The organism is Luteimonas sp. BLCC-B24 (assembly GCF_028550595.1).
Classification (GTDB): domain Bacteria; phylum Pseudomonadota; class Gammaproteobacteria; order Xanthomonadales; family Xanthomonadaceae; genus Luteimonas.
The window spans coordinates 1-51,116 of the sequence record NZ_JAQQGN010000011.1; the positions used below are offsets into that span (position 1 = coordinate 1).

Here is a 51,116-nt window from a genome sequence, read left to right on the forward strand (position 1 = left end):
CAAACCCACCAACCCAAAGTACCCTTCAACCCCGGGCTCTCCCAGTAACTCGTGGTACGGCTACTGGGGGCAGGTCACGATCAGCCACTGCTCGCGTTCGCGGGCGGACGCATTCTTGCTCGCGGTCGAGCGCGATGTTGTGCTCGGTAGCAGATGAAAACAGGGGTTGGAGTTGTCTTTTATAGATCTGCGTAAAATTCAGCTCTGACCCCTGTTCGCCTACTAGCGACGGCGCGAGCTTCCCGCCGTTCGCGACCATGTGCCACAAGTGCAGCACGAAAGCGCTGATGCTGATGGATGGGCGTGCGACGTGTGGGTATTAGAAGTGCGGGTAACGACGCTATCCTACGCGGATCCGCCGCTTACCGAGCGACGCTGTGTTTTGCTCTTTTCTCGGATCCAGTCATAAAACGGCTGGACACCTAAATGAATCTCTTGGGTGGTTTCCGCAAGTTCGGACAGTGAGTGGAAGTGGTTCCGACCTTCAAACCGCCCCCCTTTCCCCTTCCAGCATTCAGGCGCCCCCCATTTCGCGAAGAGCTCTGTGGCTGTGAGTACTATTAGCCGGCAGCTGGCTTTTCCGCGGAGTCGCGCGCGGCGTTGGCGTGCAACCATCGCGCTCAGCAATCTAATCTCAGATTTTTCTAGGGTCTCGCTGAATTTCGAAATCACGAGTATTGAATTGGGGAATTCTGCGCCGATCTCCTCAAGTCTTGAAACGTCCTTTGATCGTATCCGGTCGTAAGCCTTGCATTCTGCAAAGATGAGCTCGCTCTTCGGAGTGATCCATATCCCGTCTCCATACAGCAAAGCTAAGTCAACCTCGCAATTGATCTCCCCCTTCTCCGCTGTAAAACTTAAAAGTGGAGTGGTTCTTCGCATGCCGATACTTGAAAAAAATTTCCAAGTAAGCAGAACTGGGTAGGCGCCGCCGCCAAATCCTCTGACATTAAAGGGGCCAATCGGCCTGTAACTCCATTCTCTTTCATTTGGGCGAGCGCTAGCCAAGCTAAAAATACTTAGGCACTGTTCGCATTCGACTTTCGCGCTCAAGTTGTCCACTGCTTTCCACATCCATCTTAGGCACGTGGGACACCGAAGCTCAAGACCGAGGCCGATCACATTCCCCTCGATCAATCGGCTTACAAATCGAATTGGCTCAAAGCGGAGGCCTTCACTGCTGATTATCTTCTTTGCTTGTGCATGAAGTGTTTTTTCCTTGATCCATCTAGGTGCTCTGGGTGATTCTGGCGAGTCATGGGTTCGTTTTTCAGATGAATGTCTGTCAAGTAAGTTAAGCAGAGAGATGGATGAGATGGTATGCAGTCCATCTGGCCCACCTAGGCTTCTTAACATTTGAGTCGCTATTAACCCGGGAGAGGATAAATCAACTTTCCACCCGCAATCTCGAAGCCAAGCGAGCATAAATTTATCGGCTTGCGGTATTCTAAGGGTGATTCGCTTTTCGTGACTGGAGAGGCAGTATGTTAGGCCTCCTTTTGAGAGCCTGGCTTCTCGCGCTGAGTACCCAAATTGCTGTGCAAGTGCTGGGCTCCCGTCCGGCAAGACCTCTGCCATAGGAATGCTACACCCGTAAAGCCGATAGGAGACGTCGTTGGCGAAGCCGGGGTAGGCGCCCCAATGGCCCCAGTTTGGGAATTCGGGTGATACTGGCTTTAAGTCGACATTGTCGATATTGCCACTCAGAGGCGTTTCGTTGTCATTCGCGTAGAAAGTTGAGACGCTTTCTTCTGAGTGGTCGCGCATTCTGCGCTGCCATATCCGTGGGTACCAATGCCTTATCGATATTTTTGCCGGAGCGGGCGTTTCTTTTTCATTGTTAGTCAAGATGGAATTAATAAAAGATATTGCGCCCGTGTCGTCATCGAATGACCTGCCGACTTGCAAAGTCGTTCGAGGGAAACTGTTTGGTTCAGGACTATTATTAAAATCAATAAAATCTGAGGCAATTTTTTTTAGGTGGGAAGACGTGGCGGCCTGGGCGGGGATGGGCACGACATGATTTCCGGCTGCTCTCAAGTTCCAGTAATCTATGACATCTAAGTTGCTAGTTGCGTCCATGAAGAATAAGCATGGATTTCCTGGGTAGTATTCTATATTTTGTAACCCGATTCGCCTGGGGAAAATATTTTCTGTTCCTAAGATTTTTTCGAAACCAAATAATTCGCAGCTTGGCTCAATAATCGGGAGGGAGCTTGATAAATTTTTTGTTATCCAATCGGCAACCTCGGATGGCCAGGCTCCGAAAACGCTAGATAAAAATAATTCATGAGATTCGCTTGTCTTTGGAATAACTACGCTTAGATCGTCCTTTCTTCTGAATTTAAAATCTTTATCAAGTAGGTGGTGAATTAGCTCTATAATACCGACCCCTATATTCGGAGTTCCTGTTTCAAGCATTTCTCCGATAAGATTGTCTGGGGATATTAATCGATTTCTATTGTCTGAATACAGGGATTCAGTATTCGCACTAACCGGTACAATGAAGTCTGGATCAAATTCTGAGATAAAACCGTCAGATATTTCTCTGGCCTTCACGCTGCGGCGGTTAGGTATCGTGCGCCATGATTTTGGCGCGCGGGATGGATAGCATGGCACGATAGGGTTGAGTGATCCGCCCCAAAAAATCGAGCTAAGCTTTATGGATCTTATGATGTCTTTGGTGTTAGCCGGATCGACAAGGAATGCGAGCCGTAAGGGGCGTAGCTTTTGGGTGATCGATCCAATGGCCATGCGAAATTCCGGAATCGAGGGTCAGAGTGCCGTTTTCTTCTTGCGTCGCTCAAGCATGATTAGCACACGAGGCGCTCCAGCGGCTAGGGTTACGCGCGCTGGGGCGAGGGCGACACGTAGGCGCCCCCACCGCCAAGAGAGGGGTCCAAGAACAGGGGCCAGAGTGCGCTTTCCAAGTCCCACTTGCTGACTTCTGCCGAATAAATGCTTTGGCCCGCTGCCAAAGTTTTGGCTCGCGCACCTCGCGGACAAGTCCTACAACTTGACGTCCGGATCGCAACGCCGTTGGCCTTGACGTCTCCGCGCGCCTCGTAGCAGACTCGATCCCAAGGAGCGTAGAAACTCCTCTGCAAGCGGTCCCCACCTCCGTCAAACCGGTGGGTTTTTTGTGCCCGTGCACTCGCGGGCATGGACCGACGTGATGCCTGCGTCGGGAGGGCGGCTAATACAACACCCTTCGGGGAAATACGCCCGCCGGCTTGCAGCGGTTTCTAACCTCCCGACTTCCCGTCCGCGTCCGTGGACGGGCACTTCAGGGAATGAGGAGACGACGATGTCGAAGTTGACGACGGAAGACCGCGGCGAAGTGGGCTATTTCCTGCCGGAGGACGGCCAGTTCCGGCTGCGCAAGCTGCATCAGCACATCGAGTTCCTGTCGCGCCTGGCGGAGCCACGCGTGGACGAGGAAGAGGACGGCCCGGAGATCGACCACCCCGCATTGGCCGGGTGCCTAGAACTGCTGGCCGAACAGGTGCGGCAGGTGCTGGACACGGTGTCCTGGCCGGCCCGCTTGCAGGAGAAGACGCAAGCGGGTGCCGCGCGTGCCGAGGCTGATGACGACGATGAAGACGAGGACGACGGGGGCGAGGACGAGCCTGTGAGTCGGGTGGCGAAGAAGAGGGCCGAAAAGAATTCGACTTCGGCATGACGCTGGATCAGCTGGACGAGTCCGACCGGCTGCTCGATCTGCTGCGTGCGCAGGGCGATCTGCTGATGGCCGCCGGCGGTACCGATGTCGCGGACGGCACGATCACCGTGATCGGCGCGGCGATCTTCGAAGGGGCGGACGAGATGAAGGACTTGATCCGACAGGTCAACGCGCAAGTGCTCGGCGCCGAGCCGGACGCCAGCACCCGGGTGCGCGAGATGCCGCCGGCGTACATCCATGCCGGCGGCGTTGACGGGCGCAGCGCAACGCACGTGCATTGAGGATGGAGCAGGGCAGCGCGGCGCCGCCGCGCTGCCCTGTCACCCGTTTGCGCTACTCGGCGTCGCCGCGTCTTCGATCGCTGTGACACAAATGACTGTGCCAGGTTCACTGTTCGCGGCTCAGGCGGCCGGCGCACCTGCGGCGGGCAGGTCGCGATCGAGCAGGCAGTCGATGAAGGCGCGCAGGGCCGGGCGCATGTGGCGGCGGTTGGCGTAGTACAGGTACAGGCCCGGCACCGTCGGCGACCAGTCTTCCAGCACGCGCTCGAGTCTTCCGCCCTGCAGGGCCTCGGCGATGCCGTCGTCGCTGTAGGTGTAGAGGATGCCCAGGCCCGCGACCGCCGCGGCCGAGATGAGGCTCTGGTGGTTCGCGATCACCGGGCCTTCGCCGTAGAACTCGATGTGCTTGCCGTCCTTCATGAATTCCCAGCCGGCGATCCGGCCGCTGCCGGGAAAGCGGAAGTTGATGCAGGCATGGCGGGCAAGGTCGGAGGGTGTGGCGGGTGCGCCGTGCCGCGCGAGGTATTCGGGTGTCGCAACGGCCATCAGCTTGACGTCGGGCGTGAGCCGCACCGCGACGACGTCCTTCTCCAGGCGCCCGCCCACGCGGATGCCGGCGTCGAATCCTTCCGCGGCGATGTCGCTCAGCCCGTCGTTGACCACGATATCGAGCACCACGTCCGGGTGCGCGCGACCGAAGCGGCCCAGCCGCGGCGCGATGATCCGCTCGGCGGCCATGCTGAAGGCGTTGATGCGCAGTGTGCCTGCGGCGCGCGCGTTGGTGCTCATGGCCTCGGCCACCGCTTCGTCCATGTCGCGCAGCATCGGCGCGATGCGCGCATGCAGGCGACGGCCGGCCTCGGTGGGCGAGACGCTGCGCGTGGTGCGGTTGAGCAGGCGCACGCCCAGGCGCGTTTCGAGCTGGCGGATTGTCTGGCTCAGGGCCGATCGCGACAGGCCCAGGTGGTCAGCCGCGCGGGCGAAACTGGAGCGGTCGACGACGGCCGAGAAGGCCCGGAGTTCGGCGAATTCGGACCCGCGCATTGTGCACCGTTTTCGACATGGCCTGATTCGATAGTAGGTGATTCACGGCACGATGCGCGCGGCCCAGCATGCAGCCTCCACCCGACAGGAGCGCGCCATGCACACACTCGATCTACCCGAACCCATCGCGGCCTACTTCGAGGCCGACCGCCAGGACGGTGCGGCCGTTGCCCGCTGCTTCAACGACGACGGCGTGGTGCGGGACGAGGGCCGCACCCATAGCGGTCCGGCGCAGATCGCCGACTGGAAGGCGGCGATGGACACGAAGTACGACTACGTCGCCCGGCCACTCGCGCTGGCCCAGAACGGCGGGGCGTACGTGGTGACCACTCACGTCTCCGGCGCGTTCCCCGGCAGCCCGGTGAACCTGCGCTACACCTTCACCCTGGCTCGTGGCCGGATCGCCGCACTGGAGATCGCGCCATGAGTTTCGACCTGCAACTGGCCGGCCAGCGCGTGCTGGTCACTGGCGGCACGCGCGGTGTCGGTGCTGCCGTCGCCTCCCTGCTGGCCAGCCTGGGCGCGCGGGTCGTGGCGACCGCGCGGTCCAGGCCCGAAGCGCCCGTGGACGGCGTGCAGTACCTCGCCGTGGACCTCGCGACGCCCGAGGGCGTCGAGCGTGCGGTGACCGACGCGCGCAGTGCGCTCGGCGGCATCGACGCGCTGGTCAACGTGGTCGGCGGCTCGTCTGCACCGCCGGGCGGCTTTGCCAGGCTCGATGACGGCGAATGGGCCAGGGCGCTCGACCTCAACCTGATGGCGGCCGTGCGCACCGATCGCGCGGTGCTGCCGGAGATGCTCGCGCGGGGCGCCGGCGTGGTGGTCCACGTGACCTCGATCCAGCACCGCCTGCCGCTGCACGATTCCACCATCGCCTATGCGGCGGCCAAGGCGGCGCTGTCGACTTACAGCAAGGCGCTGTCGAAGGAGGTCACGCCGCAGGGCGTGCGCGTGCTGCGCGTCTCGCCGGGCTGGGTGGAAACCGAGGCGACGGCCGATTTCCTCGGTGCGATCGCCGCCAGCGCCGATACCGATCTGGCCGGTGCCCGGCAGCGGGTCATGGACGCGCTGGGCGGCATTCCGCTGGGCCGGCCGGCGATGCCGTCCGAGGTCGCCGACCTGATCGCCTTCCTGATCTCGCCGCGCGCGGCGGCGATGTCGGGCAGCGAGGTGACGATCGACGGTGGCACCGTACCCGTCGCCTGACGCGACGCCGGCTGTCGCCGTCGCCCGCGGCAGCCGACCACGCACTTCGGACGCAGGATCAAGTTTTCTGGATGCGTGATGCCCGCGCGTCTTGCGTCCGGGTCGACACTGGCTCCACGCAAGACCCATCCGCTACCGCCCGACCCGACCGGAGACTCGCCATGTCCATGCTCAAGACCGCCCTGATCGCCGCCGCCCTGACTGCCGGCACCGTGTCCGCCGCCGATGCGGCGGACCGCGCGACGCCCGCCGCGCCCCAGCAAGCGAAGAATGTCGTGCTGGTGCACGGCGCCTTTGCCGACGGTGCCGGCTGGCGGCCCGTTTACGACGACCTGACCGCCCGTGGCTACCGCGTGTCGATCGTGCAGAACCCGCTGACCTCGCTCGAGGACGATGTCGCCGCCACCCGCCGGGTGCTCGACCGTCAGGACGGCCCGACGGTGCTCGTCGGCCATTCCTGGGGCGGCACGGTGATCACCGAGGCCGGCGTGCACGACAAGGTCGCGTCGCTCGTCTACGTCTCGGCGCTGGCGCCCGATGCCGGCGAGACCACCGCGCAGCAGTACGCCGGCTTCGCACCGACGCCCGAGTTCGTCATCGACACGTCGGCCGACGGCTTCGGCATCGTCCGGCCCGACCGCTTCAAGGCGGGCTTCGCGCACGACACCACCGATGCCGACGCCGCGTTCCTCCGCGACGCGCAGGTGCCGATCAATATGTCGGCCTTCGCCACGCCGCTGACGCAGGCCGCATGGCGCAGCAAGCCCAGCTGGGCCGTCATCGCCACCGAAGACAAGGCCTTCGACCAGGCCATGCTGGTCCACATGGCCGAGCGCATCGATGCCCGAATCACCCGCGTCTCCGCGAGCCACGCGCTGTTCTACACCCAGCCGCGCGTGGTCGCCGACGTGATCGACCAGGCCGCGCGGGGCGTGCGCCAGGGCGAGTGATCGCGACGCCGCAATGGACCGGCTGGGGCCGGTCCATCGGGCAGAGCGCGGCGAGTCAAGGTGCCAGGTTCACTTGTCGCACTTTTTGCGAGTCAGCGAATCGATGCGAGATGACACCCGTTGATCGCCAAGCCCTACACTCAAACCCGATCGCGCCACACCGGCGCTCACTAGGGGAAACGGATGACCAGTGAACTGGGGACAGGGATTGCGGCGCTGGGTCTCGTGTGGATGTTGTTCGTCGGGCTGCTTGCGATTCTGTGGATTCTCGTGCCGTTCGCGATCTTCGGGATCAAGCCGCTGCTGCGCGAACTCATCCGTGAGCAGAAGGCCACCCAGCAGTTGCTCACGACGATTTCCCAGCAGGTCTATCCCATCTCGGTCGAGGCCACCCGGTCACGCCCGGCGCACGTAGATCCCGCGCCTTTGGTGTGACCGTTGATGCGGTGCGTGCCTGTGCAGTGGTGCGCCCGCACCGTTGGAAAAACAAATGGGGTCAGACTGCGTTTTGCACGGACGCTGGCGCTTGGTCCGAGTTTCGAGATGCATGATGACAACATGCGAGTTGATGCAAATGACCGCAATGAGGGTCGCGACAATACATTCCGTCCCGCCGGAATCCTTGGATGTTCGTACGCTCTACGAGGTGTTCGGATGGGGCCGAGAGGCAATGGCGGAGTATCTGTATCACGGCGAGATCAATGCGGAGGCGCTCAGGCCGGATGGAACTGGGGATCTAAGCGTCGCGGAGTACGCCGCATCAGTCGAGGTGTCGTTCGAGCCTGATGTGATCGGGGTGAATCGTCAGAAGATCGATGGTGCTTCCACACTTGATTACAGCCTTTCGCTGGTGGAGTTGGGTGATCTGACCGCGCAAGCGGCGTCTAAGCTGTTCGGACAACCGTACGGCGACGTTCTGCTGGAGTCAGGCAAGGACTCGCTCATCACGCTGTGGGCAGATGCCACGTCCGGAGCGTGCTTCATCTCGGCAATTCAGATCCGTGGGGAGCGCAGCCAAGAGATTCGCGTTTTCGGCGCGGGGCCGAGGGTGACATTGGGCACATTGATTGGGCGAGCGGAATCGCTGCGGCAGCGCTATCGGGACATCCCGATGCATCGATTCTCGGGCGCAGTTCGCGAGTGAGAATAGCTGTGCCAGGCTTGCTTAGCTTCAGTTTTTTTCTGCTACCTCACCTCGTGGACACCTCACTACAAAGTGACGTCCGGACTGCAGCTAACGATGCCTGGTTCACTGTTCGCGATCTTCGCGAGCGAGTGAGTGGCGCGCGCTGGGATCCGTGGTTTGCGAGTTCTACACTCGGATCGACTCGCGCCACGCCAGCGTTGACTTGGGCGAACGGACGGGCAGTGGATTGGGGGCCGGGGCTGCCGCCTTGGGTGAATGGCGCGGTGAGACCGCCACTTGGAATCAGGGACGAAACAGATGCTCGGTTGGTTGTTCGGAACGAAACGCGTGGCTTCACAGGCGTCCAAACCGGCAGACGACGCGGACACGCGCATGTCTGTCGTGATGCACTGGCGTGCCGATACGACGTTGCCGGTGCCGGACTGGCCGGCCATGGACGCGGCGATTCCGGACGACGCCGCCGATGCGTGGGTGCACGACTACTTCGACGCCGCGGCTCGTACCTGGCTGGATGCCTTGGCCGCGGCGTTGCCCGCCGATTACCGGCAGAGCGGCACCGCTGATTTCCTGCTGTTGTCGGCGCAACCGCCGCGCGAGGCAGCGCTGGTGCTGCGCAGTTGCACACAGGCACTGCGGGCCATCCGCGCCAGCCTCGGGCCGCTGGCCCATGATGGCGGCTACGGCCGCCACGTGGTGCTGGTGTTCGCCAGTCAGGACGATTACTACGCCTACCTGTCCGAGTACGCGCGCGACGGCGAGGAGACGCCCATGTCGAGTGGCGTCTTCATCAACGCCGGTTACGGCCACTTTGCCAGCTGGCACGACGGACTGGACGAACTCGAGGCGGTGGTGGTCCACGAACTTACGCATGCCTTGCTCGCGCATCTGCCGATGCCCGACTGGTTGCACGAGGGCTTCGCGGTGAACGTGGAACGCACGCTGCTGCCGCGGCTCGCTGATCCGCGGCTGGCGCTGTATCGCCCCGACGAGATGGCCGCGCGGCACGCGGACTGGTGGAACGCAACGACGATCCAGGCGTTCTGGTCTGGCGCGGCGTTCCACACCGCGGGCGACGGCGTCGATCTGGCCTACGACCTGGCGCGCGCGATCACGGTACTGGCCGCGCGCGAGGACGAAGCCGCCTTCCGCGCGTTCTCCGCCGCTGCCCATCGCAAGGACGCCGGCCGTGACGCCGCGCTCGGCACGCTGGGCTATCCACTCGAGCGTCTGGTCGAGGCGGTGCTGGGCGAGGGCGACTGGGCGCCGATGCCGGGGCTGTGGAAAGCGCCCGAGCCGGTCGAGGTTGATCGCGAGTAGCAGGGTAGGGACAGCGGGTTCCCCGCCGATGTCAAAACAGGGTCAGGTTCACCCTCCGGCGCAGCCCGCGCTCGACTGCGGATGAGCGCGAGGAAAAGCGAAACACGCCCTACAGCCCGTAACGCACCGCCCAGTACGTCGCGCCCAGCACGGCCGAGCCAACCAGCACCCAGGCGATGCCCAGATGGAAGCGCACGGTGGCGATGACGGCGGCGGCTGCCAGCACCAGGGCGCCGGGCTCCAGCGTGGACCACACCGGGGCATCGATGCGCAGCGGGCCGGCCTCCCACACCAGCGTGCGACGGAAGATCGTGTGGACCGCGAACCAGACCGACAGGTTGAGGATCACGCCGACCACGGCGGCGGTGATCGACGACAGCGCGGCGTGCAGGGCGGCGTTGCGGCGAAGCGCTTCCACATAGGGCGCGCCGACGAAGATGAAGAGAAAGCTCGGCAGGAAGATCACCCAGGTGGTCATCGCCGCGCCGAGCACCGCGGCCAGCCAGGGGTCGAGGCCGCCGGGGAAGCGGAAGGCCGCGAGAAACCCGACGAACTGCAGCACCATGACCAGGGGGCCGGGCGTGGTTTCGGCAAGCGCGAGGCCGTCGGCCATCTCGCCTGGCGTCAGCCAAGCGAAGTCCTCCACCGCGCGCTGCGCCACATACGCCAGCACCGCATACGCCCCGCCGAAGGTGACCACGGCCGCCTGGCTGAAGAAGCGCCCCTCCTGCGCGAGCACGTGGTCCTTGCCGAGCAGCAGTGTGGCGAGCAGCACCGGTGTGAACCACAGCGCGAGCAGGATGCCGGCGGTCGCACAGGCGCGCGGGAGCGATGGCTGCGTATGCGTGGCTTCGCCGCGCGCCAGCAGTCCGTCGACGACGTAGTGGCTGTCGTCGTGCGCGTTCTGCAGCGCGGCTTTCGGAATCAGCGACGGCGCCAGTCGCGAGGCGAGCCAGCCCACCAGCGCCGCCGCCGCGACCAGCAACGGGAACGGGACATTGAACGCGAAGATCGCCACGAACGACGCCGCCGCCAGGCCGACCAGGAAACGCGTCTTCAACGCCCGCCTGCCGATGCGCAACACCGCCTCGACCACGATGGCCAGCACCGCGGCCTTGAGGCCGAAGAACAGCGCCTGCACCAGGGGCACGTCGCCGAACATCACGTAGAGGCCGCTCAACACGCCGAGCACGAGCGCGCCGGGCAATACGAACAGCACGCCGGCCACGATGCCGCCCCAGGTGCGGTGCATCAGCCAGCCGATGTAGACCGCCAGCTGCTGGGCCTCGGGGCCGGGCAGGAGCATGCAGTAGTTGAGCGCGTGCAGGAACCGCGATTCGCTGATCCAGCGGTGACGTTCGATCAGCTCCCGGTGCATCAGCGCGATCTGCCCCGCGGGCCCACCGAAGCCGAGCCACCCGATCCGCAGCCACACCCGGAACGCGGCGGCGAGGGGCACGACGGGGGCGGGCGGCGGCGTCGGGGTCATGGCTCGGCTTCAGGCGCGGAGATGCGTCAGCTTAGGTCAGGTGCGGCGCGACCGCGGGCGCAGACGCTTCGGGCAACGCCAAGCCCGACCCGCCCGCTAAACTCGTCGCCTCGTTTCCGCATTCGAAAGGACCCACCATGCCCTTCACCACCACCCCGTCCGGCCTGCAGTACGAGGACACCGTCGTCGGCACCGGCGCCGAGGCCAAGCCCGGCCGCAACGTCACCGTGCACTACACCGGCTGGCTGTACGAGAACGGCGTGCAGGGTGCGAAGTTCGATTCCAGCAAGGACCGCGACGAGCCCTTCATCTTCCCGCTCGGCGGCGGCATGGTCATCAAGGGCTGGGACGAGGGCGTGCAGGGCATGAAGGAAGGCGGCCAGCGCACGCTGATCATTCCCGCCGCCCTGGGCTACGGCGCAAGCGGCGCAGGTGGCGTGATTCCGCCGAATGCCACGCTGAAGTTCGACGTGGAACTGCTGGGCGCCTGAGGTCGCAGGCGCGCGCGGGAGCTTCGGCACCCGCGCCGCGTCTTCGCGCAGCTCGAGCGCCGTGGGGCGCTGCGACGGGGCGTGCCAGAACTGCGGTGGCGCAGGCGGCGCCGGTCGCGCGCGGCGATGACGCCTGTGCCATACGCCCGCGGCATTGCGGACAATCGGCCTACCGTCGCCTGAGCGCTGGATATCGATGTCGCGTGTTCGATTGCCGCCCCTGTCGCCGCATCGACGGCTGCTCTTTCCGCTCTGGTTGTGCGTGGCCGGCGTCACGCTGCTGACGCTGTTCCACACCTACAGCAGCCTGCCGTTCCTGGCGGCGCACTGGTACTACCCGGCCACGATGGTGGTGGGCGCCTTCGTGGCCGGCGCCACGCCGGAGGGCGGGGGCGCGGTGGCCTTCCCGGTGCTCAACATCTTCCTGAGCGTGGACCGCGTGCTGGCGCGCGATTGCAGCCTGATGGTGCAGTCCATCGGCATGACCAGCGCCAGTCTGCTGATCCTCTCGCGCAAGGACTCGCGCCTAGCCGATTTCCGGCCGCTGCTGTGGTGGGTGCCGGTGGCGTTTCTCGGCTTCATCCTCGGCATGGCGACGCTGCAGGGCGTGCGTGTGCCGGTGATCCAGGCGCTGTTCCTGAGCCTGATCGCCGCGTTCGCGCTGGTATATCTGCGCAGCCCGCACCGCGGTTACGCCGGCGCGGTGGCCGGTGCGAAACCGCGGGATCATGCGGTCACGGTCGTGGTGCTGCTGCTGGGCGGCCTGTGCGCCAGCCTGTTCGGCACCGGCGCCGACATCCTGCTGTACACGCTGCTGGTCACGCGGTTCGCGCTGAAGGAAAAGCGCGCCACCGAGATGAGCATCATGCTGATGGCGAGCCTGAGCGTGCTCGGCTACGCCTGGCGCGGGCTGGTGCAGGGCGAGCTCACCGCGTTCCAGGTGCAGACCTGGCTGTGCGCCGCCCCTGTCGTGCTGCTGATGGCGCCGCTGGGCAGTGCGGTGCTGCGCCGCATTCCCCACGAATGGATGCTCCGCGGCATCGTGGTGCTCAATCTGGGCCAGCTTGCGTACTTCAACCTCGTGCGCCCCACGTGGGAGAAGACGCTGTGGTCGTTCGGCTTCACCGTCGTATTGCTGCTGGTGTTCGCCAAGGTGATGGGCATGGTGGGCGCACATCGCCGGCGGCAGGCGGCGATGTCACTGCCATGACGCTGGTTGACGCGCCCCTGTGCCCGCAGGACGGGGCACACACGCGTGGCGAGCGTCTAAGCTGCGGGTTCTCACCGGAGATGGATCTGCCATGAGCGACGCCGTTACGCCCCGTCCACCGGCGCCACGCTGGAAGCGTCGGCGTGTCGACGTGCTGATGCAGGTGTCGCTGGTGATCTTCGGCGCGTTGCTGGCCTTCGGCTTCGGCCAATGGAAGGATCAACGCAACGAGGACGCGCGGGCGCGTGTGGCCCTGGACAGCATCCGCGCGGAAGTACGGGCCAACCGCGACGAGGTGGAACGTGCGCGCGGCTACCACGAGGCGCTCGCGGCACGTTTCGAACAGCTGCAGCAGCGCGGCGCCGCGCAGCCGGCCTGGGCGGACTTTCCGCAAGGACTGCTGTCTCCCGCGCGCGTGGTATCCACCGCGTGGCAATCCGCGATGACCACCGGCGCCGCGGCGCGATGGTCTTACGACGAACTGCTGGCGCTTTCGAGCATCTACGAGGCCCAGGCCTCGTACGCACGCCTCAGCGATGCACTGCTGGCCTCGACCTATCAGGACCTGATGCGCGGCGGGCCGGACAATCTGCTCGACAACTACGCCAACTTCGCCCCCGTGCAGCGCGATTTCGCAGGCAAGGAGGCCGAGCTGGTGACTGCCTACGACCGGGTGCTGGGCGCGATCGAGAACTGACCGCACGCGCCGCGGACTTCCCTCGGGCGGAACGCATCGGCACCGGCGCACCACACGATTTGCCTGTGCCGGACGATCTCCTGGAACGGTTGGCTGCACGGCGTGACGGGGTCATCGCGTGCGCGCAGGGCCATTGCCGCTCGTGTCCTCACGTCACATCGCGTTCTCATCGATGAACCGCGACACGTATTCACCTGCAGCACGCATGTCTGTCACGCGGCGTGGGCATGGGCCACGCGACACTCGCGCCACACCCAGCCGTTGGAGACTTCCATGATCTCGAATACCAAGCGCATCCCGCTCGCCATCGCCATGACCTCGGTGCTCGCGTTCGCCGTGGGCTGCTCGAACGATCGCACCGCAGACGACCGCGCGGGCATGCAGCCGAACGATCCCGCCGTGACCGCGCCGCCGGTCGCCACCACCGATACGACGCCGGCCAACGACATGGGCCGCACCGACACGATGGACGGTCCGGATTCCGAGCAGCCGGGCACCGATACCTGGATCACCACCAAGGTGAAGTCGTCGCTGCTGGCGGACTCCGATGTTTCGGGCCTCGACATCGAGGTGGAAACCGTCAACGGTGTGGTGACGCTGTCGGGTCAGGTCGAGCAGCAGATGCAGATCGACGAAGCCACGCGTATCGCGCGTGAGATCGAGGGCGTGACCGACGTGCGCACCACCGCGCTGACCGTCGGCGCCAACTGATCCGGACGCTGCGCGTGCCGGCATTGCCGGCACGAACGGCTTCGTTGTCTCGATGCCGCGCACCCTTCGGGGGGCGCGGCATTGTTTCGTGGGTCATCGCGATCGTGACAATCTGCGTCGCGCGGCATCAGCGCGCAGAAGACGTCGGCATCCGCTGATACATTCCGCGGCAGGCGGCCCGCCAGGCGCCTGCGCATAGGACCCACGCCGTCGCCACGCGCTCCGGTCGGTTCCGGCGGCTCGGCGCTTCACGCCGCGCCCGGGCATTGCGCGGCTGCCGCGCGATCAGGCGGGCCGGTCGACCAGCAGCACGAAGGTGCCGAGTTGCGAATCCAGAGCGATGGCGAGGCTGCGCGTGCGGTCGGCGGCCAGCGTCGTCGCCGGCACCGACATGTCCGGCGGCAGGGCCCGGTAGGCGACATCGTCGTCGGCGATGACGTCGCGCACCAGATAGCCCATCAGCACGTTGACCATCTCGCCCAGCGCATCGAGTGCGAGCGCGTCGTCGCACAGGTCGGCGGTGATGCCGAGCAGGGCGCAGGCGAGCGCGCGCGCGCCCGCCAGATCGGTGGCCAGCCCGATGCCGAACGGCCGGTCGCCTTCGATGCGCACGTGCGCCACGCACGGCCGGTCGGCCAGCGCATCGGGCGTCAGCACCTCGGCCGGCAGGCACTGGCTGCCGAGCATGCGCGGGAACATCCGTGCGCACAGATCGATCGCGTGTCCGGCGAGCTCGCCCACCGGATGCTCGGCGACCACGCTTTCCAGCGCGTGCCGCGCCCGCTCCTGGTCGGCGCGATGCAATGCGATTTCGGCGTCCAGCCGACGCGCATCGAGCACGCCCTGTTCGACGAGCACCTGGCCGATCATCTTGCGGCCGGCCTTCTGCGCCTCGAGCAGGGCGTCGAGACGATCCTGGTCGAGCGCGCCCATTTCCAGTGCGATGTCGCCGAAGCGGCGGTCCTCGACACGCTGGCGTTGCTGGATGCGACGCGCCTGGGCGGCGTCGAGCCAGCCCTTGCGCACCGCCAGCTCGCCGAGCAGCGGATTGGACGCGCGCTGCGCCTCGATGGCGGCCAGGAGTTGAGGTGCGGTGATCACGCCGCGTTCCAGAAGGAACTGGCCGAGGAATTTTGCTGCCATCGTGTGCCCTTTAAGCGGAGAGGTGGGAAGCGGCGTCGCTCAGGCGAGCGCTTCGTGGAGCACGCGGTCCATCACCTCGGGGTCGATGGGCTTCTGCAGGTAGGAACGTGCACCGATGCGCAGGCAGGCCTCGATGTCGCTCTGTGCGCCGAGTGAGCTCAGGATCACCACGCGCGCCTGCGGATCGAGTTCGAGGATGCGGGCCAGCGCCTTCTTGCCGTCGCACTCCGGCATCACCAGGTCCAGCAGCACGAGATCCGGGCGCAGGGCCTGGAACTGCCGCACGGCCTCGAAGCCGTTGCCGGCCTCGCCGACGACATCGAACCCGGCCTCGCCCAGTTGCCCGGTGGCGAGCATGCGCAGGGCGCGCGAATCGTCGCACAGCAATACCGTCGGTCGTGCCGTCATGGAGATCCCCGGTCGAAACGTGATGCCCGAAGGCGGTCTTGCTCCATCGGCCGCGCGGCGGAGAACTTGAGGGCGCCCGCGCCGGCCGGTCCCCGGTCCCCGGGTCAGCGGCCCGGCGCCGTGCATCGGGCCGCGTTGCAGGCGCGACACGCGCCTATACTGGCGCTCTTCTCCAAGGTGACGCCCCTGATGGATCCCATCCCTTTGGAGGATCTGGCCCTGCTCGACGTGCTGCAGCAGATCGGTCAGAGCAGCGGGTCGGTGCAGGTCGAGGCCGAGATCAAGCGGCGTCTGATCGAAAGCGCCCTGATCGAGGACGACGAGGACGGCGTGCGGCTGACCCATGCCGGCATCGCGCTGTGCAAGTCCCTGCAGCACCGGGTGGCCGCGGACAAGCTGGCCAGCAAACTGCTGGAAAAGCGCGACGGCGCCTGAGCCGCAAGGGGCGCGCCCGGCACGCGGCAACCGCGCCGGTCGAGTGCCGACGATCGACGAGGGCCCGGTCCGCGATGCGCGCTGCGGCGCATGGCGTCAGCCACCGCGGGTATGCTGCGGTGACCTCACCTGCACGGATTGCGTGGGAGCCGCCGATGCGTCGTTCGATGATCGCCCTGTCCCTGCTCGTCACCCTGGCGGTCGGTGCGCTGTCCGGCTATTGGCTCGGTGTACGCAGCGAGCGTGCGCGCGAGGCAGGGCCGCACGTGACCCATGCGGCCACGCCGCAGGCCGGCGTGGCGGAGTCGGGTACTTATGCGAATGCCGGTCCCGCGCGTGCCTCATCCGACGCGCCACCGACTGCCGCCATGGCGGGTGATGGCGGGTTGGGCACCGATGCATCCCTCGCAGCGCCGCGTCTTTCCGGCGATCTGCAACCACCTTCGGTCGCAGCGTCGGCACGCGGCCCCGCCATCGCAGGGCCGAGGCCGCTCTCCGCCGCCGGCGAGCGCCGCATCGCGGACGCGATCGCCGGGATGCGGCTGAACAACACCGATTTCGACGAACGGCAGACGCTGCTCGCGCACGATGCGCGCGAGGCGGTCTCGGCGGACGCGGCCGAGGGGCAGCTCGCGGCGTTTCTCCACGCATACGGTGCGGGCTACACCGGACTGGAACTCGCAGCGCCGCGATGCAGCGATACGGTCTGCACGATCACCGCGACCGCGTTGCCGGGCCTCGGCACCGACGCGCCGAATGCCAACGCGCAGGCCCTGTTCGCGCGGCTGATGTCGGACCCGCGCTTCCAGGCCGGGTTCTCCGATCCGGCGATGATGGTGACCAGTCGGGACGGCGCGGTGGTCTACGTGACGACGTTCCTGCGCACGCCGCGTGGCGGCTAGGCACGTGCGCAGGGCTCAGCCGGCACCCGCGACGCCGCGGGGTGCCGGAGCGGGCGGGCCCAGGCACGTGCCCTCGGCGTTGGCGAGGACATCGACCCGTCGATCGCGCAGCGCGTCGACGCCCAGGATCAGCGCCGGCGTCTCGGTCAGCCCCAATGTCGCGAACACCGGCAACGCGCTAATCCGCACCTCGCCTGCTGCAAGGGTCTGATCGCCCAGACGCAGGCCCGGCAGCGTGTACAGCCAGGTGTCCACCGTGTGGTCGGAGAGTCCGCGGGTGCCGGTCTCGCGGCGGCGCAGGCGCGCGTCGTCATCGGCGATGCCCAGGGCCCGCGCGGCGGGCCGGTTGAGTACGGTCTGCGCGGCGCCGGTATCGAGCACGGCGATCGCCTGCGTGCGCTGCGCGCCATCCTCGAGTCCGGCCTCGGCGAACGTGAAGCGCTGCAGGCCCGGCTGGCGCCCGGGGAACGCATTGTCCAGGCACGCGCTGCGCGGCAGGCTGCCCGCGGGAGTCAGCGACAGGCGGCCGGCCGGCAGGTCAAAGCGCACGTCGAAGCGGGACAGGAGGTCGTTGCCGAGGATGCCGTCGATCGCCGGGGCGTCAGCCTCGGCGATCGCCGACAGATCGATGGCCAACAGCTGCGCCTTCCAGCGGAACCCGCCGGCGGCCAGGTCCAGCAGGCGCGTGGCTCCGGGTGCCGACGTGCTGCCACCCGCGCCTTGCACCTGCATCGGCGCCCGGCCGCCGTCCAGAAGGCCGAGACGGCCGGCCAGCGCGGCGTCGATGACGCTGCCACCGGCGGCGGTGTCGACGACGACGCTCAACGGCCGGTCGATGCCGTCGATCCGCACCTCGATGCGCGGGTGCTTGCCCACCAGGTGCATCGCGATGTGATGGGTCTCGGGCGCGGCCGCGGGCGCGGCGAAGCACGGCGCGGCGAGCGCCAGCAACAGCAGGCAGAGCGAGGCAGGGGGCAGGAGGCGCATGCGGGTGTCTCGGCGTCGGAAGCGGGGCGCCATTGCACCCGCGCCGCGTATCCGCACGATGTCGGCCACGCCGCGTGCCGGGGCGGCGCGATACACGGGTGATACACGGGCCGGCGACAATGCCGGCATGGCTGCCGATGGTCCCCGCCTCATCGTCGTCGACGACGACGCCAGCATTCGTGACGCACTGCGCGACTATCTCGTGCGTCACGGCTATCACGTGCGCGTCGCCGACGGCGCGGCCGCGCTGGATCGCCTGATGGCCGAGATGCCGGCCGATCTCGTGGTGCTGGACTGGATGATGCCCGGCGAGGACGGCCTGTCGGTCTGCCGGCGGCTCGCGGATGCGGAGGTCGCGGTGTTGATGCTCAGCGCGCTGGGCAGTCCGCCCGACCGGGTGATCGGCCTCGAGGTCGGCGCCGACGACTATCTGGCCAAGCCCTTCGACCCGCGCGAGCTGCTGGCCCGCGTGCGCGCCCTGCTGCGGCGCAGTCGCCGCTTGCCGGCGTCCGGCGGCGCGGGCGCCGAGGGCTACGGCTTCGACGGCTGGACCTTGCATCTCGACACCCGCGTGCTGCGCGCGCCGGATGCGGCGGAGGTCGTGCTGACCGCCGGCGAGTTCGCGCTGCTGCGCGCACTGGTCGAGGCCGCGGGCCGGGTGCTCGATCGCGAGCGCCTGATGCGGCTCACCCACGGCGACGCGGCCGAGCCGTTCGATCGTGCGATCGATCTCGCCGTCAGCCGGCTGCGTCGCAAGCTGGCCCAGGCGCACGCGGGCGCCGATGCGCTGATCCAGACACTGCGCGGCGTGGGCTACCGCTTCGCCGCGCCGGTCCGGCGGCTGTGAAGCGCGCTCCCGGCCTCCTGACCCTGGTGGGCGGTCTGGCGCTGGCCACCCTGGTGCTGGCGCAGGCGGTGAGCTTCGCCGTCGTGGGCTGGTGGCCGGCACCGCCGGCGCCGACGATGGTGCCGGCCGAGGCGATCGACGCACTCGCCGGAACCGCGCCCGCGGCGCCGGGGCTGCGCATCCGCAGCCAGGCCTCCGCACCGGAGGGCGTGCCGGTGCCCTGGCTGAGGGACGCTGCCGCCGAGCGCATGCAGCGCCCGGTCTCGCACGTGCGCGCGGTGTGGCGGACCGCGCCGGACGTGCCGCTCCAGGTGATCAGCGAGGGGCGGCTCTCGGCCGCGCCGGGCGATGCGCGGCGTGCCGCGCAGGTGCGTGCCGCGCTGCTGGCGCCCGGCCTGCAGTTGCCGCCGTTCGAACTGGCGCTCGCGCAGCCCGACGGCGCATGGCGCGTGGTGGGCACCGCCGATGCCGGACGCGGGCAATGGCGACTGCAGGTGTTGTCGGCGTTGCTGCTGGGCGCGGTGCTGATCGCGCCCCTGGCGTGGTGGATGGCGCGCCGGCTCACGCGGCCGCTGCGACGCCTGGCCGAGGTCAGCGCCGACCTCGATCTGGGCGCGCGCGAACAGCCGGTGCCGCTGGCGGGCGCGGCCGAGGTGCGTGTGCTCGGCCAGGCGATCGCCGATGCGCGGCGCCGTCTGCGCGCGCAGAGCGAGGATGTGACCGCGATGGTGGCCGCGGTGGCCCACGACCTGCGTACGCCGCTCACCGGCCTGCGCCTGCGTGCGGACGGCATCGCCTCACCGGAGCGCGAGCGGATGATCGCCGACCTGCAGCGCATGGAAACGATGATCGCGCAGGTGCTCGCCTACGCGCAGGGCGAGGTCGCACCGCTGCAGCGCGCGCCGGTGGACATGGCGGCGCTCGCGCGCGAACTGGTGGCCGCGGTGCAGGCCGACGGGCGGCATGCACAGGTGCAGGCCGACACGCCGGGCATCGTGCAGGGCGATGCGCTGGCCCTGCGGCGCGCGCTGTCGAATCTCGTCGACAACGCCGTGCGCTACGCCGGTGCGGTGGAGATCGTGATCCGTGAAGCGGGCGGGGACCTCCACGTCGACGTGAACGATCGCGGCCCCGGCATTCCCGACGATGCGCGTGCGCGACTGGTGCAGCCGTTCCAGCGTCTCGAACACTCGCGCAGCCGCGACACCGGCGGCGTCGGTCTCGGACTCGCGGTGGCACGCTCGGTCGCGCAGCGTCACGGCGGCGCGCTCGAACTGCAGACGCGCCGCGGCGGCGGACTGCGGGCGCGGCTGCGTCTGCCGCTGGACCCCTGACCGCGGTCCTGGCGGCCGGTACCGGCAGGCGCGCTGCGGGCACGGCGGCGACGCGAGGCCGCCGGTGCGCGGCGTCCGTGCATCCGGGCGGTGCGCTCGGTATCGTCGTGCACGAGCCGTCAGGAGCGTCCACGATGCCCAGCCGTCGCATGTCGGGGTGGGTCTGCCTGTTCGTCGCGGCAGTGTCGACGCGCGCGGTGGCCGACGACACGTCACCGCCGTACCCCTGGCCCGCCGGTGCGCGCGCCGCGGTGAGCCTGGCCTATGACGATGCCCTGCCGACCCACCTCGACATCGCGATTCCCGCGCTGGACCGGCACGGCCTGCACGGCAGCTTCTATCTCGTCCTGTCGGCCGACACCGTGCGCACGCGGCTGGCCGTCTGGCGCGCCGCCGCGCGACGCGGGCACGAGCTCGGCAATCACTCGCTGTTCCACGCCTGCAGCGCGCGTGGCGCCGATCGGGCCTGGGTATCGCCGGAGCAGGATCTGGACAAGATGACGGCCGCCCGGGTGCAGGCGGAGGTCGTGCTGGGCAACACGATGCTGCACGCGATCGACGGCAGTACCGAGGTCACGTTCACCGTGCCCTGCGGCGATCGCGATGCCGGCGATGGCGACTACGTCGCGGGCCTGGCGCCGCACATGCTCGGCATCAAGCTCGGTGCCGGCGCGGTGGTGGCCGACATGCGCACGCTGGACCGCCACGCCGTGCCGGTGATGGTGCCGGAGGGCAGCACCGGCGCCGAACTGATCGCGCTGGTCGAAGAAGCCGGGGCCCGCGGCACGATGGTGAACTTCACCTTCCACGGCATCGGCGGCGATCACCTGGCGGTGTCGAGCGAGGCGCACGAGGCCCTGCTCGCATATCTCGCCGCGCATCGCGACATCTACTGGACGGCGACCTTCCGCGAGCAGATGCGCTGGGTGCGCGACGTGGAGCGCGCCGCAGCGGCTCCGCCATAATCGGCGGCAGTCCAGTCAGGGGGTACGGCGCCATGCTCAATCACGTCATGGTCGGCAGCAACGACATCGCACGGTCGAAAGCGTTCTACGACGCCGTGCTCGCAGTGCTGGGCGCCGGCGCGCCGATCGAGAACCAGGCCGCCTCCGGCCACCGGCGCCTGTTCTACCGCCACGCCGGCAGCACGTTCTGCGTGAGCGAGCCCATCGACGATGCGCCGGCGACGCCGGGCAATGGCCACACCTTCGGCTTCAAATGTGCATCGCCCGAGCAGGTGCAGCAGTTCCACGACACGGCGGTGGCCGCAGGCGGGGTGTCGATCGAGCAGCCGCCCGGTCTGCGCGAGAGCCCGATGGGCGCCGTGCATCTGGCGTACGTGCGTGATCCCGACGGCAACAAGCTCTGCGCGATCCATCGGCCGGGCTGAGCGCATGCCGCGCATGGGTCCGCCGGTTCCACGTGCCGAATCGATCCGGCCCCGCGCGCATCGGACGGCCGGAACCGGCGACCGCTTGCACGAGGGCAGGAGATGAGCGCATCGCAAGCGGCCTTGCGGTGGCGCGGCGTGCTCGGCCTGGTCGTCTGGGCCTGGTGCATCGCCGCGTTGGCGGCGCAGCCACGCACACCGCCCCTGACCGGCCTGCAGTTGCACCCGGCGCCGGAACGCAGCGCCATTTTTCCGGCCTGGCGAAGCGACGGGCCGCTGCCGCCGGCCTGGACGGTCGCGCTGGAGCCCGGGTTCGTCATCGACGGCGCCACCCTGCACGTGGCTCCGGCGCAGCCGGGCGGCGCGTGGCGCGTGCAGGTGCAGTTCGAGACCAGCCTGAGCCTCACGGCCGGTGGCCCGCATCTGGACCTGACCGAGTGGAAACACTGCGTCTCCGACTGGGTGGCCGCCGACCCGGTGGACGACTTGACCTTCGTGCTGCCGGCCCCGTCGCCGGACATGCAGGGCTGCTTTCCCGACTACACGCCCGCAGAGCTCGATGCCGCGGTACGCGCGCATCTGCGCGACGATCCCGATGCGGCGGTGCGCTGGCTCGACGGACACCGGGGGCCGCCGGACGCCGCCGAGGTGTCTCCGATCGTCGACATCAGCGCGATCCGCGTGCGCGTGGCGCAGCGCCAGGCCGGGCGCTGGGTGCAGGTCGCAGAGGTGACGTTCCAGACGCCGCTGGGCTGTTGACGGCAGTGCCGGGCGACCGGCCCGTCGGCATCAGCTGCGCCGCGCGGCGTCGTGGACCCGTGCAGGCCGGGCGCGCCCATCTCCGGCCGTGCCTGCCCGCCGCGTCGCCTGCACCCCATTCTGCTCGCGCACTGCGTGGCGCGCGGCCCGGGTGCACGCCATCGTGACGCGGGCATGGCCAGCATGCCGCGCATGAAGAGCAAGACCGACATCGACGCCGCCCTGGCCGCGCTCGAGCGCCGCTTGCAGGCGCTGTGCAGCGAACTTCCCGCCGAACGCGTCCTCGAGGCGTTCACCGACGAAACCCGACGCCTCACCCGCGACGTGCCGCCCGAGCACGAGGCCTATGTCGAAGACCGCGTGCATCGTCTGCTGGCCGATGCCGGGCTGATCGCGGACGATTCCCCGACCGGCTAGTCCACCCGCCACCAGGCGGCCTTGGCCGCCACTGCGGACTCAGAAGTCGGTCTGCCCGGGAAGCAGGGCGCGCAGCTCGGCGTCGGTGAGATTGCGCCATTGCCCGGGTTTCAGGTGCGCGAGCTTGACCGGCCCGATGCGCACCCGGATCAACTGCTTCACGCGCAGTTTGAAATGCGCCGCCATCAGCCGGATCTGCCGGTTGAGGCCCTGCACGAGAATGATCCGGAAGCCGAACTTGCCCAGCGGGCTGGTGCGGCAGGGCAGGGTGGTCTGGCCGTGCACCGGCACGCCGCGTGCCATGCCGCGCAGCACCTCCTGGCTGACGGGGTGGTTCACCGTCACCAGATATTCCTTCTCCAGCTTGTTTTCCGCGCGCAGGATCGCGTTGACGATGTCGCCGTTGCTGGTGAGCAGGATCAGGCCTTCGGAATCCTTGTCCAGACGGCCGATCGGAAAGATGCGTTCGCGGTGGTCGACGAAGTCGACGATGTTGCCCTTCACCGACGTCTCGGTGGTGCAGGTGATACCCACGGGCTTGTGCAGCGCGATGTAGACATGCCGGCGCTTGCCGGGCGCCGCGGTACGCATCTGCAGCGCCTGGCCGTCGATCATGACGGTGTCGCCGTCACCCACTTCGGCGCCGACGCGGGCGCGGATGCCGTTGACCGTGACCCGGCCCTCGGCGATGAGGCGGTCGGCTTCGCGCCGCGAGCAGGTGCCGGTGTCGCTGATGTGCTTGTTCAGGCGCATGGGCGCAAGCGTCGGGGGAAGCGTGGAAGGCGCGCAGTCTGGCAGATCGCCTTCGCGCCGGTCACGCCGGAGGCCGGTCGACGCCGACTCAGGCCGGTGCGTCGATCACCGCGTCCAGCCGGTCGGACGCCACCATGTAACCGCTGTCCTCGACCGCGTCGCGCACGCCCAGCAACTCGATGCCGAGCGCGTCCAGGTCGGCGGCTTCGGCTTCGCCGACGATCTCGATGCAGCGCGCGTTGAACCACGTCCAGAACTGGCGGTAGGTCCGGCCCTGCCAGTGTTCGTGACGGATGCCCTGGTAGAGCTCGCTCACGGCCATCGTGGTGCGGTCGCGCATCGTGTCGGTCTCGCGGAATCGTGCGGAAGGCGAAGTGTGGGGCACGCAGGCCTGCCACGCCTGTGCGGACGTCGGCGCCCGCAGACAGCAGAAACCCCGGACGTCGCCGCCCGGGGTTCTGTGGATATCGCGAGGCGATGCCGAACGAAGTCGGACTTACTCGGCCTGGACTTCCTCGGCCTGCAGGCCCTTCTGGCCCTGCGCGACGACGAACGAAACCTTCTGGCCTTCCTGCAGCGACTTGAAGCCGCTGCCCTGGATCGAACGGAAGTGGACGAACAGGTCGTCGCCGCTCTGCGGGGTGATGAAGCCGAAGCCCTTGGCGTCGTTGAACCACTTGACGGTGCCGGTCTGACGATTGCTCATGGTGTTACTCCTTGGATCAGTTGAAGAGACACGGCCCGCGGAATGCGGTGCCGGACTGTATCGAGCAAGGGGTAACGCGAAGCGATGGAGCGGATCGTCTGGAAAGGCCGGATTCGACCCTGGAACCTGTGATCAACCGCATCGGAGCCACGATGTACCGTGATCCCGCTTTGCAACAGTGCGACCACCATACCCGAATTCCGCATCCACTACCCGGGAAATCCGCGTGCGCGGCATTGCACGGGGGAATTCCGCGCGATCTGCGCGTGTTGCGTTCAGGTCGGCACGCAGCGACGCGGCATGCACGGATGCTTGACCGGTGCACGCGCAGGCTGGCGTGCCGTGCCCGACCAGGAGATCGCAATGAGCGTGCCGCAGACACCGGACAGCTTGCGCAAATCGCAGCAGGACAAGACCCCGCCGCCTCGCGACGCATCCGAACGCCCCGGAAGGCTGTCGAATCCCGAGCAGGGCGATCGCGCGCAGGAGCGACAGGGCGGGCACCGCCGCGGTTGATGGCAGGGCGCCAAGGGGCCGTGGATGGTCCTGCCGGAGCAGGCGCTGTCCGGTGCCCCGCGCCTGCGCGGCCGTCCGGCTGGAATGCCGGCCCGTCAGGGCGGGTCGTTGCCCGAGTCCCGGGGCCGCGCACGATGCAGGGCGGCGAGGATCATGCGCCTGCGCGCGGCGCAGCAGGGGCGCCGTAACGGCGCGGGGCCGTGTAGCCTGCCGGCGTGCCCGCCTGCGCGGCGCAAACGGAGACTGGCCATGCGCATGTCGATGTGTCTCGCCCTGTTCCTGGCAACAGCGCCGCTCGCGGCCGTGGACGTCACCCTGGATGGCGACTGGAACGTGGACCTGTCCGCGCGTCCGGATACGCCGTACATCCGGCCGATGACGCTGGCGCTGCATGCCGACGGCTCGGTCAGCGGACGCTTCTACGACAGCGAGATCGAAGCGGGACGCTGGACACGCGATCGGGGGCGCCTGTGTGCGAGCTTCCGCACGTCGGATGGCGTCGGGCCCTATCACACGGCCGTGTGTGCGAACGGCGCCGACGCCACCGGCCAGACCTGGGCCGAGCATCGCAACGTCCTGTTCAACTGGAAGGCGACGCGCGCGCGCCGCGCGCCCTGAAGCCAGGCGGTGCCGGTACGTCGCCCGCGCCTACAGCGCACTGTTGCGCTGCGGGCAGCAGCGGACGCAGCGGCTGTGGTCGTGTCGCCCGGCGCGGGTGCGCCGCCGGGATCCGGTCCGGACCCCGACGGGTGCTGCGTCAGCGGGTCAGGATGTCGACGATGAGGCCGGTGGCCGCCGCCACCAGCAGGTACTGGTCGTCCTGCTGCCGCACCCAGCGATGTCCCGGCGGTGGCGCCGCCAGCTGATAGCGGCCGTAGTCGCTGATCCAGTAGCCGTCGAGCTCGGACACCGGCAGGCGGTCGCCTTTGCGCCAGGCCTGCTTCTGCCAGCCCGGCGGCGCAGCGTGGGCGCGATGCGGGCCGCCTGCATGGGCCGGCGGCCCCTTGCCGCGTGCGTGCGGCGGCGGATCGGCGAGTGCCGTCGTGCTCACCATGGCCAGGCCGAGGACGGCGCCGAGCAGTGCGATCGGTGTCTTGCGATGCGAGGTGCCTGTGGACATGGGCGCTCCCTTGAAACGAGGTCGGGGCACCCTAGCGCCGTCGCGGTGAAGACGTCTTGTAGAGCGCGGGGCCGCGCGGAAGGTGCCGATCTGTGCCGTGCGCCACGCGGGCCTCCGTACCGCCGCCGGGTACGCACGCGGGTGCGGCTTGTTACAGTCGGTGACCGTTCACGATGGAGCCGACGATGGCCTCGACCCGGGTTCGTGTGCTGACTGCCGGCGTGCTCGCTGCGGTCTGTGCGCCGGCGGCCGCAGGCAGCGCGGGCGATGCCGACGACTGGTGGCGCGCGCTGCAGGCCTTGTGCGGCAACGCCTACGCGGGAACGCTGGTCCGCGCGCCCGAGGGCGATGACACGTTCCGCGACAGACGTGTGGTCATGCATGTGCGCGACTGCAGCGAGACGCGCGTGCGGATTCCGCTGGTCGTCGGTGACGATCGCTCGCGCACCTGGGTGTTCACCCGCACGCCGGCCGGCATCGAGCTCAAGCATGATCACCGGCAGGCCGACGGCACGCCTGACGCGGTCACGCTGTATGGCGGCATCACCAGCAATGCGGGCAGTGCCGACACGCAGATGTTTCCAGCCGACGCGCAGACGCGCGCGGTGATCCCGGGCAGCGGCCTGCGCAGTGCGTGGCTGGTCGAGATCCACGCGGGCACGCGCTTCGTCTATGCCGCCAACCGGGTGGGCACCGACCGCGGCTTCCAGGTCGATTTCGACCTCACACGACCGGTCGCGGCGCCCGAAGCGCCCTGGGGCTGGACCGACTGAGCCGGCGTGCGGGCGCGGCCTGCATGCCGGAACCGACCGATCACCACGGAGGCGCATCGATGCACCCGTCCGCTGCCAAGCTGCCACCGCATATCGAGGCCCGGCGTGTCGAATCGCTGCACGCCTACGGCATTCTCGACACGCCGGTCGAGGCGGTCTTCGAGGACATCACCCGCATCGCGTCGGCGGTGTGCCAGACGCCGATCGCGGTGATCACCCTGGTGGACGCCGAGCGCCAGTGGTTCAAATCCGAGGTCGGCCTCGGGGTGCGCGAGACGCCGCTCGAGACCTCGATCTGTGCGCACGCGATCCTCGAGCACGACGTCCTCGAAGTGCCCGACACCACGCGCGACGCGCGCTTCGCCTCCAACCCGCTGGTGACCGGGGATCCGCGGCTGCGCTTCTACGCCGGCGCGCTGCTGAAGACGCCGGACGGCCTGCCACTGGGCACGGTCTGCGTGCTCGACACGCGTCCGCGCAGCCTCACGTCCGGGCAGATCGACACCCTGCGCGCCTTGTCGCGCCAGGTGATGGCCCAGCTCGAACTGCGCCGGCTGCTGGCCGAGGCCCACGCCGTCAGCGAGCATCGCGCGCGGGTGCTGGCCAGTGCCGGCCACGATCTGAAGACGCCGCTGCGCGCCGCGTTGTACGCGATCAGGCGAACGCGGGTGGGCGCGAGCGACGCACAGCGGCAGACGCTCGACAGCGCCGAGCAGGAACTGACCGCCATCGACCAGACGTTCGGCGAGCTGATCGCCTCGGCGACCGGGCGCGGCGGGTTCGTGCCGCCCGCCCTGCAGGCGATCGACGTGGTGCCGGTGGTCGAACAGGTCGCGGCAGCGTGGGCGCGTGCGGCAGCGCGCAAACCGGTCGCATTCGAGCTGCGCATCGAGTCGGCGTGCCGGGCGCGCACGCATGCGGGCCTGCTCGACACGCTGCTCGGTAATCTGGTGTCGAACGCCTTCAAGTACACGCCGGCCGGCGGGCGCGTCGAACTGGTCTGCCGCCAGGTGCACGGCCTGGCCTGCATCGACGTCGTCGACACCGGCATCGGCATGGACCCAGCGCGCGTGGAGGGTTACTTCAAGGCGTTCCAGCAGGGCGATGCGCGTTCCGAGGGACTCGGCATCGGGCTGTGGATCGTGCGCCAGACCGCGGAGGCGCTGGCGGCCGATCTGGATGTCGCCTCGGCGCTGGGCGAGGGCACGCGAATCACGCTCCGTCTGCCGTCCGCCTGATCGTCTCGCGCGCACCCGTCCGGCGGTGCGGGCGGGTCCAGTGTGCGAACAGACCGCCGCCGAGCGCGCTTCCGGCCGCGATCGCCAGCAGCCCGACGAGCCCGCGGGTCGCGTCGATCAGCACCGGCATCGGCGCGACCGCGTCGGTGAGGCGGATCGCCGCGACCAGACCGACCCCGGCCGCCAGCGCGTACAGCGGCGTGCGCAGCCGCGGCCGGCGCCGCCCCAGCCACGCCGCGACGGGAAGCGCGGGCAGCCAGGCCGCGGCCACGAGGCCGAGCTGCACCGGCCCGTAGCCCACCAGATCCTGCAGCGAGGTCGTCCAGCGGACCCGCACCGGCACGTCGACGAAGGGCGCGAGCGCCTGCAGGTTGAACTGGGTCTGCACCAGTGCCCCCCAGGCGGCGGCGATCAGCAGGGCCGCCGCGAGGGTGACGAGCCGGCGCGTCCAGGACGGGCGGCGATCGGTCATACGAAGGGTTCGGGCATCATCATGCGGACGATGATGCCGCAGCCGCGGCGCCCATGTGGAGTGAACGTGCCGGTATCCAATGTGCCGTTTCCGTCGGGCCGGGTGGCCCATCTGCGTGCCCGCGTGTCGGCTGCCGTGCTCGGCCTGCTGTGCGTTGCCGGCGCGGGCGCGGCGGACTACCGCATCGACACCGTCGCCGAAGGCCTCGAGCACCCCTGGGCGCTCGCCTTCCTGCCCGACGGGCGGATGCTGGTGACCGAGCGGCCGGGGCGGCTGCGCGTGATCGAGCGACGGGCCGACGGCGGCTTCGCGTTGCGTGCCGCGCCGCTGGCCGGCGTGCCGCCGGTCTTCGCCAGCGGGCAGGCGGGCCTGTTCGACGTGCTGGTGGATCCGGCCTTCGCGCAGACGGGGCGCCTCTATCTGTCGTTCGCCCACGGCACGGCGCGCGCCAACCATCTGCGCGTCGTGCACGCGCGCCTGGGGCGCGGCGGCCTGGAGGCGGTGACCCCGATCCTGACCACGCAACCGGCGAAGACCCACGCCCAGCATTTCGGTGGTCGCATGGCCTGGCACGCCGACGGCACGCTGGTGGTCGGCGTGGGCGACGGCAACCTGGAGCGCACCGATGCGCTGCGCCTGCACACCCATCTGGGCAAGCACCTGCGTATCGACCGCGATGGCGGCATACCGGCCGACAATCCCTTCGTCGCCCGTGCCGGTGCGCGGCCCGAGATCCTCAGCATCGGCCATCGCAATCCGCAAGGGCTGGTGCGCGTGGGCGATGCGCTCTATGCGCACGAGCACGGCGCGAAGGGCGGCGACGAGCTCAACCGCCTCGAGGCGGGCGCGAATTACGGCTGGCCGATCACCACCGACGGCGTCGACTACACCGGGGCACGGGTCACGCCGTACACGCGCTGGCCCGGCGTCACGCCGCCGCTGACGCACTGGACGCCGTCGATCGCGCCGGCCGGCATGGCCTGGTATGACGGCGCGCTGTTTCCCGCCTGGCGCGGCAGCCTGTTCGTCGCCGCGCTGGTCGAACGCAGCGTGCGCCGGGTGCCGATGACGGGCGGCACGCCGGGGCCGCAGGAGGTGCTGTTCACCGAACTCGGCGAGCGCATCCGCGACGTGCGCAGCGGCCCGGAGGGTGCGCTGTATCTGCTCACCGACAGCGCGCAGGGGCGCGTGTTGCGCGTGGTGCCTGCGTCCGCCGACTGACACGCACACCACGACCGCCGCCCACGCTGCGCCATGCGCGCAGCGTGCCGGCAGGTGCTTCCACCGGCGCGACCCACTTCACCCTGCCGTGCGTGCGGGTTGGCGAAAGTCCGCGCATGACGAATGCGCCCCGTCTCTATCTGGTCCACGTCGAGATCGACGGCGCGCTCGATGCGTCGCTCGCTCCCGACAGCGTGCAGCTGGCGCCCGGCCTGCATCTGGTCGAAACCCACGCCACACGTTCCCAGCTCTATCACCGGATCAAGCGCCGGCATGCCCCGGATCGCCTGCTGGTGGCAGCGCTGACGGAACCGCCGAAGTTCATGGGCATGGCGCCGGGCACGTTGCGCTGGCTGCGTGCGCGCCGTGATTAGGGCCTGGCCGCGCCCTTACGCCGGTGGCTCGACGGCGGCGCCGGGCATGCGGTCGCGTTGCCCGCGCTTGCCCGCCTGATCGCCATGCGATCATCGATCGCGTCCTGATGGAGCCCGTCCATGCGTATCACTTCGTATGTCCTCGCGTTGCTGTGCAGCGCGGCCGTGACCGCGCCGGTGCGGGCCGCCCCGGACAGTCCTGTCGGCGTCGGCCCTGCGCAGGTGCGCGTGGTGCAGGACGCGGGCGTCTGGCAGTTGACGGTGGACGGCGCGCCGTTCCGTGTACGCGGCGCGGGCCTCTCGGGCGGCGACATCGACGCGCTGGCGCAGCGCGGTGGCAATGCCTTCCGCACCTGGAGCACCGGGCTCGATCGCGCGCGGGTCACGGCGATGCTCGACCGCGCGCATCGCAATGGCCTGCGCGTCGCGATGGGCCTGGAGGTGGGCAAGGAGCGTCACGGGTTCGACTACGACGATGCGGACGCGGTCGCCGCGCAGCTGGCGCGCATTCGCGAGGAAGTCACGGCCTACCGCGCGCATCCGGCCGTGCTGATGTGGCTGGTCGGCAACGAGCTCAACCTCGAGGCGCGCAACCCCAAGGTGTGGGACGCCGTGAACGCGATCGCCGAGGCGATTCACGCGATCGATCCCGATCATCCGGTGATGACGCCGCTGGCAGGCTTCGATGCTGCGCTGATCGCGGAACTGAAGGCCCGTGCGCCGGCGCTGGATCTGATCGGCGTGCAGCTCTACGGCGACATCGAGGGCGTGCAGACGCGGCTGCGCGATGCGGGCTGGACCGGCGCCTACATCGTGACCGAATGGGGCCCGACCGGCCATTGGGAAAGCCCGGAAACCGCGTGGGGCGCGCCGATCGAGGACGACGCCACGCGGAAGGCGGCCTTGCTGGCCGAGCGCTACGCCCGTGACATCGACAGCGATCGCACCCAGGGCCTCGGCTCGTTCGTGTTCCTGTGGGGTCAGAAGCAGGAGCGCACGCCGACCTGGTACGGCCTGTTCCTGGCCAGCGGAGAGTCGACACCCGGCGTCGATACGATGCAGCGGCTGTGGACGGGCGCCTGGCCGGCGAATCGCGCGCCCGCCATCACGCCGCTGCGCATCGACGGGCGCACGGCGCTCGACAGCGTGACGCTGGCGCCGGGGACGGAGCACACCGCGACGGTGGACGCACACGATGCCGATGGCGACACGCTGACCTATCGCTGGGTGGTGCGCGAGGAAAGCACGGCCACCACGATCGGCGGGGATCCCGAGTCGCTGCCGGCCGCGGTGGAACTGCGTATCGCAGACGCCGGCACCACCGGCACGCTGCGCTTCACCGCGCCGGCGGCGCCGGGGCACTACCGGCTCTTCGTCGAAGTGCACGACGGCCAGGGGCATGCGGCCTACGCCAATCTCCCGTTCCGCGTGGCCGGAGCGGCGCAGGACTGAGCACGGGACAGGCACGTGCGCGCACGGCGCCGGGAGTCTCCGCCCGTACTCCGAACATCGGCCTGGCAGTGGGGGCCCGTGATCCGCACACCAAAACGCCGCGCGGTCTTGCGGCCGCGCGGCGTTTCGGGTGGCATCGGGCCGCGTCGAGCGTGGCCTCAGGCGACGGCGCGACTCAGATCGGCCACGCGGTAGCCGGCGCCGGTGATCGTATGCAGCAGCTGCACGTCCTGGTCGCGGTCGATGGCCTTGCGCAGGTTGTACAGATGGCTGCGCAGCGTGTCGGAGTCGGGCAGGCTGAGGCCCCAGATCTCCTGCTCGATCTCGCGGCGGGTGACCACGCGCGGCGCCTCGCGCATCAGGATCGTCAGGATCTTCATCGCGATCGGCGCCAGATTGAGTTCCTTGTCGCCGCGACGCACGCGCAGCGACACCGGGTCCAGCCACAGGTCGCCGACTTCGAGCACCGCAGCGCCGACCTCGCGGCGATCGCGGCGGATCAGGGCGCGGATGCGCGCCTCGAGTTCCTTGATGTCGAAGGGCTTGGTGAGATAGTCGTCGGCACCCGCTTCCAGGCCCTCGATCTTCTCTTCCAGGGAATCGCGCGCGGTCAGCATCAGGATCGGCGTCGAATTCCGCCCGTCGGCGCGCAGTCGGCGGCAGACCTCGAGGCCGCCGAGGCGCGGCAGCATGAGATCCAGCACGATCACGTCGAAGGGATTCTCCGACGCGAGGTTGTAGGCATCGATGCCGTCGGCTGCATAGTCGACCTCGAAGCCGCGGCTTTCGAGGAACTCACCGACCGGCTCGGAAATATTGCGGTTGTCCTCGACGAGCAGGACCAGACCACCCGGGCTGTGATGCGCCATTTCCAACCACTCCGACTGCAGATTAAGGTTCGCGAAATTCGCATCACGCCGGTGCAGGCGCGGTGAAAGCGTACGGGCGGCCTCTGCAACTTCCGCAGGCGCCGCCTGCGCCGGCCCGGGCCGCCTGGATCGGGACGCGACGGTATCCTGCGCCGCCCGACTTGGTCTGGCTCGATGGGTACGCGCGCCATCCTCCATCTGATCCTGCACGCCGCGGTGCCGGCGCTCATCGCCTGGGTGTTCTTCCGCGAGCGCTTCCTGCGTGCATGGGCACTGATGCTGCTGGGCTGGATCATCGACATCGACCATCTGCTGGCCGACCCGGTCTATGCCCCGGGGCGCTGCAGCATCGGCTTCCATCCCCTGCACACGGCGCCGGCCATCGCGGTCTACACGGCGTTGCTGCTGCCCCGGCGCACCCGTCTGTTCGGCATCGGGCTGCTGGTGCACATCGCACTGGATGCGATCGACTGCGTGTGGATGCACTACGCCGGTTGAATCCGTGGCGGCCAGGCCAGCGGCGATTCAACCGCCGGCTGCTAGCGTGGGGGTCCGCCGAGTCCGGTCCGGAGCTGTCCGATGCGTCGAGTGCACCTGGTGTGGATGTCCCTGCTGCTGCCGGTAGGCGTGTGGGCGCAGGACCGCGACGTGGATCTGAGTCCGCCGACACCCGCGATGTTCACCGGGCCCGGTGCCTTCGGCGACGGCGAATACACCGGCCCGAGGACCGCACGCCCACCGGCGCGCGCGCTGCGCACCGTCCGCGGTGGTGCGGGCGGGTGCCCGACGGCGCCCGACGGGAGCGCGCGCGCCGTGACCGGCAGCGTGACCGCCGGCATCGGGCATTCATCGCGTAGCGGCACCAGCCACTACAACGCAGCCGATCTCAACCTGTGCACGGAGCGCGTCACCGCCAGCGGTGATGTGGGCACCACGAATCTGCATCTGAGCGTCGGTCGCTTCGACGTGCCGGGCGCTTACTGGCCGGGCGGCCTGTATGGTGGTCCGGGCGTGTATGGCCCCGGAGCGTACGGACGCGGGTATGGATGGGGCGCGCCGTTCGGCGCCGGAGTGGCCCCGGTGCGTCACGAGTCCTGGACCGAAGGTCGACGTCCCTGGCGCTGAGTGCGCCGTTCAGCCCCGCGCCGCGACACGCACGCGCTGCGCCCGTAACCCGCGTCCGCATTGCACTGCGCTCACATGCGCCTGCCTAGAGTTTTCCGGTGCCTTTCCGGTACCAACGCAGGCAAGTGGAGAACGTGTATGACGATGAAGATTCCGCAGGGTGCACTGGTGGTCGTGGCCAATGGCGGCGCGGCCCGCGTGTTCAGCAACGTCGGTGACGAGCGGTCGCTGAGCCTGAAACAGGAAGCCCTGCTGGAGGGCATGAATCTCGACGACGACGGCCCCGCGGGCGCGATGCCGGCCGAATCGAGCGCCTCGCAGCTCGACGAAGCGACGTTCGCCAAGCAGTTGGCGCAGGGCCTCAACGAGGGCGCGTTGAAGAACCGCTACGCGCATCTGGTGCTGATCGCCGATCCTCAGACGCTCGGCCGGGTACGTCCGCTGCTGCACAAGGAGACCACGCAGCGGCTGCTGGGCGATCTGGCCAAGGATTTCACCAACGCACCGCTCGAGACCATCGAGCGCGCGCTGTCCTGACATGACACGCGTCGACCCCTATTCGAAGCAGGCCCCGGATCGCGTCGAGGTCGACGCGATGCCGGGTATCGTCGCGCTCGAGTTCGGCACCGACTGGTGCGGGTTTTGCCAGGCCGCACAGGCCGTTCTGCAGCCGGCGCTGGCGGCGCGCGCGGACGTGCGGCATCTGCGTATCGAGGACGGCCCGGGCCGCCCGCTCGGGCGCAGTTTCAAGGTGAAGCTGTGGCCGACGCTGGTGGTACTGCGCGACGGCGTGGAAGTCTCGCGTCGGGTGCGACCCGGTTCACGCGAGGAGGTGGAGGCCGCGCTCGAGGCCGCGGGGCCGGGCATGCCCTAGCGGCGCGAGGCGCGCCCGGCCCCGGTCTTCGTGGCCTGCGTTTGCACCTTGTGCATGCGCCGCGCGCGCCGCGGGGACGCCCTCTTCATCGCACCCGGTAGACCATGCACGCGCACGGTCCGCGTGCAGCCGTCCCGGATGTCCCATGTCCCCCCTGTGTTTCACGCTTCGCCATAACGCCGCGACCTTCGACTGGGAACTCGTCGAAGACAACGGAACCCGCGCCTCGGTGCACTATCTGACCCGCAGCGCCGCATTCGCCGATGTCGCCGCCGATGCCCAGGTGCGTCGATGCGGCGCCACGATCCGCATCCACGGTGCGGACGGAGGCTACGAAGCCGAGCGCCGCTTCGCCGCCTGATGGGCGCGCGCTGACCGGCGTTCCGCGCGGTGCGCTGCCGGTTCATTACAGGGTGCCGATTGCAGCGCGTTGCGGCGCGTATCGCGCTCGCTGGCCACCCGCGATATCGGGAATGTCCCGCCGCGCGTGCGGTCCCGTCCGGCCCGGCGCGCGTCGCCGCGGAACAGTTCCGCGCGCGCCGGAGCCGACAGCGTCAGGCGCCGACGTGCTGCGCAACCCATCCGGCGTAGCGCTTCAGCCACGTGTCGATGAATGCCGTGCTGTCGTCGCGCAGCGCGCCGGCATCGTCGAACACCGCATCCGCCTTGAGGAACATCTCGGGCTGACCGAGCGTCGGCATGTCGAGGTAGGCCAGGATGGTCCGCAGGTGCTGCTGCGCCGCAGCCGTGCCGATGGCGCCGACCGACACGCCCGCTACGCCCGCCGGCTTCCCGGCCCAGACACTTTCGCCGTAGGGCCTGGACGCATGGTCGAGCGCGTTCTTCAGCACGCCGGAGATCGAGCGGTTGTATTCCGGCGTCACGAACAGCACGCCGTCGGCCTGTTCGATCTCGCGCTTGAAACGCACCACGTTGGGGTGCGGCGACGCGTCGTCGTCCTGGTTGTAGAGCGGCAGGTCGCCGATCTCCACGGAGTGCAGCGACAGTGTTTCGGGTGCGCGCTCGGCGAGTGCATCCGCGAGTTTGCGGTTGAACGAATCTTTGCGAAGGCTGCCGACGATGACGGCGATGCGACGGGTGGTCATGGGGTACCTCGAGGCGGCTGCGGGACGTGTCAGGGGGTTTGCGGGGGATCCTGTGGCCGCGTGGGCGACGGGGGATCGCGCTGCGGCTGCGGGTCGCGCTCCGGATCACCGGGCGTGGGCACCGGTGGATCCACCGGCTGGTCGGGTACCGGGTCGTGCATGGGGTGCGGGATCGAACCCGGGATGTCGTCGTTGGGCGTGGGCGGCTGCATGGGGGTCTGCATGGCGCGGTCTCTACCGGTGCGGGGCACCACCTTGTGCGATGCCACCGCAGCCGGCCGTGAAGCCGGTCGCGCGGTGGCGCGACGCAGACGCTTCACGCCGCAGGCGCGATGCTGCGGCATGACCCCGCGCTCCATCAGCCGCCAGGACGCCGCGCATGCGTAGGTTCGTGCAGGCCTTCGCCGCGGGCATGTGGCCGCCGGGTCTGCCGCCGGGCCTGGCGACCGCGCTCGAGGCCGCGCCCGCCCGCTACAACATCGCCACCCGCAAGCCGGCGGCCGTCATCCTCGATCGGGACAGCGCACTGGCGGTGGAAGAGTTCGACTGGGGGCTCGTGCCGGCCTGGTCGGCGCTGCCGGAGACCAAGTACACCACCGTGACCGCGCGTCTCGCGCGCGCCGCGCGCAGCCGGATCTTCAAGCGGCCCTGGGAGAACACCCGCTGCGTGGTGCCGATGAACGGGTACTACAAATGGGACCGCTCGGGCGAAACACCGCAGCCGTACTTCATCCAGAGCCAGGACGGGACTGCCCTGTTCGCGGCCGGCCTCTGGGAACACTGGAGCCGGGACACGCCCGAGCTGTATTCGTTCGCCGTGCTCACCCATCCCAACCCCGCGATTCCGGCGCCGCTGGTGGCCGACGGTCCGGTCTTCATGCCGGCGGGGGCGATCGCCGACTGGATTGCCGGGCCGCGCCGCGCGCAGGCGTTTCTGGAGGCGATGCCGCAGCCTGCGCTCGAGGCCTATCCGGTCTCGCGTCGGATCCGCAGCCCCGACGTCGATACCTACACCCTGCTCGAGCCGGTCGATCTCGCGCCCGGCCACGACGACGACGGCGACTGGCTCGCACACGCGTTCGACGACATCGACGAGGACTCTTGACGTGGCCTCCCGCGGGCGCGCGTACCGTGTACCCGGATGCGGCGCCTGCGCTGCGATCGCCGGAGCCCGCCATGAATCCCCACCGTCTGCCGATGTGTCTGCTCGCCGCGCTGGCGTCGTGCGCGATGGCGGGCGGGGCGTCCGCGCAATCGCCGCTGAGTGACGTGCAGACACGCTACATGGGCGCACACGTCCTGCAACGCCAGGTCGAGGTGTTCAGGCGTTACTGCGCCGCCGACGCCGACGCCAGCCGGCAACTGGAAACCGGCATCGCCACGTTCCGTGCGGGAAACCCGGAGTTCGAGCGCGCGCTGGATGCAGCGCCGACGGATGCGGCCTTCCTGGACGGCGTCGCCGCCTTCGATGCCCGCTTCGTCGAAATGGCGGACGCGATGCACGCCTATCTCGCGCTGCAGCCGCCGCAGGCCCGCTGTCCGGAACTGGCCGACAACCTCGGCCGGATGCGCTTTTCGGCGATGATCGACGAGGCGTCCCACAGTGCCGCCGCGGCGGTGACCGCACTGGCGCCCTGAGCCCGCGCGTGCAGGCGCCGAGCCGACGATTTCAGAACGGATCGCCGGTGACCGGGTCGCGCACCGGATCGGGCAGGGCGCGCATGCGTGCGCGCGTCCCGGCATCCGGTGCATCGCGCTGCAGGTCCCAGCGCTGCCCCTCGGGATAGGCCCCCACCACCTGGAAGGCCGCATCGGCCTCGACGCAACAGTGACCCGTGCCGACCGGCAGCAGCAGCGCGTCGCCGGCGAAGAGCTCGACGAGGGTCGCGTCCGGTCCGCCGAGCATCAGACGGGCGTGGCCGGCGGCGACGCCCAGCACTTCATGGGCCGTCGAGTGGTAGTGGTGATAGTCGTACACGCCGCCGCGCCAGTCGGGGGGCCAGCCGTGGGCGGCGAACCGCTGCTCGAACCCGCGCGCGTCCAGTGGCACCGTGCCGGCCCGGTAGATCCGCACCGGCAGCCGCGGGTTGTTCGGTACCCAGCCGTTGCCGGCCAGGATGAGCGTCTCGATGTGCATCTGCGGCCTCCGTCGCCGGATGCTGCGATGCGCGGTGTCGAATACGTGTCGTCGCGAGCGCGTTTCCGCCGTCAATCCGTCGGCGCGATCTGCAGGGGCAGGTCGGCCGGCCAGCGTGCGCGGCCTTCGAGTGCCGGCAGTTCCACCAGCACCGCCGCGCCCAGCACGTGGGCGCCCTGTGCACGGGCCAGCGCGAGGGCCGCGGCCAGCGTGCCGCCGGTGGCCAGCACGTCGTCGACCAGCACCACGGACGCGCCGGGCGGCACGGCGTCGGCGTGGACCTCCAGACGATCGCGGCCGTATTCCAGCGCGTAGTCGTGCCGCAGCGTACGCGCGGGCAGCTTGCCAGGTTTGCGCACCGGCACGAACCCGGTGCCCAGGGCCTGGGCGAGCGCGGCGGCGAAGATGAAACCGCGTGATTCGATGCCGAGAAACGCCGTCGGTGGCGCGTCGCGCCACGGGGCGGCCATCGCCTCGATCGCGGCGGCGAACGCGCGCGGATCGGCCAGCACCGGCGTGATGTCCTTGAAGACGATGCCGGGCCTGGGGAAATCGGGGATCTCGCGGATCAGGGTCGACCAGTGCGCCATCGGCGGGTCTCGAGCGGGGCGCCCGATGATGGCGGCACGGGCGCGGCGACACAAACCTCGCCCCGACCGGCGTATTCGCACAGCAGCGATGCCCGCCGGGCGTCGGCCATCGACTCCCCGCCATGCCGTTCCCTCGCTGCTGTCCGTGGTGGTTCGCCGCCGTCCTCGTCCTCACCACCGGCCCGGCGCACGCGCGCACGGTCTGGCGCTGCGTGGTGGACGGCACCGTCAGCCTGTCCACCGCGCCCGAGCCGGGCGCCACCTGCACGCCGCGCGAGGTGCCCGACGACGCGGTGCAGACGCCCAATCTCTGGGGCGAGATGGGCGTCTTCAGCGGCGTGCTCTACGAGCGCGAACAGGGCGGTCGCCTGGTCTACGGCACGCGCCGGCTGCCCGGCGCACGCGAGTATCTGCGCTTCACCGTGCAGACGCCTCCCGGCGAGCCCGCGCATGCGGGGCTCGGGCGCGTGGAAGCGCCGCGCCTGGACGCCTGGCCGGCACTGTTCCGGGAGGCCGCGAAGACCCATGGCCTCGACGAGGCCTGGCTGCGTGCGATCGCCCATGCCGAGAGCGGCTTCGAGGCCACAGCCGTGTCGCCCAAGGGCGCTCGCGGCGTGATGCAGCTGATGCCCGATGTGATCGCCGACTACGCGGTGCGCGATCCCGATTCGCCCGCGCAGTCGATCCGCGCGGGCGCGCGGCATCTGCGCCGGCTGCTGCGCCGGTACAACGGCGACCGGACCCGCGCGCTGGCCGCCTACAACGCCGGGGCCGGCACCGTGGACCGCTACGACGGCGTGCCGCCGTACGCGGAGACCCGCGCCTACATCGACAAGGTCCAGGCCCTGTACCTGCGCTATCGCGAGGCGATGGGGCGTCCGGTCGAGCGCCCGGCGATCTGAGGCCCGACACGCAGAAGGTCGCGGTTCGCACCGCGGCCTTCCGTCGTACAGCACGGGTGCGACAGGCTCAGCCCTCGCGCGGCGCCAGCCGGATCAGGCGGCCGTCCGCACCGTCCTCGATCACCCACAGCGCGCCGTCCGGCCCCTGGGTCACGCCGCGGATGCGCGCGCCCATCGCGAAGCGCTCGGCCTCACGCGCCGTGTCACCGTCGAGTTCGATGCGCACCAGGGTCTGGCCCGACAGTCCACCGGCGAAGGCGTTGCCGGTCCACTCCGGGAACAGCGTGCCCGAGTACACCATCAGGCTGGACGGCGAGATCACCGGCGTCCAGGTGATCAGCGGCTTGATGAATTCAGGACGCGTGTCGTGGTCGGGAATCGGGCGGCCGTCGTAGTGGTCGCCATTGGAGACGATCGGATAGCCGTAGTTGCCGCCGCGCTCGATCAGGTTGAACTCGTCGCCGCCGGCCGGGCCCATTTCGATTTCCCAGAGCCGGCCGTCGCCGTCGAAGGCGATGCCCAACGGATTACGCAGGCCGAGCGCCCAGACCTGGGCGGCGACCTCGCCCTGGTCGGCGAACGGGTTGTCCGCCGGCACGCTGCCATCGTCGTTGAGACGCACCAGCTTGCCCATGTTCGAGGTCATGTCCTGGGCCGGATCGAACTTCTGGCGGTCGCCCGACGAGATCCACAGCATGCCGTCCGGGCCGAACGCGATGCGGTGTGCGTAGTGGCCGTTGCCGCTGACCTTCGGCACCTGGCGCCAGATCACCTCGACGTCCTGCAGCGCGCCGGCATCGGCGTCCAGGCGCGCGCGGGCGACCGCCGCGCCGCGACCGCCGTCGCCGTCCTCGGCATAGCTGAAATAGACGAGGCCGTTCTGCGTGAACTGCGGATGCGGCACCACGTCGCCGAGACCGCCCTGGCCGGCATACGCGACTTCGGGCACACCTGAAATCTCGCGTGCTTCGCCGCCCGGCAGGGTCACGTGCTTGAGCACGCCCGACTTCTCGGTGACGAGCAGGCTACCGTCGGGCAGGAAGGCCAGCGCCCAGGGCTCGTTGAAGGTGGCGACCGCGGTGCTGGCGAACGGCACACCTTCGATCGCATCACCGGCGGCGGCGGTGGGGGCGGACGCGGTCTGGGCCTGCGTCGGGGCATCGGATGCGGCGCCGTTGGACGCATTGCCGTCACAGGCCGACAGCCAGAGCATCGAGGACGCGAGTGCGGTGAGGGTGAGTGGACGCAGGTGCATGGGCATCTCCAGTGCGCAACTAGGGGAAACCCCGAGTGTCGCACAGGGCGTCTGAGCGTCCTGCCGAGGCGCCGGACGGCCGGATTCGTGAGAATTGCGTTTCCGTTCAGCGACCAACACACGTGTCAGCGGTCGTCCCCCGGCTGCCGCCCGGTGCGCCCGATCCCGTCACCGCGGGATTCGCGGCGCCGTGCTCACGTCGCGGACACGAATCGCATAACCGTCCGCGCGCGGCCAGTGGTTAAGCACGTGTAAGCGCCCGCGATGCCGGCCCCCGGAACGTTCATCCGCAAATCGGCAAGGTGGCTTCCGTGCGGTATCCGAGACGAGGATGAACCACCTCCCGCGCGTCCAACATTCCCACTGGAGAACACCATCATGAAGAATGTCCGCAAGCCGATGATCGCCGCGATTGCCCTGGGCTTCGCCATGGCGACGCCGATGGCCTTCGCGCAGGAAGCGACTGCCCAGCAGACGCCGCCGACCACCACGACCCAGGACTATGCGCATGACGCCACGGCCGAAGCGCCGCAGGCCCAGCAGGGCCAGGTGACCTGGGCCGATCTCGACACCGACGGTGACGGCCGCCTGAGCCAGGCCGAAGCGTCCGGCCTCGAGGGGCTCGGCCAGGTGTTCACCGACGTGGACGCCGATGGCGACGGCTTCATCACCCCCGAGGAATACCGCGACTACGTGAACCGTCAGGCGGCCGGTGCCGGCGCTGCCGACGAGTAAGTCCCACGCCGCGATGCGTCCGCCCGTCGCATGACGGACGGCTCCGGGCGACCCGCTTCGGCGGGTCGCTTTTTCTTTGCCTGGCACTGCCTGTTCGCGCGATGCCTGCGTAGCTGCCGCCCAGGCCGCGACGCGTAGACTGCGCGGATGACGCAGGGCATCCAGCTGGTCGGCTTCGACGCCGACGACACTCTCTGGCGCAGCCAGGACTACTTCGACGAGGCGCAACGCGCGTTCGAGGGCATCGTCGGCCACTACGTGGACCTGGGCGACGGCCGCGTCGCCGATGCGCTGTACGCGGTGGAATCGGCCAACATCGCCGTGTTCGGCTACGGCGTGAAAGGCATGGCACTGTCGATGATCGAGTCGGCCACCCAGATCACCGACGGCCGGATCAGCGCCCGTGACCTGCACCGCATCGTCGACATGGCCAAGGCCTTGCTGCGCCATCCCGTCGAGTTGTTGCCCGGCATCCGCACCGCGGTCGAAGCCATCGCCGCGCGCTTCGAGGTGGTGCTGATCACCAAGGGCGATCTGTTCCACCAGGAAGCGAAGGTCCGCGATTCCGGGCTGTCCGACCTGTTCCGGCGTATCGAGATCGTCAGCGAAAAGGACGCGCCGACCTACGCGCGCGTGCTGGGCGAATTCGACGCCGAGCCCAGCCAGTTCCTGATGATCGGCAATTCGCTGCGCTCCGACATCGCGCCCGTGCTGGCGCTCGGCGGCTGGGGCGTGCACATGCCGTACCGGACGACCTGGGCGCACGAGACGGATGTCTCGATCACCTCCGGCCTCGAGCGCATGTGCGAAGTGGCCGCGCCCGAGGCATTGCCGGCGGCCGTGCTGGACCTGGCGATGCGCGCGATCGCGCGTTGAGTCGCTGCGCTCCATTCGCGTAACCGGTTGCAGCGCATGGAAAGCGTTTCCAGTTTGAACGCCGTATGGATGCGGGTTCGACATGAACGCCTCAGGCCGGAAAATTGCGCATCGATTCATCCGCGCTCGCCGATGGTGAGGGTCACGGGCCACTACCGCGGTGGCCGCCCTGCACGATGGAGACCCCGATGACCACCTCGCGCCTGACCCGCTGGATCCTGCCCGCCGTCCTCGCGACCGGCTTTGCTGCCGCTGCCGTGGTGCCTGCACCGGCCCGCGCGAACGACGATCTCGTGCGCGTGATCGTCGATGTGGCCGACGTGGTGCTGCGCGGCAATACGCCGTACTACCGCCACGGCGGCTACGGCCAGCACGACCGCCTGCTGGTCTCGTACGACCGCTACGGCCGGCCGGTCTATTACCGCCACGTGCCGCGTCACCATCACGGCTACCGGCCCGGTCCGCCGCCGCACGCGCGTGCCCACGGACGCCGTGACCACCGGTATTCGCAGACCCGTTGCGACAGCCGCGGTCGCTGCACCGTGCAGTACTACGACCCCCGCCAGGACCGTCGCGGCCGCCGCTGAGCCGCTTGCCCGGCGGCGTGCCGGGTCCTCCATCGAACGCGCCGCCGCCCACCGGGCCGCGGCGCGTTTTCTGTTAGCGTTGGGCCATGGCCGATCTGCTCCCGTTCCTGCCTTCCGCGACGCGCCGGCATCGCCCGTGCGCGTGGCTTTTGGTCGCGACGGTCATCGGGGCGATGGCACTTCCGGCCGTCGCCAGCGACACCACCACCTGCGAACTGACGTTCCAGGCCAGCGACTGGTCGGCCCACTACCGCGCCGCGCGCGGGGCCGGCGTCGTGCGCTGCGCGGACGGCCGCACGCTCCCGGTGCGGGTCAGCGTCAAGGACGGGGACCGGGCGCTGCGGATCGATGCGGGCGCGGCCAGTTTCAGTGGTGTGCGCGATCCGCGCGACGTCGTCGGCGCCTATGCGGCGGACGGACGCGATAGCGGGGCGCACCGTTCGATGCGCAAGGGTGGCGTGCAACTGAGGGTGACGGCCACAGGCGACTGGTGGCAGCAGGGCGGTCGTCCCGAGAGCCTGGTGATCGCGACGCGCTGAACGCGTTCAGTCCGCGCGATGGCGGGTATCGTCATTGACGGGCAGGCTGCGCAGCGTGTTCTCCGCGTCCTGGCCCACCCGGGTCGCCAGTTGGTCGAGTGCGATCCAGTAGCCCGCCAGCAGGAGGGCCACGACCGCAGCGGCGATGCTCCAGCGCAACGTCCGTCCGCGGCGTGCGGGGGACGAAGAAAGATGGCTGGCCATGTGCTGTCCTCGGTGTCGGCGTTGGGCTATGGTCGGTCGTCGTATGTCGCGGCGCCGTCGTCGCGGCGGCCGGACGATGCTTCGAGACCTTTCCATGCCGTTGAGCAACACCGTCGTGCTGTCCCTGCTGATCGCCCTCCCGATGACGACCGCTGCGCAGACACCGCAGGCCGCGGACGACGCGGTCGAGGTGGCGGCCGAACCGGCGCCCTGGGCGCCGCGCAGTGGCGATGCCTGGCTCGATACCTGGCTGACGGATCTCAATCTGTACGCCGAGCGCTACGGCGATGCCTTCATCGACGAGCTGGTGCGCTATCGCGGTGCGCCGCGCGCGCTGGTCGAGCAGCTGATGGCCGACCCGGTCCGTCAGCCGGCCGACGTCTACGTGGCTTGCGCACTGGCGCAGGCACTCGGGCGCACATGCCGCGAAGTGGCGGCGGCGTGGCGCCGGGATCCGGACCAGGGCTGGGCGGTACTGGCCGAGACGCTTGATGCCGAGCGGCACGGCGAGGCGATGATGCGGGTCAAGCGCGGTCTGGTCGAAAGCTACGACCGCTGGGCGCGGCCGATCCGCCTGGATGCGGCCTTGCGCCGCGCGTTTCCGGATCGCGAAGACTGAATGTTCCGGGCGCCGCGGCGGCGACGCCCGGAGGCCGCCTCAGCCGATCGCCAGCGTCTTGTTCTTGCGTTCGGCGAGCCGCTTTTCGAGGTAGTGGATGTTCTGTCCGCCGGCCGCGAAGCCCTGGTCGCGCATGATCCGCTGCTGCAGCGGGATATTGGTCTTGATGCCGTCGACGACCATCTCCGACAGCGCCACGCGCATGCGGCAGATCGCCTGGTCGCGGTCGGCGCCGTGCACGATCAGCTTGCCGATCATCGAATCGTAGTTCGGCGGCACCGCATAGCCTTCGTAGACGTGCGTGTCGACGCGCACGCCCGGGCCGCCCGGCGCGTGGAAATGGCGGATGGTGCCGGGCGAGGGCATGAAGGTGTCCGGGTCCTCGGCGTTGATGCGGCACTCGATCGCGTGGCCGGTCAGCACGACGTCTTCCTGCTTGATCGACAGCTTGTGGCCCGAGGCGATCATCAGCTGCTCACGCACCAGGTCGATGCCGGTCACCAGCTCGGTCACCGGATGCTCCACCTGGATGCGGGTGTTCATCTCGATGAAGTAGAAGCGACCGTTTTCGTAGAGGAACTCGAACGTGCCCGCGCCGCGGTAGCCGATGCGCAGGCACGCGTCCACGCAGACCTTGCCGATCTCCGCGCGCGCCTCGGGCGTGATGCCCGGTGCCGGCGCTTCCTCGACGACCTTCTGGTGGCGCCGCTGCATCGAGCAGTCGCGCTCGCCCAGATGGATCGCGCCGCCCTGGCCGTCGGCCAGCACCTGGATTTCCACGTGGCGCGGGTTCTCGAGGAATTTCTCCATGTAGACCATGTCGTTGCCGAACGCGGCCTTGGCTTCCTGCTTGGTCGTGGCGATCGCGTTGACCAGCGCGGCCTCGGTGTGGACCACGCGCATGCCGCGTCCACCACCGCCGCCGGCTGCCTTGACGATGACCGGATAGCCGATCTCGCGCGCGATCTTGACGTTGGTCGCCGCGTCGTCGCCGAGCGGACCGCCGGAGCCGGGCACGCAGGGCACGCCGGCCTCCTTCATCGCGCGGATCGCCTCGACCTTGTCGCCCATCAGGCGGATGGTCTCGGCCTTCGGACCGATGAAGATGAAGCCGGACTGCTCGACGCGCTCGGCGAAATCCGCGTTCTCGCTGAGGAAGCCGTAGCCGGGGTGAATGGCCTGGGCGTCGGTGACCTCGGCCGCGGCGATGATCGCGGGCATGTCGAGATAGCTCTGGGCCGAGGGCGGCGGGCCGATGCAGACCGACTCGTCGGCCATGGCCACGTGCTTGAGGTTGCGGTCGACGGTGGAATGCACCGCGACCGTACGGATGCCGAGGGTGTGACACGCGCGCAGGATGCGCAGCGCGATCTCGCCCCGGTTGGCGATGACGACTTTTTCAAGCATGGGATTGGGGATTCGGGATTGGGGATTCGGGAAATGCATCCGGCTCGCGGATGCGGCGTTCGTGCGTGCGGATCAAGGCATTGAGGCGAGCGAACGTGCGATCGAGCAGTTCCATGTCGATGACCGGAGCCGTGCCGAAGCCGAGGCGTTGCGCAATCGCCAGCTGCGTCGACAACTCGGCGAGCGAGCCGCGTGCGATAGACAGGTGCCGGAGACACTCGGACGTCGATCGGCGCGCGGCGCCTTCGGCGATGTTCGATGGCACGCTGATGGCGGCACGGCGCAATTGCGCGGTCAGGCCGAAGCGTTCGTCGACCGGGAACGAGGACGTGGCGCGATACACCGCTTCGACCAGTTGCATGGCGTCCTGCCATACATCCAGTCGTTCGTGCGGTCTCGAAGTCGCGAAGGTGTCGGTCAAATCCCGAATCCCCGATCCCTAATTCCGTCGTGATCGGCCTTCAGCCGATCACGAACAGCGGCTGATCGAACTCCACCGGCTGGCCGCTTTCGACCAGGATCGCGACCACCGTGCCCGAGGTTTCGGCCTCGATCGGGTTGAACATCTTCATCGCCTCGATGATGCCCAGCGTCTCGCCGGCCTTGACCGACTGGCCGACCGCCACGAACGGCGGCTTGTCCGGCGCGGGCGAGGCGTAGAAGGTGCCGACCATCGGCGACTTGGCCACCTGGCCCGGCGGCAGGTCGTCGCCCTTGGGGGCACCGCCGGTGGCGGCCTCGACCGGCGAGCTCATCGGCATCACCGGTTCGGGGACGCGCTGGGTCACCGGCGCCGGCGCGGGCGCATAGGCCAGCGGTGCGCCGCCGGCGCCCGAGGTCCGCGACAGGCGCACGGATTCCTCGCCTTCCTTGATTTCGATCTCGGTGAGATTGGACTCCTCGAGCAGATCGATGAGCTTCTTGATTTTGCGGAGATCCATGCGGGCCTCGTGGTTGTCGGCGGAATGGCGGGCGGGCTTACAGGGCGCGGAGCTGCTGCAGCTGCCCGATGCGAAGGCGGGTGTGGTCGATCAGGCACGTCAGGCGGGCGTCGTTGCGGCCGCTGCCGTCGATCGCGAGTGCGTAGGCGGCGTCGCAATCGCGGGTGCGGACCCGCCGCCAGGCGGTCTGGGCATCGTCGAGGGCGGCGCGGGCCGCGGCGCAGTCGCCGACGCAATCGGTCGTGTCGGCCAGCGCGGCGGCGGTGTCGGCCTGCAGCCGGTCGAGCGCGGCGTCGAGGCGCGCGTACTCGGCGGCCATGCACAGGGCGGCGTCGCTGGTCGAGGTCGGCGCCGCGCAATCGGCGGCGGTCAGCGTGTCGGCTCGCGCCGAGAGCGGCCACGCCGCCGCGGCGCAGGCCAGCAGCGCGACGCATGCAGGGCCATGACGCATCACGCGGCCGGCTCCAGCCGGCGCAGCGCGGCATCGAGGGCGTAACGATAGCTGTCGGCGCCGAAGCCGGCGACCACGCCGAGTGCGAGATCGCTCAGATAGCTGGTATGGCGGAACGGCTCGCGACGGTGCGGATTGGACAGGTGGATCTCGATGAACGGGACCGCCACGGCGGCCAGCGCATCACGGATGGCCACCGAGGTATGGGTGAACGCGGCCGGATTGATCAGGATCAGCGCGGTGCCGTCCTCGCGCGCGGCCTGGATCCGATCGACCAGGACGTGCTCGGCATTGGACTGCAGGCTGGTGAGCGTATGGCCGGCGCCCGCCGCCTGTGCCTGCAGCATCGCGTCGATCTCGGCGAGGCGGGTATGGCCGTAGACCTCCGGCTCGCGTGTGCCGAGCAGGTTGAGGTTGGGGCCATGCAGGACGAGGAGGGACGCCATCGCGCACCGGTCGCGGGAAGTGCGCGAAGTCTGCGGGATGTCACCATTGCTGTCCAGTTCGCAGACGTTCGACGATTTTAAACGAGCGTTTGAGTTCTGCGCTCAGTGTCTTGCCCAGGCATCGGTCTCGCCGTGCGCGAACGGGCCGATCCGCTGCTTGACCACGCGGCCGTCCGCGCCGATCAGCACGGTGTACGGCAGCACGCCCCGCGGATTCCCCAGCCGCACGCCGGCATCGGCCGGACCGGGGGCGTCCAGCGCGATCGCGTAGTCGACCGGCACCCGCTGCAGAAACCCGCGGACGGCCTCGACGTCGTCGAGCGCGATACCGAGCACCTGCACGCCGGTTTCGCCCTGTTCGCGGGCGAAGCGGTCGAGTTCCGGCATTTCTTCGATGCAGGGGCCGCACCAGCTCGCCCACAGATTCACCAGCACCGGGCGGCCGGCATAGGCGTCGGGCAGGCGCAGGGTGTCGCCATCGAGTCCCTGAATCGCGAACGCCGGCACGACGTCGCCGCGCCGGGCCATGCGCACGCCCTCGGGCGCGGGCGGGGCCGCGACGACGAGGGCGTCGTTGTAGAGGCGCTGGCCGGTCTCGGTGCCGAGCAACGGGCCGGGTCCGCTGACGAACAGGCTGGCGAGCACACCCAGCCCGCCGGCCGCCACCGCGATCGCGACGACCGCCAGCGGTCCGACCTTCATCCGGACGACCCCGCGCGCGCGAGGGCGTCGACGACGATCGCGTCGTTCAGCAGGGCCGGCAGCACCACGCCGTCGCCACCGCCGGCGGGATAGACGACGTACAGCGGCACGCCGACCGCGCCGTGCGCCTCGAGAAACGCGCCGACCTCGGGATCGACGTTGGTCCAGTCGCCGACCATGTAGGTCGCGCCCGCCGCGGCCAGGGCCGACTTGAACGTCGCACCCGACAGCACCCGACGCTCGTTCGCCTTGCAGGTCACGCACCAGTCGGCGGTCATGTTGACGAAGACCGGCGTGCCGCTGGCGCGCAATTCGGCCAGGCGCTCGGCGGAGTACGCGACGTGCGTGCCGCCTTCGCCGAGCGCGGCAGTTGCAACTGCCGGCACCGACAGCCGGCCGACCGCGATCACCGGCAGCAGCGCCGCCACGGCGAGCGCCAGAGCGAGCCAGCGGTGCAGCGCATGCCCGGTCCAGCGGCGGCGTTCGAACCACCACAGTGCCAGCGCCAGCACAGTGAGGCCGGCCACCAGCAGTGCCATCGCATCGACGCCGCGCTGCTTGCCCAGCACCCAGGCCAGCCACAGTGCGGTGAGGTACATCGGGAAGGCCAGCACCTGCTTCAGTGTCTCCATCCAGGCGCCGGGTGTCGGCAGCCGGTCGGCGAGCGCCGGCACCAGGCCGATCAGCAGGAACGGCAGTGCCAGGCCCAGACCCAGCATCAGAAACACCGCGAGCGCCATCGGCGTGGATGCGGTGAAGGCATAGGCCAGCGCGCCGCCCATGAACGGGGCGATGCACGGGCTGGCCACCACGCAGGCGAGCACGCCGGTGAAGAAATCGCCGACCGGACCGGTGCGCCCGGCCAGCGCCTGGCCGACGTTGCCGATGCGCCCGCCGAGGGTGAACACGCCCGAGAGGCTCAGCCCGACCGCGAACATCAGATACGCCAGCGCGGCGACGAACCAAGGTTGCTGCAGCTGGAAGCCCCAGCCCATCGCCTGGCCGGCTGCGCGCAGGGCGATCACCAGGAGACCGACCGCGGCGAAGGCGGTCAGCACGCCGGCCGTGTACCAGAGCGCATGCGACCGCGCCGCCGCGCGCGAGCCGCCGCTCCTGGCCAGCCCCAGCACCTTCAACGACAGGATCGGCAGCACGCAGGGCATCAGGTTCAGCAGCAGGCCGCCGAGCAGGGCCAGGCCCAGGGCGGCGAGCAGTCCGGACGACGCGACCCCGGGCGGACGGGTACGGGCGGCATTGTCCGCGCTGGCGTCGGCCGCGCCCGCGCTTGCGGGGGCGTCGACGGCATCGGGAAAGGCGAGCGGTGCAGCGTCGACCGCGCTGGCGGGCGCAGTCGTGTCGGGCGGCGCATCGACCGCTCCGGTGGACGCCGGGGGGGCGCCCGCCGTCGATGTGTCCGCCGACTGCACACGTCCGGCCGGCAGCGCGACACGGACGGTGCGGGTCATCGGCGGATAGCAGATGCCGTTGTCCTGGCAGCCCTGGAAGGTCGCGACGACGTCGACCTCGGCGGCATCGCCGCGCGAGCGCAGCAGCGGCAGGGGAACGTCGATCTGGTCGAAGTACACGGTGACGTCGCCGAAATGCGCATCGTGATGCGCCCGCCCGGCCGGCCAGCGCGGCGTACCGGCGCGGATGCCGTCCGCGCCGCGGACCTCGAAGCGATTGCGGTCGCGATAGAGGTAATAGCCCGGCGCGGGCGTGAAGCGCATCAGGATCGTATCGCCGTCGCCCGCGATCGCCTCGAAGGCGAAGGCGCGCTCGGGCGGTAGGGCATCGCGGCTGCCCGCGAGCGGCAGCGCCCGGCTGCCGCCCTGTCCGCCCAGTGCCTGCCCGAGCGCGGCGAAGCCGGCATCGCCGCCGCGCGCCGTGGCCGCCGCCGGCGGCAGCGTGATCATCAGATTGCGCGTCTGGGGCGGATAGCAGATCCCCACATCCGCGCAGCCCTGGTAGCGCACGACCAGCTTGACCGTCTCGGCATCGTCGGCGGCCGCACCGGTCAGCAGCGCGGTCAGTTGCCCGCGATACGTTTCGACCTCCCCGAAAAATTCGTCGGTATAGGCCTGGCCGCGCGGCAGGCGCAGCGGGTTGTTCTTGAAGCCGCCCTCGATGTGCGCCGACGTGCGGTGCCGGTACAGGTAGTACCCGTCGGCGATGTCCCAGCGCACCTCGATGCGGTCGCGCGCCAGCACCCGCGTCGACAACACCAAGGCCTCGTCCACAGGAAGGACGTCATCGACCCCGAGCGGCTGCGCCGCCGCCGGGCCGGCCAGCGCGGCGGCCAGCAGCGCAGCACAGGCGAGCAGGCGATGGAACAGGCGGCGCGGAGGGGCCGCGAACGGAAACGGGCGCGCAGTCATCGGGCCAGTATCGCAGGCCACGCCGCTGCACGCCGAATGCCGGTTCAGTGATCCGGCGGCGGACGACGCGGTGCGGTCGGGAACACACGCGGCGCCCCTCCGGCCCGTCCGATCGGCGCGGCGGTCCGGCACGCAGGCCTGCTGGCGATGGCGCACCAGGCGCGGGCCGGCCGCGCTCGGTGCAGCAGGCTGCGCTCGCGCACGCGGGCGCGGACTGGCCCGATGACGGCCTCACGTGCACGGAACGTGCACGTCGCGCCCCGCACGCTGCGCGCCGCCGGGGATGCTGCATCCCGCAGCGCGGGCGAATCGATCGGGCTTTTATTGAACCGGCCGGTCTATTATCTGCGGCCCGCGCGCCCCGTCCCTGGAACCCGACTTCATGCGTCTTTTGCCTGCCCTGTCCGTCCTCGCCGTCGCCGCATGCCTGGCGGCCCCTGTCCGCGCGCAGTCGGCGCCCGTCGATATCGGCATCGGCGCGTCGGCGACCCGGGAGAACGAGACCACGCTGGTCGCCACCGCGGCCTGGCTTCCCGAGTGGCGCCGGACCGCGCGCGGCGTGCTGCGTTGGGAGCTGGGCGCGGTCTACGTGCGCGGTCGCGACAACACGCGCTTCGACCTGTCCGAAGATGCCGGCGTCGTGCACGGCGGTGCGCGCTACGAGCGCGACAACGGTTTCGTCGCGGGCTTCGGCGTCGGCGTCCAGGCCGGGCGGACCGATGCCCTGTCCGGCAATCCCCAGTTCGTCAGCACGGTCGGCTGGCGCTGGCAGCGGTTCTCGCTGCTGGCCCGGCACATCTCCAACGCCAGCATCAGGCAGCCCAACGACGGCGAGACGATGCTCGTCGCCGCCTGGCGCTTCCGCTGAGCCCTGCGGGCCGCGCCCGACGCCCGGGCGCCG

Annotated in this window: 66 protein-coding genes; 41 read left to right on the top strand and 25 right to left on the bottom strand. The window is 69.2% G+C overall.

All coding sequences use genetic code 11. The features are described from left to right. Positions 1 to 345 precede the first annotated feature (345 nt). The gene (locus tag PQS31_RS16060; protein ID WP_272763840.1) at positions 346 to 2,754 is read right to left on the bottom strand and encodes a hypothetical protein; all 2,409 of its coding nucleotides are present in this window, start codon (positions 2,752 to 2,754) and stop codon (positions 346 to 348) included. 553 nt (positions 2,755 to 3,307) lie between these two features. Here PQS31_RS16060 and PQS31_RS16065 point away from each other — a divergent pair. Both PQS31_RS16065 and PQS31_RS16070 read left to right on the top strand, forming a co-directional pair. After that, a complete protein-coding gene (locus PQS31_RS16065) occupies positions 3,308 to 3,682 on the top strand; it encodes a hypothetical protein (protein WP_272763842.1) in 375 nt (124 codons plus the stop codon). Continuing rightward, positions 3,679 to 3,963 carry a hypothetical protein gene (locus tag PQS31_RS16070; RefSeq protein ID WP_272763843.1) on the top strand — a complete coding sequence of 95 codons (285 nt, stop codon included), beginning with the start codon at positions 3,679 to 3,681 and terminating at the stop codon, positions 3,961 to 3,963. The genes PQS31_RS16065 and PQS31_RS16070 overlap by 4 nt, the downstream gene beginning before the upstream one ends. A 120-nt stretch (positions 3,964 to 4,083) precedes the next feature. Here the strand turns inward: PQS31_RS16070 and PQS31_RS16075 are convergent, their stop codons facing one another. Next, entirely contained in the window at positions 4,084 to 5,007 is a 924-nt protein-coding gene (locus PQS31_RS16075) for a LysR family transcriptional regulator (protein ID WP_272763844.1), read from the bottom strand. 97 nt (positions 5,008 to 5,104) lie between these two features. On the opposite strand from PQS31_RS16075, the gene PQS31_RS16080 reads away from it, so the two are divergent. The 6 genes from PQS31_RS16080 (at position 5,105) to PQS31_RS16105 (ending at position 9,627) form a co-directional block, all read left to right on the top strand. Then, positions 5,105 to 5,434, top strand: a complete 330-nt coding sequence (locus PQS31_RS16080; protein ID WP_272763845.1) for a nuclear transport factor 2 family protein — start codon at positions 5,105 to 5,107, stop codon at positions 5,432 to 5,434. Continuing rightward, positions 5,431 to 6,213 (top strand): SDR family oxidoreductase, encoded by a 783-nt coding sequence (locus PQS31_RS16085; protein WP_272763846.1) that lies wholly within the window; start codon positions 5,431 to 5,433, stop codon positions 6,211 to 6,213. The genes PQS31_RS16080 and PQS31_RS16085 overlap by 4 nt, the downstream gene beginning before the upstream one ends. 161 nt (positions 6,214 to 6,374) lie before the next feature. Further along, a complete protein-coding gene (locus PQS31_RS16090) occupies positions 6,375 to 7,163 on the top strand; it encodes an alpha/beta hydrolase (protein ID WP_272763847.1) in 789 nt (262 codons plus the stop codon). A 183-nt stretch (positions 7,164 to 7,346) separates the two neighbouring features. Continuing rightward, complete coding sequence (locus PQS31_RS16095) at positions 7,347 to 7,598, top strand: hypothetical protein (protein WP_272763848.1); 252 nt, start codon at positions 7,347 to 7,349, stop codon at positions 7,596 to 7,598. Between the two features lie 235 nt (positions 7,599 to 7,833). Continuing rightward, positions 7,834 to 8,307, top strand: a complete 474-nt coding sequence (locus tag PQS31_RS16100; protein ID WP_272763850.1) for a hypothetical protein — start codon at positions 7,834 to 7,836, stop codon at positions 8,305 to 8,307. A 375-nt stretch (positions 8,308 to 8,682) separates the two neighbouring features. Then, on the top strand, positions 8,683 to 9,627 hold the full coding sequence (locus tag PQS31_RS16105) for a hypothetical protein (RefSeq protein WP_272763852.1): 945 nt from the start codon (positions 8,683 to 8,685) through the stop codon (positions 9,625 to 9,627). Positions 9,628 to 9,736: 109 nt separating this feature from the next. Here PQS31_RS16105 and chrA read toward each other — a convergent pair whose 3' ends face one another. After that, on the bottom strand, positions 9,737 to 11,116 hold the full coding sequence (gene chrA / locus PQS31_RS16110; RefSeq protein WP_272763853.1) for a chromate efflux transporter: 1,380 nt from the start codon (positions 11,114 to 11,116) through the stop codon (positions 9,737 to 9,739). A gap of 137 nt (positions 11,117 to 11,253) precedes the next feature. Here chrA and PQS31_RS16115 point away from each other — a divergent pair, with 137 nt between their 5' ends. The 4 genes from PQS31_RS16115 to PQS31_RS16130 all read left to right on the top strand — a co-directional run bounded on the left by PQS31_RS16115 (position 11,254) and on the right by PQS31_RS16130 (position 14,225). Then, the gene (locus PQS31_RS16115; RefSeq protein WP_272763854.1) at positions 11,254 to 11,607 is read left to right on the top strand and encodes an FKBP-type peptidyl-prolyl cis-trans isomerase; all 354 of its coding nucleotides are present in this window, start codon (positions 11,254 to 11,256) and stop codon (positions 11,605 to 11,607) included. A 196-nt stretch (positions 11,608 to 11,803) separates the two neighbouring features. Further along, entirely contained in the window at positions 11,804 to 12,817 is a 1,014-nt protein-coding gene (locus PQS31_RS16120) for a sulfite exporter TauE/SafE family protein (RefSeq protein ID WP_272763855.1), read from the top strand. Positions 12,818 to 12,908: 91 nt separating this feature from the next. Next, a complete protein-coding gene (locus PQS31_RS16125; RefSeq protein WP_272763856.1) occupies positions 12,909 to 13,514 on the top strand; it encodes a hypothetical protein in 606 nt (201 codons plus the stop codon). Positions 13,515 to 13,787: 273 nt separating this feature from the next. Further along, positions 13,788 to 14,225: a BON domain-containing protein gene (locus tag PQS31_RS16130; protein WP_272763857.1), complete on the top strand. Its 438-nt coding sequence runs from the start codon at positions 13,788 to 13,790 to the stop codon at positions 14,223 to 14,225. Positions 14,226 to 14,510: 285 nt separating this feature from the next. Here PQS31_RS16130 and PQS31_RS16135 read toward each other — a convergent pair whose 3' ends face one another. Continuing rightward, on the bottom strand, positions 14,511 to 15,368 hold the full coding sequence (locus PQS31_RS16135; protein ID WP_272763858.1) for a chemotaxis protein CheX: 858 nt from the start codon (positions 15,366 to 15,368) through the stop codon (positions 14,511 to 14,513). 39 nt (positions 15,369 to 15,407) lie between these two features. Further along, positions 15,408 to 15,776: a response regulator gene (locus PQS31_RS16140; RefSeq protein WP_096210224.1), complete on the bottom strand. Its 369-nt coding sequence runs from the start codon at positions 15,774 to 15,776 to the stop codon at positions 15,408 to 15,410. A gap of 189 nt (positions 15,777 to 15,965) precedes the next feature. Here PQS31_RS16140 and PQS31_RS16145 point away from each other — a divergent pair, with 189 nt between their 5' ends. Both PQS31_RS16145 and PQS31_RS16150 read left to right on the top strand, forming a co-directional pair. Beyond that, positions 15,966 to 16,211 carry a hypothetical protein gene (locus PQS31_RS16145; protein ID WP_272763859.1) on the top strand — a complete coding sequence of 82 codons (246 nt, stop codon included), beginning with the start codon at positions 15,966 to 15,968 and terminating at the stop codon, positions 16,209 to 16,211. Between the two features lie 155 nt (positions 16,212 to 16,366). Further along, complete coding sequence (locus PQS31_RS16150) at positions 16,367 to 17,113, top strand: hypothetical protein (RefSeq protein WP_272763861.1); 747 nt, start codon at positions 16,367 to 16,369, stop codon at positions 17,111 to 17,113. Positions 17,114 to 17,128: 15 nt separating this feature from the next. On the opposite strand, the gene PQS31_RS16155 is transcribed toward PQS31_RS16150, so the two are convergent. Beyond that, positions 17,129 to 18,100 carry an aspartyl protease family protein gene (locus tag PQS31_RS16155; protein WP_272763862.1) on the bottom strand — a complete coding sequence of 324 codons (972 nt, stop codon included), beginning with the start codon at positions 18,098 to 18,100 and terminating at the stop codon, positions 17,129 to 17,131. 127 nt (positions 18,101 to 18,227) lie between these two features. Here PQS31_RS16155 and PQS31_RS16160 point away from each other — a divergent pair, with 127 nt between their 5' ends. The 6 genes from PQS31_RS16160 (at position 18,228) to PQS31_RS16185 (ending at position 22,847) form a co-directional block, all read left to right on the top strand. After that, on the top strand, positions 18,228 to 18,947 hold the full coding sequence (locus PQS31_RS16160) for a response regulator (protein ID WP_272763863.1): 720 nt from the start codon (positions 18,228 to 18,230) through the stop codon (positions 18,945 to 18,947). Continuing rightward, a complete protein-coding gene (locus tag PQS31_RS16165) occupies positions 18,944 to 20,281 on the top strand; it encodes a HAMP domain-containing sensor histidine kinase (RefSeq protein WP_272763864.1) in 1,338 nt (445 codons plus the stop codon). The genes PQS31_RS16160 and PQS31_RS16165 overlap by 4 nt, the downstream gene beginning before the upstream one ends. Before the next feature lie 134 nt (positions 20,282 to 20,415). Next, positions 20,416 to 21,246 carry a polysaccharide deacetylase family protein gene (locus tag PQS31_RS16170; protein WP_272763865.1) on the top strand — a complete coding sequence of 277 codons (831 nt, stop codon included), beginning with the start codon at positions 20,416 to 20,418 and terminating at the stop codon, positions 21,244 to 21,246. Between the two features lie 32 nt (positions 21,247 to 21,278). Beyond that, positions 21,279 to 21,671, top strand: coding sequence for a VOC family protein (locus PQS31_RS16175; RefSeq protein ID WP_272763866.1), 393 nt, complete (start codon positions 21,279 to 21,281; stop codon positions 21,669 to 21,671). 102 nt (positions 21,672 to 21,773) lie between these two features. Then, positions 21,774 to 22,430 carry a hypothetical protein gene (locus PQS31_RS16180; protein ID WP_272763867.1) on the top strand — a complete coding sequence of 219 codons (657 nt, stop codon included), beginning with the start codon at positions 21,774 to 21,776 and terminating at the stop codon, positions 22,428 to 22,430. A 192-nt stretch (positions 22,431 to 22,622) separates the two neighbouring features. Beyond that, positions 22,623 to 22,847: a hypothetical protein gene (locus tag PQS31_RS16185; RefSeq protein WP_272763868.1), complete on the top strand. Its 225-nt coding sequence runs from the start codon at positions 22,623 to 22,625 to the stop codon at positions 22,845 to 22,847. 39 nt (positions 22,848 to 22,886) lie between these two features. Here the strand turns inward: PQS31_RS16185 and PQS31_RS16190 are convergent, their stop codons facing one another. The 3 genes from PQS31_RS16190 to PQS31_RS16200 form a co-directional block, all read right to left on the bottom strand. Beyond that, positions 22,887 to 23,600, bottom strand: coding sequence for a pseudouridine synthase (locus tag PQS31_RS16190; protein ID WP_272763869.1), 714 nt, complete (start codon positions 23,598 to 23,600; stop codon positions 22,887 to 22,889). Positions 23,601 to 23,688: 88 nt separating this feature from the next. Next, on the bottom strand, positions 23,689 to 23,940 hold the full coding sequence (locus PQS31_RS16195; RefSeq protein WP_272763870.1) for a hypothetical protein: 252 nt from the start codon (positions 23,938 to 23,940) through the stop codon (positions 23,689 to 23,691). 156 nt (positions 23,941 to 24,096) lie between these two features. Continuing rightward, entirely contained in the window at positions 24,097 to 24,306 is a 210-nt protein-coding gene (locus PQS31_RS16200) for a cold-shock protein (protein ID WP_096297164.1), read from the bottom strand. Between the two features lie 363 nt (positions 24,307 to 24,669). Here PQS31_RS16200 and PQS31_RS16205 point away from each other — a divergent pair, with 363 nt between their 5' ends. Next, entirely contained in the window at positions 24,670 to 24,822 is a 153-nt protein-coding gene (locus PQS31_RS16205; protein WP_272763872.1) for a hypothetical protein, read from the top strand. Positions 24,823 to 25,071: 249 nt separating this feature from the next. Continuing rightward, positions 25,072 to 25,440: a hypothetical protein gene (locus PQS31_RS16210; protein ID WP_272763873.1), complete on the top strand. Its 369-nt coding sequence runs from the start codon at positions 25,072 to 25,074 to the stop codon at positions 25,438 to 25,440. Between the two features lie 139 nt (positions 25,441 to 25,579). On the opposite strand, the gene PQS31_RS16215 is transcribed toward PQS31_RS16210, so the two are convergent. Beyond that, positions 25,580 to 25,942, bottom strand: coding sequence for an RcnB family protein (locus PQS31_RS16215; RefSeq protein ID WP_272763876.1), 363 nt, complete (start codon positions 25,940 to 25,942; stop codon positions 25,580 to 25,582). A gap of 185 nt (positions 25,943 to 26,127) precedes the next feature. Here PQS31_RS16215 and PQS31_RS16220 point away from each other — a divergent pair, with 185 nt between their 5' ends. Next, entirely contained in the window at positions 26,128 to 26,715 is a 588-nt protein-coding gene (locus PQS31_RS16220; RefSeq protein ID WP_272763877.1) for a hypothetical protein, read from the top strand. Between the two features lie 59 nt (positions 26,716 to 26,774). Beyond that, a complete protein-coding gene (locus PQS31_RS16225; protein ID WP_272763878.1) occupies positions 26,775 to 27,953 on the top strand; it encodes a GAF domain-containing sensor histidine kinase in 1,179 nt (392 codons plus the stop codon). On the opposite strand, the gene PQS31_RS16230 is transcribed toward PQS31_RS16225, so the two are convergent. After that, positions 27,928 to 28,425, bottom strand: coding sequence for a hypothetical protein (locus PQS31_RS16230; protein WP_272763880.1), 498 nt, complete (start codon positions 28,423 to 28,425; stop codon positions 27,928 to 27,930). The two genes, PQS31_RS16225 and PQS31_RS16230, sit on opposite strands and share 26 nt — an antisense overlap. A gap of 66 nt (positions 28,426 to 28,491) precedes the next feature. Between PQS31_RS16230 and PQS31_RS16235 the strand changes: the two genes are divergently transcribed. The 3 genes from PQS31_RS16235 to PQS31_RS16245 all read left to right on the top strand — a co-directional run bounded on the left by PQS31_RS16235 (position 28,492) and on the right by PQS31_RS16245 (position 31,472). Then, a complete protein-coding gene (locus PQS31_RS16235) occupies positions 28,492 to 29,646 on the top strand; it encodes a PQQ-dependent sugar dehydrogenase (protein WP_272763882.1) in 1,155 nt (384 codons plus the stop codon). A 116-nt stretch (positions 29,647 to 29,762) separates the two neighbouring features. Further along, on the top strand, positions 29,763 to 30,020 hold the full coding sequence (locus PQS31_RS16240; protein ID WP_272763883.1) for a hypothetical protein: 258 nt from the start codon (positions 29,763 to 29,765) through the stop codon (positions 30,018 to 30,020). Positions 30,021 to 30,140: 120 nt separating this feature from the next. Further along, positions 30,141 to 31,472 (top strand): glycoside hydrolase family 2 TIM barrel-domain containing protein, encoded by a 1,332-nt coding sequence (locus tag PQS31_RS16245; RefSeq protein ID WP_272763885.1) that lies wholly within the window; start codon positions 30,141 to 30,143, stop codon positions 31,470 to 31,472. Between the two features lie 158 nt (positions 31,473 to 31,630). On the opposite strand, the gene PQS31_RS16250 is transcribed toward PQS31_RS16245, so the two are convergent. After that, positions 31,631 to 32,341 carry a response regulator transcription factor gene (locus PQS31_RS16250; RefSeq protein ID WP_096210212.1) on the bottom strand — a complete coding sequence of 237 codons (711 nt, stop codon included), beginning with the start codon at positions 32,339 to 32,341 and terminating at the stop codon, positions 31,631 to 31,633. Positions 32,342 to 32,515: 174 nt separating this feature from the next. On the opposite strand from PQS31_RS16250, the gene PQS31_RS16255 reads away from it, so the two are divergent. The 5 genes from PQS31_RS16255 (at position 32,516) to PQS31_RS16275 (ending at position 34,701) form a co-directional block, all read left to right on the top strand. After that, complete coding sequence (locus PQS31_RS16255; RefSeq protein WP_272763886.1) at positions 32,516 to 32,839, top strand: DUF6122 family protein; 324 nt, start codon at positions 32,516 to 32,518, stop codon at positions 32,837 to 32,839. An 81-nt stretch (positions 32,840 to 32,920) separates the two neighbouring features. Then, the gene (locus PQS31_RS16260; RefSeq protein WP_272763887.1) at positions 32,921 to 33,466 is read left to right on the top strand and encodes a hypothetical protein; all 546 of its coding nucleotides are present in this window, start codon (positions 32,921 to 32,923) and stop codon (positions 33,464 to 33,466) included. Between the two features lie 138 nt (positions 33,467 to 33,604). Beyond that, entirely contained in the window at positions 33,605 to 34,003 is a 399-nt protein-coding gene (locus PQS31_RS16265; RefSeq protein WP_272763888.1) for a host attachment family protein, read from the top strand. Position 34,004: 1 nt separating this feature from the next. Then, positions 34,005 to 34,340: a thioredoxin family protein gene (locus PQS31_RS16270; protein ID WP_272763889.1), complete on the top strand. Its 336-nt coding sequence runs from the start codon at positions 34,005 to 34,007 to the stop codon at positions 34,338 to 34,340. A gap of 145 nt (positions 34,341 to 34,485) precedes the next feature. Further along, positions 34,486 to 34,701 (top strand): DUF2188 domain-containing protein, encoded by a 216-nt coding sequence (locus PQS31_RS16275; protein WP_272763890.1) that lies wholly within the window; start codon positions 34,486 to 34,488, stop codon positions 34,699 to 34,701. A gap of 193 nt (positions 34,702 to 34,894) precedes the next feature. Here PQS31_RS16275 and PQS31_RS16280 read toward each other — a convergent pair whose 3' ends face one another. Both PQS31_RS16280 and PQS31_RS16285 read right to left on the bottom strand, forming a co-directional pair. Further along, positions 34,895 to 35,446: an NAD(P)H-dependent oxidoreductase gene (locus PQS31_RS16280; protein WP_272763891.1), complete on the bottom strand. Its 552-nt coding sequence runs from the start codon at positions 35,444 to 35,446 to the stop codon at positions 34,895 to 34,897. Positions 35,447 to 35,475: 29 nt separating this feature from the next. Beyond that, positions 35,476 to 35,670, bottom strand: a complete 195-nt coding sequence (locus PQS31_RS16285; protein WP_272763892.1) for a hypothetical protein — start codon at positions 35,668 to 35,670, stop codon at positions 35,476 to 35,478. A 155-nt stretch (positions 35,671 to 35,825) separates the two neighbouring features. On the opposite strand from PQS31_RS16285, the gene PQS31_RS16290 reads away from it, so the two are divergent. Next, positions 35,826 to 36,551: an SOS response-associated peptidase family protein gene (locus PQS31_RS16290; RefSeq protein ID WP_272763893.1), complete on the top strand. Its 726-nt coding sequence runs from the start codon at positions 35,826 to 35,828 to the stop codon at positions 36,549 to 36,551. Between the two features lie 71 nt (positions 36,552 to 36,622). Beyond that, positions 36,623 to 37,084 (top strand): hypothetical protein, encoded by a 462-nt coding sequence (locus tag PQS31_RS16295; protein ID WP_272763894.1) that lies wholly within the window; start codon positions 36,623 to 36,625, stop codon positions 37,082 to 37,084. A gap of 31 nt (positions 37,085 to 37,115) precedes the next feature. On the opposite strand, the gene PQS31_RS16300 is transcribed toward PQS31_RS16295, so the two are convergent. After that, a complete protein-coding gene (locus PQS31_RS16300; protein WP_272763896.1) occupies positions 37,116 to 37,583 on the bottom strand; it encodes a cupin in 468 nt (155 codons plus the stop codon). Positions 37,584 to 37,654: 71 nt separating this feature from the next. Further along, positions 37,655 to 38,173 carry an adenine phosphoribosyltransferase gene (locus PQS31_RS16305; protein ID WP_272763897.1) on the bottom strand — a complete coding sequence of 173 codons (519 nt, stop codon included), beginning with the start codon at positions 38,171 to 38,173 and terminating at the stop codon, positions 37,655 to 37,657. A gap of 122 nt (positions 38,174 to 38,295) precedes the next feature. On the opposite strand from PQS31_RS16305, the gene PQS31_RS16310 reads away from it, so the two are divergent. Beyond that, positions 38,296 to 39,075: a lytic transglycosylase domain-containing protein gene (locus PQS31_RS16310; protein ID WP_272763899.1), complete on the top strand. Its 780-nt coding sequence runs from the start codon at positions 38,296 to 38,298 to the stop codon at positions 39,073 to 39,075. 67 nt (positions 39,076 to 39,142) lie between these two features. On the opposite strand, the gene PQS31_RS16315 is transcribed toward PQS31_RS16310, so the two are convergent. Further along, positions 39,143 to 40,330: a PQQ-dependent sugar dehydrogenase gene (locus tag PQS31_RS16315; RefSeq protein ID WP_272763900.1), complete on the bottom strand. Its 1,188-nt coding sequence runs from the start codon at positions 40,328 to 40,330 to the stop codon at positions 39,143 to 39,145. A 378-nt stretch (positions 40,331 to 40,708) separates the two neighbouring features. Here PQS31_RS16315 and PQS31_RS16320 point away from each other — a divergent pair, with 378 nt between their 5' ends. The 4 genes from PQS31_RS16320 (at position 40,709) to PQS31_RS16335 (ending at position 43,067) form a co-directional block, all read left to right on the top strand. Continuing rightward, positions 40,709 to 41,065 (top strand): EF-hand domain-containing protein, encoded by a 357-nt coding sequence (locus PQS31_RS16320; protein WP_272763901.1) that lies wholly within the window; start codon positions 40,709 to 40,711, stop codon positions 41,063 to 41,065. A 147-nt stretch (positions 41,066 to 41,212) separates the two neighbouring features. After that, positions 41,213 to 41,941, top strand: coding sequence for an HAD family hydrolase (locus PQS31_RS16325; protein ID WP_272763903.1), 729 nt, complete (start codon positions 41,213 to 41,215; stop codon positions 41,939 to 41,941). A gap of 188 nt (positions 41,942 to 42,129) precedes the next feature. Then, positions 42,130 to 42,528, top strand: coding sequence for a hypothetical protein (locus tag PQS31_RS16330; RefSeq protein WP_272763904.1), 399 nt, complete (start codon positions 42,130 to 42,132; stop codon positions 42,526 to 42,528). A gap of 86 nt (positions 42,529 to 42,614) precedes the next feature. Next, on the top strand, positions 42,615 to 43,067 hold the full coding sequence (locus PQS31_RS16335) for a hypothetical protein (RefSeq protein ID WP_272763905.1): 453 nt from the start codon (positions 42,615 to 42,617) through the stop codon (positions 43,065 to 43,067). Between the two features lie 6 nt (positions 43,068 to 43,073). On the opposite strand, the gene PQS31_RS16340 is transcribed toward PQS31_RS16335, so the two are convergent. Next, positions 43,074 to 43,271 (bottom strand): hypothetical protein, encoded by a 198-nt coding sequence (locus PQS31_RS16340; protein WP_272763906.1) that lies wholly within the window; start codon positions 43,269 to 43,271, stop codon positions 43,074 to 43,076. Between the two features lie 94 nt (positions 43,272 to 43,365). On the opposite strand from PQS31_RS16340, the gene PQS31_RS16345 reads away from it, so the two are divergent. After that, complete coding sequence (locus tag PQS31_RS16345; protein WP_272763907.1) at positions 43,366 to 43,890, top strand: hypothetical protein; 525 nt, start codon at positions 43,366 to 43,368, stop codon at positions 43,888 to 43,890. Between the two features lie 39 nt (positions 43,891 to 43,929). Here the strand turns inward: PQS31_RS16345 and accC are convergent, their stop codons facing one another. The 7 genes from accC to PQS31_RS16380 form a co-directional block, all read right to left on the bottom strand. Further along, entirely contained in the window at positions 43,930 to 45,297 is a 1,368-nt protein-coding gene (accC, locus tag PQS31_RS16350; protein WP_272763908.1) for an acetyl-CoA carboxylase biotin carboxylase subunit, read from the bottom strand. Further along, entirely contained in the window at positions 45,290 to 45,718 is a 429-nt protein-coding gene (locus tag PQS31_RS16355; protein WP_272763909.1) for a four helix bundle protein, read from the bottom strand. The genes accC and PQS31_RS16355 overlap by 8 nt, the downstream gene beginning before the upstream one ends. A gap of 40 nt (positions 45,719 to 45,758) precedes the next feature. Further along, the gene (gene accB, locus PQS31_RS16360) at positions 45,759 to 46,238 is read right to left on the bottom strand and encodes an acetyl-CoA carboxylase biotin carboxyl carrier protein (RefSeq protein WP_272763910.1); all 480 of its coding nucleotides are present in this window, start codon (positions 46,236 to 46,238) and stop codon (positions 45,759 to 45,761) included. A 37-nt stretch (positions 46,239 to 46,275) separates the two neighbouring features. Further along, the gene (locus PQS31_RS16365) at positions 46,276 to 46,689 is read right to left on the bottom strand and encodes a lysozyme inhibitor LprI family protein (protein ID WP_272763911.1); all 414 of its coding nucleotides are present in this window, start codon (positions 46,687 to 46,689) and stop codon (positions 46,276 to 46,278) included. Further along, a complete protein-coding gene (aroQ, locus tag PQS31_RS16370; protein WP_272763913.1) occupies positions 46,689 to 47,135 on the bottom strand; it encodes a type II 3-dehydroquinate dehydratase in 447 nt (148 codons plus the stop codon). The genes PQS31_RS16365 and aroQ overlap by 1 nt, the downstream gene beginning before the upstream one ends. Before the next feature lie 102 nt (positions 47,136 to 47,237). Continuing rightward, positions 47,238 to 47,837, bottom strand: a complete 600-nt coding sequence (locus PQS31_RS16375; RefSeq protein ID WP_272763915.1) for a TlpA disulfide reductase family protein — start codon at positions 47,835 to 47,837, stop codon at positions 47,238 to 47,240. Beyond that, positions 47,834 to 50,215, bottom strand: coding sequence for a protein-disulfide reductase DsbD (locus PQS31_RS16380; protein WP_272763916.1), 2,382 nt, complete (start codon positions 50,213 to 50,215; stop codon positions 47,834 to 47,836). Before PQS31_RS16380 ends, PQS31_RS16375 begins: the two co-directional genes overlap by 4 nt. A gap of 382 nt (positions 50,216 to 50,597) precedes the next feature. On the opposite strand from PQS31_RS16380, the gene PQS31_RS16385 reads away from it, so the two are divergent. Continuing rightward, positions 50,598 to 51,083, top strand: coding sequence for an acyloxyacyl hydrolase (locus tag PQS31_RS16385; protein ID WP_272763917.1), 486 nt, complete (start codon positions 50,598 to 50,600; stop codon positions 51,081 to 51,083). The last annotated feature ends 33 nt before the right edge of the window (positions 51,084 to 51,116 follow it).

Excerpts from the sequence above, each read along its gene's own strand:
- PQS31_RS16060 (WP_272763840.1), bottom strand. The coding sequence starts at position 2,754 with ATGGCCATTGGATCGATCACCCAAAAGCTACGCCCCTTACGGCTCGCA.
- PQS31_RS16065 (WP_272763842.1), top strand. The coding sequence starts at position 3,308 with ATGTCGAAGTTGACGACGGAAGACCGCGGCGAAGTGGGCTATTTCCTG.
- PQS31_RS16070 (WP_272763843.1), top strand. The coding sequence starts at position 3,679 with ATGACGCTGGATCAGCTGGACGAGTCCGACCGGCTGCTCGATCTGCTG.
- PQS31_RS16075 (WP_272763844.1), bottom strand. The coding sequence starts at position 5,007 with ATGCGCGGGTCCGAATTCGCCGAACTCCGGGCCTTCTCGGCCGTCGTC.
- PQS31_RS16080 (WP_272763845.1), top strand. The coding sequence starts at position 5,105 with ATGCACACACTCGATCTACCCGAACCCATCGCGGCCTACTTCGAGGCC.
- PQS31_RS16085 (WP_272763846.1), top strand. The coding sequence starts at position 5,431 with ATGAGTTTCGACCTGCAACTGGCCGGCCAGCGCGTGCTGGTCACTGGC.
- PQS31_RS16090 (WP_272763847.1), top strand. The coding sequence starts at position 6,375 with ATGTCCATGCTCAAGACCGCCCTGATCGCCGCCGCCCTGACTGCCGGC.
- PQS31_RS16095 (WP_272763848.1), top strand. The coding sequence starts at position 7,347 with ATGACCAGTGAACTGGGGACAGGGATTGCGGCGCTGGGTCTCGTGTGG.
- PQS31_RS16100 (WP_272763850.1), top strand. The coding sequence starts at position 7,834 with ATGGCGGAGTATCTGTATCACGGCGAGATCAATGCGGAGGCGCTCAGG.
- PQS31_RS16105 (WP_272763852.1), top strand. The coding sequence starts at position 8,683 with ATGTCTGTCGTGATGCACTGGCGTGCCGATACGACGTTGCCGGTGCCG.
- chrA (WP_272763853.1), bottom strand. The coding sequence starts at position 11,116 with ATGACCCCGACGCCGCCGCCCGCCCCCGTCGTGCCCCTCGCCGCCGCG.
- PQS31_RS16115 (WP_272763854.1), top strand. The coding sequence starts at position 11,254 with ATGCCCTTCACCACCACCCCGTCCGGCCTGCAGTACGAGGACACCGTC.
- PQS31_RS16120 (WP_272763855.1), top strand. The coding sequence starts at position 11,804 with ATGTCGCGTGTTCGATTGCCGCCCCTGTCGCCGCATCGACGGCTGCTC.
- PQS31_RS16125 (WP_272763856.1), top strand. The coding sequence starts at position 12,909 with ATGAGCGACGCCGTTACGCCCCGTCCACCGGCGCCACGCTGGAAGCGT.
- PQS31_RS16130 (WP_272763857.1), top strand. The coding sequence starts at position 13,788 with ATGATCTCGAATACCAAGCGCATCCCGCTCGCCATCGCCATGACCTCG.
- PQS31_RS16135 (WP_272763858.1), bottom strand. The coding sequence starts at position 15,368 with ATGGCAGCAAAATTCCTCGGCCAGTTCCTTCTGGAACGCGGCGTGATC.
- PQS31_RS16140 (WP_096210224.1), bottom strand. The coding sequence starts at position 15,776 with ATGACGGCACGACCGACGGTATTGCTGTGCGACGATTCGCGCGCCCTG.
- PQS31_RS16145 (WP_272763859.1), top strand. The coding sequence starts at position 15,966 with ATGGATCCCATCCCTTTGGAGGATCTGGCCCTGCTCGACGTGCTGCAG.
- PQS31_RS16150 (WP_272763861.1), top strand. The coding sequence starts at position 16,367 with ATGCGTCGTTCGATGATCGCCCTGTCCCTGCTCGTCACCCTGGCGGTC.
- PQS31_RS16155 (WP_272763862.1), bottom strand. The coding sequence starts at position 18,100 with ATGCGCCTCCTGCCCCCTGCCTCGCTCTGCCTGCTGTTGCTGGCGCTC.
- PQS31_RS16160 (WP_272763863.1), top strand. The coding sequence starts at position 18,228 with ATGGCTGCCGATGGTCCCCGCCTCATCGTCGTCGACGACGACGCCAGC.
- PQS31_RS16170 (WP_272763865.1), top strand. The coding sequence starts at position 20,416 with ATGCCCAGCCGTCGCATGTCGGGGTGGGTCTGCCTGTTCGTCGCGGCA.
- PQS31_RS16175 (WP_272763866.1), top strand. The coding sequence starts at position 21,279 with ATGCTCAATCACGTCATGGTCGGCAGCAACGACATCGCACGGTCGAAA.
- PQS31_RS16180 (WP_272763867.1), top strand. The coding sequence starts at position 21,774 with ATGAGCGCATCGCAAGCGGCCTTGCGGTGGCGCGGCGTGCTCGGCCTG.
- PQS31_RS16185 (WP_272763868.1), top strand. The coding sequence starts at position 22,623 with ATGAAGAGCAAGACCGACATCGACGCCGCCCTGGCCGCGCTCGAGCGC.
- PQS31_RS16190 (WP_272763869.1), bottom strand. The coding sequence starts at position 23,600 with ATGCGCCTGAACAAGCACATCAGCGACACCGGCACCTGCTCGCGGCGC.
- PQS31_RS16195 (WP_272763870.1), bottom strand. The coding sequence starts at position 23,940 with ATGCGCGACCGCACCACGATGGCCGTGAGCGAGCTCTACCAGGGCATC.
- PQS31_RS16200 (WP_096297164.1), bottom strand. The coding sequence starts at position 24,306 with ATGAGCAATCGTCAGACCGGCACCGTCAAGTGGTTCAACGACGCCAAG.
- PQS31_RS16205 (WP_272763872.1), top strand. The coding sequence starts at position 24,670 with ATGAGCGTGCCGCAGACACCGGACAGCTTGCGCAAATCGCAGCAGGAC.
- PQS31_RS16210 (WP_272763873.1), top strand. The coding sequence starts at position 25,072 with ATGCGCATGTCGATGTGTCTCGCCCTGTTCCTGGCAACAGCGCCGCTC.
- PQS31_RS16215 (WP_272763876.1), bottom strand. The coding sequence starts at position 25,942 with ATGTCCACAGGCACCTCGCATCGCAAGACACCGATCGCACTGCTCGGC.
- PQS31_RS16220 (WP_272763877.1), top strand. The coding sequence starts at position 26,128 with ATGGCCTCGACCCGGGTTCGTGTGCTGACTGCCGGCGTGCTCGCTGCG.
- PQS31_RS16225 (WP_272763878.1), top strand. The coding sequence starts at position 26,775 with ATGCACCCGTCCGCTGCCAAGCTGCCACCGCATATCGAGGCCCGGCGT.
- PQS31_RS16230 (WP_272763880.1), bottom strand. The coding sequence starts at position 28,425 with ATGACCGATCGCCGCCCGTCCTGGACGCGCCGGCTCGTCACCCTCGCG.
- PQS31_RS16240 (WP_272763883.1), top strand. The coding sequence starts at position 29,763 with ATGACGAATGCGCCCCGTCTCTATCTGGTCCACGTCGAGATCGACGGC.
- PQS31_RS16245 (WP_272763885.1), top strand. The coding sequence starts at position 30,141 with ATGCGTATCACTTCGTATGTCCTCGCGTTGCTGTGCAGCGCGGCCGTG.
- PQS31_RS16250 (WP_096210212.1), bottom strand. The coding sequence starts at position 32,341 with ATGGCGCATCACAGCCCGGGTGGTCTGGTCCTGCTCGTCGAGGACAAC.
- PQS31_RS16255 (WP_272763886.1), top strand. The coding sequence starts at position 32,516 with ATGGGTACGCGCGCCATCCTCCATCTGATCCTGCACGCCGCGGTGCCG.
- PQS31_RS16260 (WP_272763887.1), top strand. The coding sequence starts at position 32,921 with ATGCGTCGAGTGCACCTGGTGTGGATGTCCCTGCTGCTGCCGGTAGGC.
- PQS31_RS16265 (WP_272763888.1), top strand. The coding sequence starts at position 33,605 with ATGACGATGAAGATTCCGCAGGGTGCACTGGTGGTCGTGGCCAATGGC.
- PQS31_RS16270 (WP_272763889.1), top strand. The coding sequence starts at position 34,005 with ATGACACGCGTCGACCCCTATTCGAAGCAGGCCCCGGATCGCGTCGAG.
- PQS31_RS16275 (WP_272763890.1), top strand. The coding sequence starts at position 34,486 with ATGTCCCCCCTGTGTTTCACGCTTCGCCATAACGCCGCGACCTTCGAC.
- PQS31_RS16280 (WP_272763891.1), bottom strand. The coding sequence starts at position 35,446 with ATGACCACCCGTCGCATCGCCGTCATCGTCGGCAGCCTTCGCAAAGAT.
- PQS31_RS16285 (WP_272763892.1), bottom strand. The coding sequence starts at position 35,670 with ATGCAGACCCCCATGCAGCCGCCCACGCCCAACGACGACATCCCGGGT.
- PQS31_RS16290 (WP_272763893.1), top strand. The coding sequence starts at position 35,826 with ATGCGTAGGTTCGTGCAGGCCTTCGCCGCGGGCATGTGGCCGCCGGGT.
- PQS31_RS16295 (WP_272763894.1), top strand. The coding sequence starts at position 36,623 with ATGAATCCCCACCGTCTGCCGATGTGTCTGCTCGCCGCGCTGGCGTCG.
- PQS31_RS16300 (WP_272763896.1), bottom strand. The coding sequence starts at position 37,583 with ATGCACATCGAGACGCTCATCCTGGCCGGCAACGGCTGGGTACCGAAC.
- PQS31_RS16305 (WP_272763897.1), bottom strand. The coding sequence starts at position 38,173 with ATGGCGCACTGGTCGACCCTGATCCGCGAGATCCCCGATTTCCCCAGG.
- PQS31_RS16310 (WP_272763899.1), top strand. The coding sequence starts at position 38,296 with ATGCCGTTCCCTCGCTGCTGTCCGTGGTGGTTCGCCGCCGTCCTCGTC.
- PQS31_RS16315 (WP_272763900.1), bottom strand. The coding sequence starts at position 40,330 with ATGCACCTGCGTCCACTCACCCTCACCGCACTCGCGTCCTCGATGCTC.
- PQS31_RS16320 (WP_272763901.1), top strand. The coding sequence starts at position 40,709 with ATGAAGAATGTCCGCAAGCCGATGATCGCCGCGATTGCCCTGGGCTTC.
- PQS31_RS16325 (WP_272763903.1), top strand. The coding sequence starts at position 41,213 with ATGACGCAGGGCATCCAGCTGGTCGGCTTCGACGCCGACGACACTCTC.
- PQS31_RS16330 (WP_272763904.1), top strand. The coding sequence starts at position 42,130 with ATGACCACCTCGCGCCTGACCCGCTGGATCCTGCCCGCCGTCCTCGCG.
- PQS31_RS16335 (WP_272763905.1), top strand. The coding sequence starts at position 42,615 with ATGGCCGATCTGCTCCCGTTCCTGCCTTCCGCGACGCGCCGGCATCGC.
- PQS31_RS16340 (WP_272763906.1), bottom strand. The coding sequence starts at position 43,271 with ATGGCCAGCCATCTTTCTTCGTCCCCCGCACGCCGCGGACGGACGTTG.
- PQS31_RS16345 (WP_272763907.1), top strand. The coding sequence starts at position 43,366 with ATGCCGTTGAGCAACACCGTCGTGCTGTCCCTGCTGATCGCCCTCCCG.
- accC (WP_272763908.1), bottom strand. The coding sequence starts at position 45,297 with ATGCTTGAAAAAGTCGTCATCGCCAACCGGGGCGAGATCGCGCTGCGC.
- accB (WP_272763910.1), bottom strand. The coding sequence starts at position 46,238 with ATGGATCTCCGCAAAATCAAGAAGCTCATCGATCTGCTCGAGGAGTCC.
- PQS31_RS16365 (WP_272763911.1), bottom strand. The coding sequence starts at position 46,689 with ATGCGTCATGGCCCTGCATGCGTCGCGCTGCTGGCCTGCGCCGCGGCG.
- aroQ (WP_272763913.1), bottom strand. The coding sequence starts at position 47,135 with ATGGCGTCCCTCCTCGTCCTGCATGGCCCCAACCTCAACCTGCTCGGC.
- PQS31_RS16375 (WP_272763915.1), bottom strand. The coding sequence starts at position 47,837 with ATGAAGGTCGGACCGCTGGCGGTCGTCGCGATCGCGGTGGCGGCCGGC.
- PQS31_RS16380 (WP_272763916.1), bottom strand. The coding sequence starts at position 50,215 with ATGACTGCGCGCCCGTTTCCGTTCGCGGCCCCTCCGCGCCGCCTGTTC.
- PQS31_RS16385 (WP_272763917.1), top strand. The coding sequence starts at position 50,598 with ATGCGTCTTTTGCCTGCCCTGTCCGTCCTCGCCGTCGCCGCATGCCTG.